This is a genomic window from Rhodovulum visakhapatnamense (assembly GCF_004365965.1).
Classification (GTDB): Bacteria; Pseudomonadota; Alphaproteobacteria; order Rhodobacterales; family Rhodobacteraceae; genus Rhodovulum; species Rhodovulum visakhapatnamense.
Map to the genome: position 1 here is coordinate 102,322 of NZ_SOEB01000003.1, position 57,671 is coordinate 159,992.

The 57,671-nt window shown below is 69.6% G+C and carries 46 protein-coding genes (1 of these 46 running past the window's edge); 27 read left to right on the plus strand and 19 right to left on the minus strand.

Annotated features, from left to right (window positions below; translation table 11 throughout):
* The first annotated feature begins 934 nt into the window (after window positions 1–934).
* From EV657_RS03785 to EV657_RS03800, 4 genes are all read left to right on the plus strand, one after another.
* The gene (locus EV657_RS03785; protein ID WP_134077180.1) at window positions 935–1,870 is read left to right on the plus strand and encodes a hypothetical protein; all 936 of its coding nucleotides are present in this window, start codon (window positions 935–937) and stop codon (window positions 1,868–1,870) included.
* A 1,339-nt stretch (window positions 1,871–3,209) separates the two neighbouring features.
* Complete coding sequence (locus tag EV657_RS03790) at window positions 3,210–4,187, plus strand: contractile injection system tape measure protein (protein ID WP_134077181.1); 978 nt, start codon at window positions 3,210–3,212, stop codon at window positions 4,185–4,187.
* Complete coding sequence (locus EV657_RS03795; RefSeq protein WP_134077182.1) at window positions 4,180–5,538, plus strand: ATP-binding protein; 1,359 nt, start codon at window positions 4,180–4,182, stop codon at window positions 5,536–5,538. Before EV657_RS03790 ends, EV657_RS03795 begins: the two co-directional genes overlap by 8 nt.
* Window positions 5,535–8,819, plus strand: coding sequence for a hypothetical protein (locus EV657_RS03800; protein ID WP_134077183.1), 3,285 nt, complete (start codon window positions 5,535–5,537; stop codon window positions 8,817–8,819). Before EV657_RS03795 ends, EV657_RS03800 begins: the two co-directional genes overlap by 4 nt.
* A gap of 70 nt (window positions 8,820–8,889) precedes the next feature.
* Here the strand turns inward: EV657_RS03800 and guaB are convergent, their stop codons facing one another.
* The 4 genes from guaB to EV657_RS03820 form a co-directional block, all read right to left on the minus strand.
* On the minus strand, window positions 8,890–10,338 hold the full coding sequence (guaB, locus tag EV657_RS03805; RefSeq protein ID WP_075786054.1) for an IMP dehydrogenase: 1,449 nt from the start codon (window positions 10,336–10,338) through the stop codon (window positions 8,890–8,892).
* 228 nt (window positions 10,339–10,566) lie between these two features.
* On the minus strand, window positions 10,567–10,845 hold the full coding sequence (gene cowN / locus EV657_RS03810; RefSeq protein ID WP_075787587.1) for a N(2)-fixation sustaining protein CowN: 279 nt from the start codon (window positions 10,843–10,845) through the stop codon (window positions 10,567–10,569).
* Between the two features lie 74 nt (window positions 10,846–10,919).
* The gene (locus tag EV657_RS03815; protein ID WP_075786055.1) at window positions 10,920–11,549 is read right to left on the minus strand and encodes a Crp/Fnr family transcriptional regulator; all 630 of its coding nucleotides are present in this window, start codon (window positions 11,547–11,549) and stop codon (window positions 10,920–10,922) included.
* Window positions 11,550–11,592: 43 nt separating this feature from the next.
* Window positions 11,593–12,570, minus strand: coding sequence for a TDT family transporter (locus EV657_RS03820; RefSeq protein WP_134077184.1), 978 nt, complete (start codon window positions 12,568–12,570; stop codon window positions 11,593–11,595).
* Window positions 12,571–12,711: 141 nt separating this feature from the next.
* Between EV657_RS03820 and dctP the strand changes: the two genes are divergently transcribed.
* The 3 genes from dctP (at window position 12,712) to EV657_RS03835 (ending at window position 15,886) form a co-directional block, all read left to right on the plus strand.
* The gene (gene dctP, locus EV657_RS03825; protein WP_075786057.1) at window positions 12,712–13,716 is read left to right on the plus strand and encodes a TRAP transporter substrate-binding protein DctP; all 1,005 of its coding nucleotides are present in this window, start codon (window positions 12,712–12,714) and stop codon (window positions 13,714–13,716) included.
* 127 nt (window positions 13,717–13,843) lie between these two features.
* Window positions 13,844–14,476 carry a TRAP transporter small permease subunit gene (locus EV657_RS03830; protein ID WP_134077185.1) on the plus strand — a complete coding sequence of 211 codons (633 nt, stop codon included), beginning with the start codon at window positions 13,844–13,846 and terminating at the stop codon, window positions 14,474–14,476.
* 9 nt (window positions 14,477–14,485) lie between these two features.
* Window positions 14,486–15,886 (plus strand): TRAP transporter large permease, encoded by a 1,401-nt coding sequence (locus tag EV657_RS03835; protein WP_134077186.1) that lies wholly within the window; start codon window positions 14,486–14,488, stop codon window positions 15,884–15,886.
* Window positions 15,887–15,895: 9 nt separating this feature from the next.
* Here the strand turns inward: EV657_RS03835 and EV657_RS03840 are convergent, their stop codons facing one another.
* The 7 genes from EV657_RS03840 to EV657_RS03870 form a co-directional block, all read right to left on the minus strand.
* Window positions 15,896–16,441, minus strand: coding sequence for a hypothetical protein (locus tag EV657_RS03840; protein WP_113669885.1), 546 nt, complete (start codon window positions 16,439–16,441; stop codon window positions 15,896–15,898).
* Between the two features lie 108 nt (window positions 16,442–16,549).
* Entirely contained in the window at window positions 16,550–17,104 is a 555-nt protein-coding gene (locus EV657_RS03845) for a hypothetical protein (protein WP_134077187.1), read from the minus strand.
* Window positions 17,105–17,224: 120 nt separating this feature from the next.
* Entirely contained in the window at window positions 17,225–18,319 is a 1,095-nt protein-coding gene (locus tag EV657_RS03850) for an ABC transporter ATP-binding protein (protein WP_134077188.1), read from the minus strand.
* A complete protein-coding gene (locus tag EV657_RS03855) occupies window positions 18,319–19,953 on the minus strand; it encodes an alpha-amylase family glycosyl hydrolase (RefSeq protein WP_134077189.1) in 1,635 nt (544 codons plus the stop codon). The genes EV657_RS03850 and EV657_RS03855 overlap by 1 nt, the downstream gene beginning before the upstream one ends.
* A gap of 10 nt (window positions 19,954–19,963) precedes the next feature.
* On the minus strand, window positions 19,964–21,103 hold the full coding sequence (locus tag EV657_RS03860) for an ABC transporter permease subunit (protein ID WP_134077190.1): 1,140 nt from the start codon (window positions 21,101–21,103) through the stop codon (window positions 19,964–19,966).
* Complete coding sequence (locus EV657_RS03865) at window positions 21,103–22,083, minus strand: carbohydrate ABC transporter permease (protein ID WP_113669889.1); 981 nt, start codon at window positions 22,081–22,083, stop codon at window positions 21,103–21,105. Before EV657_RS03865 ends, EV657_RS03860 begins: the two co-directional genes overlap by 1 nt.
* A 75-nt stretch (window positions 22,084–22,158) precedes the next feature.
* Window positions 22,159–23,523: an ABC transporter substrate-binding protein gene (locus EV657_RS03870; protein WP_113669890.1), complete on the minus strand. Its 1,365-nt coding sequence runs from the start codon at window positions 23,521–23,523 to the stop codon at window positions 22,159–22,161.
* Window positions 23,524–23,823: 300 nt separating this feature from the next.
* On the opposite strand from EV657_RS03870, the gene EV657_RS03875 reads away from it, so the two are divergent.
* The 10 genes from EV657_RS03875 to EV657_RS03920 all read left to right on the plus strand — a co-directional run bounded on the left by EV657_RS03875 (window position 23,824) and on the right by EV657_RS03920 (window position 33,704).
* Window positions 23,824–25,161 carry a GH1 family beta-glucosidase gene (locus tag EV657_RS03875; protein ID WP_134077191.1) on the plus strand — a complete coding sequence of 446 codons (1,338 nt, stop codon included), beginning with the start codon at window positions 23,824–23,826 and terminating at the stop codon, window positions 25,159–25,161.
* On the plus strand, window positions 25,158–26,099 hold the full coding sequence (locus EV657_RS03880) for a glucokinase (RefSeq protein ID WP_166673632.1): 942 nt from the start codon (window positions 25,158–25,160) through the stop codon (window positions 26,097–26,099). Before EV657_RS03875 ends, EV657_RS03880 begins: the two co-directional genes overlap by 4 nt.
* Window positions 26,100–26,183: 84 nt before the next feature.
* Complete coding sequence (gene mtnA, locus EV657_RS03885; protein WP_075786068.1) at window positions 26,184–27,287, plus strand: S-methyl-5-thioribose-1-phosphate isomerase; 1,104 nt, start codon at window positions 26,184–26,186, stop codon at window positions 27,285–27,287.
* Window positions 27,288–27,586: 299 nt separating this feature from the next.
* Window positions 27,587–28,060: a hypothetical protein gene (locus EV657_RS03890; RefSeq protein ID WP_075786069.1), complete on the plus strand. Its 474-nt coding sequence runs from the start codon at window positions 27,587–27,589 to the stop codon at window positions 28,058–28,060.
* 14 nt (window positions 28,061–28,074) lie between these two features.
* Entirely contained in the window at window positions 28,075–29,346 is a 1,272-nt protein-coding gene (locus EV657_RS03895) for an imelysin family protein (RefSeq protein ID WP_134077193.1), read from the plus strand.
* A 62-nt stretch (window positions 29,347–29,408) separates the two neighbouring features.
* Window positions 29,409–29,684, plus strand: coding sequence for a (2Fe-2S)-binding protein (locus EV657_RS03900; RefSeq protein ID WP_075786071.1), 276 nt, complete (start codon window positions 29,409–29,411; stop codon window positions 29,682–29,684).
* The gene (gene bfr / locus EV657_RS03905; RefSeq protein ID WP_075786072.1) at window positions 29,651–30,136 is read left to right on the plus strand and encodes a bacterioferritin; all 486 of its coding nucleotides are present in this window, start codon (window positions 29,651–29,653) and stop codon (window positions 30,134–30,136) included. The genes EV657_RS03900 and bfr overlap by 34 nt, the downstream gene beginning before the upstream one ends.
* A 52-nt stretch (window positions 30,137–30,188) precedes the next feature.
* Window positions 30,189–31,607, plus strand: a complete 1,419-nt coding sequence (locus EV657_RS03910) for a di-heme oxidoreductase family protein (RefSeq protein ID WP_134077194.1) — start codon at window positions 30,189–30,191, stop codon at window positions 31,605–31,607.
* Window positions 31,604–32,614 (plus strand): imelysin family protein, encoded by a 1,011-nt coding sequence (locus EV657_RS03915; RefSeq protein WP_208323215.1) that lies wholly within the window; start codon window positions 31,604–31,606, stop codon window positions 32,612–32,614. Before EV657_RS03910 ends, EV657_RS03915 begins: the two co-directional genes overlap by 4 nt.
* A gap of 1 nt (window position 32,615) precedes the next feature.
* Window positions 32,616–33,704, plus strand: coding sequence for a DUF1513 domain-containing protein (locus EV657_RS03920; RefSeq protein ID WP_134077195.1), 1,089 nt, complete (start codon window positions 32,616–32,618; stop codon window positions 33,702–33,704).
* Between the two features lie 9 nt (window positions 33,705–33,713).
* On the opposite strand, the gene EV657_RS03925 is transcribed toward EV657_RS03920, so the two are convergent.
* Entirely contained in the window at window positions 33,714–34,541 is an 828-nt protein-coding gene (locus EV657_RS03925) for a GNAT family N-acetyltransferase (protein ID WP_134077196.1), read from the minus strand.
* Entirely contained in the window at window positions 34,538–35,236 is a 699-nt protein-coding gene (locus EV657_RS03930) for a GntR family transcriptional regulator (RefSeq protein ID WP_371412601.1), read from the minus strand. Before EV657_RS03930 ends, EV657_RS03925 begins: the two co-directional genes overlap by 4 nt.
* 253 nt (window positions 35,237–35,489) lie before the next feature.
* Here EV657_RS03930 and EV657_RS03935 point away from each other — a divergent pair, with 253 nt between their 5' ends.
* The 5 genes from EV657_RS03935 (at window position 35,490) to EV657_RS03955 (ending at window position 40,317) form a co-directional block, all read left to right on the plus strand.
* On the plus strand, window positions 35,490–36,473 hold the full coding sequence (locus tag EV657_RS03935) for an ABC transporter ATP-binding protein (protein ID WP_134077197.1): 984 nt from the start codon (window positions 35,490–35,492) through the stop codon (window positions 36,471–36,473).
* Window positions 36,474–36,501: 28 nt separating this feature from the next.
* A complete protein-coding gene (locus EV657_RS03940; protein WP_134077198.1) occupies window positions 36,502–37,776 on the plus strand; it encodes an ABC transporter substrate-binding protein in 1,275 nt (424 codons plus the stop codon).
* 224 nt (window positions 37,777–38,000) lie between these two features.
* Entirely contained in the window at window positions 38,001–38,834 is an 834-nt protein-coding gene (locus tag EV657_RS03945) for an ABC transporter permease (RefSeq protein WP_166673641.1), read from the plus strand.
* A 1-nt stretch (window position 38,835) separates the two neighbouring features.
* Window positions 38,836–39,675, plus strand: coding sequence for an ABC transporter permease (locus EV657_RS03950; RefSeq protein ID WP_134077200.1), 840 nt, complete (start codon window positions 38,836–38,838; stop codon window positions 39,673–39,675).
* A gap of 3 nt (window positions 39,676–39,678) precedes the next feature.
* Complete coding sequence (locus EV657_RS03955) at window positions 39,679–40,317, plus strand: aspartate/glutamate racemase family protein (RefSeq protein ID WP_075786079.1); 639 nt, start codon at window positions 39,679–39,681, stop codon at window positions 40,315–40,317.
* An 818-nt stretch (window positions 40,318–41,135) separates the two neighbouring features.
* Here EV657_RS03955 and EV657_RS22075 read toward each other — a convergent pair.
* Window positions 41,136–41,387, minus strand: coding sequence for a hypothetical protein (locus EV657_RS22075; protein WP_243837476.1), 252 nt, complete (start codon window positions 41,385–41,387; stop codon window positions 41,136–41,138).
* A 294-nt stretch (window positions 41,388–41,681) separates the two neighbouring features.
* Between EV657_RS22075 and EV657_RS03965 the strand changes: the two genes are divergently transcribed.
* Window positions 41,682–42,197, plus strand: coding sequence for a helix-turn-helix domain-containing protein (locus EV657_RS03965; protein ID WP_134077201.1), 516 nt, complete (start codon window positions 41,682–41,684; stop codon window positions 42,195–42,197).
* Between the two features lie 1,229 nt (window positions 42,198–43,426).
* Here the strand turns inward: EV657_RS03965 and EV657_RS03975 are convergent.
* Window positions 43,427–44,080: an acetamidase/formamidase family protein gene (locus EV657_RS03975; protein WP_166673634.1), complete on the minus strand. Its 654-nt coding sequence runs from the start codon at window positions 44,078–44,080 to the stop codon at window positions 43,427–43,429.
* A gap of 846 nt (window positions 44,081–44,926) precedes the next feature.
* Between EV657_RS03975 and EV657_RS03980 the strand changes: the two genes are divergently transcribed.
* Window positions 44,927–46,183 carry an acetamidase/formamidase family protein gene (locus EV657_RS03980; RefSeq protein WP_243837477.1) on the plus strand — a complete coding sequence of 419 codons (1,257 nt, stop codon included), beginning with the start codon at window positions 44,927–44,929 and terminating at the stop codon, window positions 46,181–46,183.
* On the opposite strand, the gene EV657_RS03985 is transcribed toward EV657_RS03980, so the two are convergent.
* Complete coding sequence (locus EV657_RS03985; RefSeq protein ID WP_134077204.1) at window positions 46,147–47,130, minus strand: aldo/keto reductase; 984 nt, start codon at window positions 47,128–47,130, stop codon at window positions 46,147–46,149. The two genes, EV657_RS03980 and EV657_RS03985, sit on opposite strands and share 37 nt — an antisense overlap.
* A gap of 809 nt (window positions 47,131–47,939) precedes the next feature.
* On the opposite strand from EV657_RS03985, the gene arsH reads away from it, so the two are divergent.
* The gene (gene arsH / locus EV657_RS03990) at window positions 47,940–48,650 is read left to right on the plus strand and encodes an arsenical resistance protein ArsH (protein WP_113669905.1); all 711 of its coding nucleotides are present in this window, start codon (window positions 47,940–47,942) and stop codon (window positions 48,648–48,650) included.
* Window positions 48,651–48,985: 335 nt separating this feature from the next.
* Here arsH and EV657_RS03995 read toward each other — a convergent pair whose 3' ends face one another.
* A complete protein-coding gene (locus EV657_RS03995) occupies window positions 48,986–49,297 on the minus strand; it encodes an ETC complex I subunit (protein WP_075785641.1) in 312 nt (103 codons plus the stop codon).
* A gap of 156 nt (window positions 49,298–49,453) precedes the next feature.
* Between EV657_RS03995 and uvrB the strand changes: the two genes are divergently transcribed.
* On the plus strand, window positions 49,454–51,643 hold the full coding sequence (gene uvrB / locus EV657_RS04000; protein ID WP_075787554.1) for an excinuclease ABC subunit UvrB: 2,190 nt from the start codon (window positions 49,454–49,456) through the stop codon (window positions 51,641–51,643).
* Here uvrB and gghA read toward each other — a convergent pair.
* Together gghA and glgB are read right to left on the minus strand one after the other, a co-directional pair.
* Entirely contained in the window at window positions 51,640–54,081 is a 2,442-nt protein-coding gene (gene gghA / locus EV657_RS04005) for a glucosylglycerol hydrolase (protein WP_134077205.1), read from the minus strand. The genes uvrB and gghA overlap by 4 nt on opposite strands.
* Entirely contained in the window at window positions 54,078–56,288 is a 2,211-nt protein-coding gene (glgB, locus tag EV657_RS04010; protein WP_134077206.1) for a 1,4-alpha-glucan branching protein GlgB, read from the minus strand. The genes gghA and glgB overlap by 4 nt, the downstream gene beginning before the upstream one ends.
* A 281-nt stretch (window positions 56,289–56,569) precedes the next feature.
* On the opposite strand from glgB, the gene EV657_RS04015 reads away from it, so the two are divergent.
* Window positions 56,570–57,671 carry the 5' portion of an acyl-CoA carboxylase subunit beta gene (locus EV657_RS04015; protein ID WP_134077207.1) on the plus strand. Its footprint extends 452 nt past the window's final position, so only the first 1,102 of its 1,554 coding nucleotides appear in the window; its start codon is at window positions 56,570–56,572; its stop codon lies beyond the right edge, outside the window.

Here is a 57,671-nt window from a genome sequence, read left to right on the forward strand (position 1 = left end):
CGCAACCGAAGCAACCGAAGCAACCGAAGCAACCGAAGCAACCGAAGCAACCGAAGCAACCGAAGCAACCGAAGCAACCGAAGCAACCGAAGCAACGTCCGATGCCCCGGCCGCCCCTGTCAACGGTCTTGTCGCACTCCCCGGCACCAGCCGCGTCCCCGTCCTCGCCCCGTCGGTGCCATCGACGCCCGACCCCGCCCCCTCTTCGCGCAACGTCCCTGAGGGGGGCACCGCCTCGACCTCATCGACCGGCAGGGGCGATGCCCGGGCAAGGGCCGCGGGCCAGAGGGCAGACCGGACAGCCACCGTCCTTGAGGCAAAGACCGGCGGCCCGGCCGACGCAATCCCGGGCCCGCCCCGCGCCGGCAGTCCGGGCGCCCCCGCGCCATCAGGGTCCGCGGCATCGCCAGACGCTGTCGGCCGGGACATCCCGACCTCGGCCAAAGCCGCAGCCAAGGTGCCGATGGCTCGAACCGCCCCGTCCGGCGACGTCTCCGGCGCAGCCTCGATCGAAGGCCCGGCCGCTGTCACCCGACCGGCCGAGCCGGGCCAGAACCGGGCGCCGTCCGGCCCCTCGACCGGGGCGATCCCAACGGCAAATCCCCTGTCGGAAGCCCCCGAGACCACGCCAGAGGCGACAGGCGCAGCCCCCCAGACTTCTGCGACGCAAACGGAAAGCGGTTCGGCAAGCGCCCTCGGGGGGCATCCGCCCGAAGGCGCCTCGGCACCGCCCGACCTGCTGTCGTCCGGCGCTCGGCTTGGGGGACCGCCACCGGACAGCCGATCCCTGAGCCGCGAAAGCCCGGACCCTCCTGCGCCCACGAAAAGCCCCGTGCCGGACCGGCCTGACACAACCGGGCCGAGAAATCTGCCCGGGGACCGATCCGCGCCGCCGCGGCAGGCGCCGCCGGAGCGGCCGGAGCAGGACGACGCAATGCGGATCGACGGCGCGAAGACGGCCGGTCTTGCGGCGGCGACCTCGCCGAAACCGTCGACGGGCGCCGCGACCGCGCAGGCGCAGGCCGGAAGCGGCGGGCAATCCGCCGCCAGCCCCGCGGCGCAGGAGGCTTTCCGGTCTCCGGTGGCCCCCCGCGCCCCGACGACCGATGCGGCGCGCGACATGTGGGCCGCCGCCCCGGGTCCGGCCCCCGATGGGGCAGACGGCATCGGCACCGCCCCCGCGACAGAGGCGACGACGGGCACCGGGCAGCAAACCGAAATCCCGGCCCCCGTCGGCCGCGCCGCACCGGCAGCCCCGCCCCGCGAAGCACCGCCCAACGAAGCCCCGCCCAACGAAGCCCAGTCCCGCGAAGCACCGCGCGAGGGCGGGCCGATCCCGCACGCCCGCCATCGGCAAGACCGTGAGGCGGACGCCGAGGACGCATCGGAAAGACCGTCGCAGCCTGCCTTCGCGGAGGCCGCCTCCGATGCCCCCGCGGCACCGGACAAAACCGCCCCCGCCGCATCGGCAACGCCCCGGACGGCCGCGCGCCAAAGCGCGGCCCGGCGGCTGGTTCCCGCTCTTGTCGGGACCCGCATCGGCGGCAGCGACAGCGCCCGGGTCACGCCTGAAACGCTTGACCGGATCGCGGCGCAGCTGACATCCGTCCCGCCGCCCGAGATATCGGCCGCACTTGCCTCCGGGGGTGGGGCCGCCCGGGCCGCGGCGCAGGGGCTGCGGCAGGCTGCGCTCGACCATCCGGGCGGGACCGCTCAGATACTGGCCGGGCTCGCGCCGGAGGACATCGCGCGGCTGATCGCGGCGCTTCTGCCAGAGGGGGCGCAGGCCCTGTCGGACGCGGTAGCGGCACTCGAGCGCACCGCGCGCGATCCGGTCTCGGCCCGGCGCGCCGTGGCGCGCCCTCCTTGAGGCCCGGCCGGTCGATCTCGAGGCGGCCCGGGCGCTTGCCCCAATGGATGAGAGAACCCGCGCCCTGATCGACCTTGTGGCGCTTGCCGACGCGTCGCCGCGCCGGGCGGCCCCGCCCCCCCCGGCCTTGCCAGAGACCGAGGCGCCCACGGCATCTGGCCGCGACCGCGCCGCACCTGTCGGCGCCTTCCCTCGCACGCCCCCCGATGCGGCACAGTCCGGCCGGGTGCCAGAGACGCGGCACGCCACAGCCGCCCCCGAGGCCTCCGCGCCGCAAGCCGGCTCCCCCAGGCGGGCGAAGGCTGCCGCAGACATGCGCCCCGAACCGCCTGCGTCCGGGCCAGCCGTGGAGGCGCCGCTTGCGGCGCCTCCCGAAGCGGCGCGGCAGGCTGTCTCGGACCGCGCGGCATCCAGGGCCAGCCCAGCCGGTGGCATGGACGCAGCCGAGCATCCGGACCAACGCCCGCATGCACCGCAGACCGACCGGGCTGGCCCGAGGCCCCGCGAGGCGATGGGGGCACCGGATGGCGCCGCGCCGGGCGTGACGGGCGTCACGACAGACCTCGTCCCCCCGCCGGGTGGACGGGCGCCGCGCAAGGCGGTCAGCGACAACACCGGGGCCGGCGCAGGCACCGTGGAGCTTGGCGGCAGGGAACCGCCCGATCGGATGCCGGCTACCGCTACGGACCGCGCAGGGCGCGCGACCGGAACCAGCCCCGGCAGTGCTGCATCGCCCGGGCCGGAGAGCGGCCCCGATGTGGTAACTCGCGCGCTTGAGCCCGAGGGCAACATGCCCCGGCATCGCCCGGACGGCAGCTCCGGGACCGACCGGACAGCGCCGCCCGTTGGCGCGGCACCCGACGGATGGCCCGGCCACCGGCCCGGTGGCGATGCCCGGCCCGCGCCCGAGCCGGCCGGTCCGGCGGACCGCGGGGACCGGTCCGCTCCGGCCGGACCGGCCGGACACGCCCCTGCGGAGGATCGGCCGACCGCGCCGCCGCAAGGAACCGCCTCCGGATCCCTGCGGGGGGGCGGCGAAGCGGACCCGTCGCGGACCGAGATCTCCACCGCACCGGATCTTGCCGGATCGCCCTCAGACAAACTGCATGCCGGACCGACCGATCCGGCCGCGCCGGGGGCGGCCGAAACCGCAGCGCCGGGTCCGGCGACCGATCGCGCGCCAGGCAAGACCGGCAAGGCCCCCGCCGAGGCGGAGAACGCCGCCCTGCCCCGGGCAGACGCTCCTTCGGAGACGGCAGTCAGATCGGCCGCTGCCCCCCCAGACCCCGACCGTCCCGATCCGGAGGGGGCAGACCGGGACAGCCCCGCCGAGGCCGCGATGGGCACAGCCAGATCGGCAGAATCGCCCCCGCAGCCGGGCGCGCGGGAGGTGGCGCTGGCCGGGCTTTACGAGGCGGCGCTTGGCGATGCGGCCGCAACGGTGCGCGGCATGCTGGACCAGATCGCCGAAGCGCTGCCCGCAAGCCTCAAGGGTCCTCTGGACCGCGATGGCCTCGACGCCGCCAAGCTGGCCGCTGCCGCGGTCGCCGGGCCGGGGCCGGGCGCGGCCGGGCGGGCGGCCGGGGCCTTCCTTGAGGCGCTCGCCTCCGACGATGCAGAGCGGATCGTGCTGTTGCGCGGTCTGGCCGCCCGGCTTGGCTATGCCGCACCCGCGCCCGGACCGCAGGGCACGCTGCGCCGAACCGCCCGGGCGGCGGTCGAGGATCTGTTGAGGGCCGCCGGGGCCACGCCCGCCCCCGCACCGGCCCGCGCCGCGCCGCCGGCCGGGATCGCCCGCGAGGCGGCCACGCACAGCCTCACCGAGCGCGCCGGACTTGTGCTGTTTCACCCCTATCTGCGGATGCTCTTCGACCGGCTCGGGCTGATCGAGGCCCGGCAGATCCGCGCCGATGGCCTGCCCCGCGCCGCTGCCCTGCTGGCCGCCCTGGCCGAGGCCGCGCCCGCCCCGCGCCTGCCCGACCCGCTGGAACGGCTGCTGCTGGGGCTGCCCGACGGCACCCGGCCCGAGCCTTGCCCCACGCTGGCCCCCGCGGAAATCGCCCTGATCGACAGCCTGATCCGCAGCGTCATCGGGCAATGGACCCGGCTGGGCAAGACCTCGCCCGAGGGCCTGCGCGCCACCTTCATCCGCCGCCGCGGGCTGATCGGGACCGACGCGCGCGGCGCGCCCCGGCTGACGGTCGCGCCGGGACCCTTCGACATGCTGCTGGACGGGCTGCCCTGGGCGCTGGGGCCGATCCGGCTGCCCTGGATGCCCGAGGCGCTGAGCGTGATCTGGAGAAACGCCGATGACTGAGCCGCGCCCGACCGATCCCCATGCCGAGGCGCTGAAGGCCGAACTGGGCTGGCTGGCAGAGACCGTCACCGCGCGGCTGACCCATTTCTTCGAGGGCACCGCCACGCCCTTCGTCCTGCCCGACCCGCCCGCGCTGCCCGGAGACTCGGCACTGGCGCGGCTGATCGACAGCGCGGGCCTCGATGCGCCCGCGCGGCTGGTTCTGGCGCTGGCGCTGGCACCGCATCTGGCACCCGCGGCGCTTGACCCGTTCTTCGTCAAGAATTCGGCCATCGACCGGGTCTTTTCCGAATTCGGTGCCGCGCGGGGCGAGGCGCAGGCAGGCGGCCCGGGCTTTGCCCCAAGCGCTGTCACAGCCCTGTTCCTGCTGGGTGGGACCGATGCCGCGGCGCGGATCTCGGCGATGGCGCTGTTCGCGCCCGACCACCCGCTGCGCGCGGCGGCCGGGCTGACCGTCGGCGCGGTCGCAGAGCCCGGCGGCGCCACGCTTCTGTCGGGGCCGCTGACCCTGCCGCCGCACCGGGTGCTGACACTGTGCGCGGGGCGCCCGCCCCGGCCCGATTATGCGCCGGGCTTTCCGGCCAAGCGCCTGACCACCCGGCTTGACTGGGACGAACTGATCCTGCCGCCAGGCGTCAAGCACAGCATCGAGCATCTGGTCGCCTGGTACGCCCATCGCCACCTGATCCGCGAGGAGTGGGGGCTCGCGCGCCGCGTCGGCGCCGGGTTCAAGGCGCTGTTCTACGGCCCCCCCGGCACCGGCAAGACGCTGACCGCGGCGATGCTGGGCAAGCGTACCGGGCTCGATGTCTACCGGATCGACCTGTCGATGGTCGTGTCGAAATATATCGGCGAGACCGAAAAGAACCTCGCCCAGGTCTTCGACATGGCCGAGATGAACGACTGGATCCTGTTCTTCGACGAGGCCGACGCGTTGTTCGGCACAAGGGGCCCGTCCGGTTCGGCCAATGACCGCTATGCCAATCAGGAAGTGGCCTATCTGCTGCAGCGGATCGAGGACTGCCCCGGTCTGGTGATCCTCGCCACCAACCTGCGCAACAATATCGACGACGCCTTCTTCCGCCGGTTCCAGACGGTTGTGGGCTTTCCCCGCCCCGATGCGGGACTGCGCCGCGCGCTCTGGGCCAGCATCCTCGACCGGGTGCCGCTGGCGCACGATGTCGATCTCGATGCGCTGGCGCGCGGCCACGAGATGGCGGGGGGCGCGATCACCAATGTCGTGCATCACGCCACGATCAGCGCGCTCCGGCGCGGCGCCGATACGGTCAGCGCACATGATCTCGCGCAGGCGATCTCGACCGAGATGCGCAAGGAAGGACGCACCGCATGACCAAAGCCCCGCTTCTTTGCCGTCTGGCCCTGATGGCCGCGCTGGCCTGGGCGGCACCCGGCCCGGCGCGGGCCGATTGCACCGATCTTGCGGCCCTGACCGAGCTGCCGCCCGAAGCGGGCAGCATCGACCAGATCCAGCGCGGGCTGCGCAGCGCGCTGCGCGACCCCAGCAGATACCTGCGTGACGGCAAGCTTGGTCCCTATACCAAACAGGCGCTGGTGCGGCTCTGCCGGGCGGTGCCGCTGGGGCTGGGGCGCGACAGCGTCGCGGGCACGCTGGAACTGGCGGCCGATTATGGCGCGCTGGCGCGGTCCGACGCGCATTGGCAGCCGCGCGCGGTGGCCCCGGCGCTGGCCGCACGGCTGGGCGCGATCCCCGAGACCGGCGCGAACCGGCTGGCGCTGCAACTGGCCGGGCCGCCCGCGCTGGCCATCAGCGCGCTTGAGGACTGGCAGAAGGGTGCGGCCTGCGCAGGCCTGTCCGAGGCCGCCCTGTCGGACGAGGCCCGCGCCGGGCTGGCCGCGCTGACCGCGGTCGGGGCCTGGCCCGACACCGATGCGCTTTGCACCGGGCTGACCCCGGTCCCGAATGCGCTGGGCGATCGGGCGGTGGCCGCGGCGCTGGCCGCCTATGGCCGGATCGAGGCGGGACTTCCCGGCGCCGTCGCGCGGCTGGTCTCGCCCGGATTTTCCGACTGGCTGGTGGCCGGACAGGCGACGCGGGTGCCGCGCCTGATGGGCTCGGACGCGGCGGCGGTGGCGCTGATCGCCGAATACCGGCCGAGCCTCTCGCCCGCCACCCAGGCCGATGAGACCGTCGAGGCGGACGAACCGGCCTCCTGCGCGGAACCGGTCAGCCGCACCGTGCTGGACTATACCGCCTTCGACGCGGCCGATTACCAGACGCTGATCGCGCCCGTTGACGTCAAGACGGCGCTGGCCGGGCTCGACGGCAAGACCTTCGCCAGCGCCGAGGACCTCGGTGCCGCCATCGACGCGGCGCTTGGCGGACAGCTCACGCGCTGCGCGCTGGACGAGATCCGCGCGCTGGTCACCGGGTCCTCGCATCTGGGCCTGCGCTTCGGGCTCGATCCGGCGGCGGCCGCGAACATGGCGCTGAACCCAGATCTGGTCGCGGCCTCGGGCGCGGTGGCGCCCTTGGTCGGGCTCTCGACCCCGGTGCGCAAGACGCTCGAGGCGGCCGCCGAGGCCGCGATCCGCAAGGCCGTCCGCGCCGAGTTCGAGGTCGAGATCGAGCTGGCCGCAGACACGCTGGCGGGCGCCGCCGAAGAGATCGTGCCCGGGCTCGACACCCGGCCCGAGGGCGTGCCGGAATTTCCCGAGCTTCCCCTGGGCGCGCCGCTGGGCGTGACCGACGCCACCGACAGCGCGGTGCAGGCCGCGGTCAAGGACACCGATTTCCAGCAGGCGCTGCTGAATGCCGAGTACGCGCCCGCCCCCAATGCCGAGGTGCTGAAGGGCGATGTGCGCCGGTTGCTGGACCCGATCGCCGCGCGCAAGGTCGAAGAGATCGTCAGGACCGCGATGACCGAGGTCGAGGCCGCGATCGACGCGCGCTGGCTTCTGACCCCCGACCTGAGCGCCGCAATCCTCGGGCTCGACGCGGTTGCCGCCGCACAAAGCCTCGACATTCCCGAGGCGACGGCGCTGGCGCTGGAACAGCTGGTCGGTCTGACCTACCCCAATCAGCGGCTCTTCGCGGCGGCGGTCGAGGCGGTGCCGCCGCCCGTCCCTTATGGCCAGTTCGAGGCGGTCAAGCGGCAGGCGCGGCAGGCCGCCTTCCGCACCGTGACCCGCGCCGAGGCGCAGGCCGCGCGCTCGGCCGAGGCGCTGGCGCTGCCGGGCTGCGGCTGCGTCGAGCCGCGGCTCGATCATGCCGAGGTCTATGCCTTCTACCCGTTCTGGATGCTGCCCCGGACGCCCGCCGCCCCCAAGACGGCGGAGGCAGACAGCGCGCCCGCCGCACCCGACCCGCTGAACCAGGTCGATTTCGGTCTGGTCAGCCGGGTCGCGCTTTACGGCTACGAGATCGCCTATGGCGAGGGGTCCCGGCGGGCCGACTTTCCCGACGAGTCCGAATGGAGCGCGATGCGGCGCGACTTCGTCCAGGCCGCGCATCGCCACCGTGCCCGCGCCGATCTGGCGATCACCCTGACCGGCTGGCAGGACTGGACCGATTTCCAGATCGAGACCGCGGTGCAGCAGATCCTGCGCTTCTCGGCGCCGTTTCCCCGGATCGCCGACAATACCTTCAAGGCGCTGGCCGAGGGCTTTCCCACGATCTTCGACGCGCCCCGCCCCGACGGGGTGACGCTGATCTTTCGCGGCTATTCCGGCAGCAAGGACAACGACCCGGCGGCCGGACGGCTGCAGCAGATCGTGTCGCGGGCCCATGAGGGCCTCGCGGCGCGCGGGCAAGGCGTCAATCTGGGGCTCGATCTGGACCTGATCGGCAGCGGCATCGACACGCCGCTGATGAACGACCTGCGCGCGATCCTGGTGCCGCCGACCCCGGTCGCGGAACCCGACGACCCCGATGACGGCGCCGAGTCCGCCGCCAGCGCCGCGCGCGGCCCCAAGCCGCCGGTCGAGCGCATCCTGATCTTCATGGAACGCCCGACCTCGGACGCCAAGAAGACGCTGCGCGCGCGGCTGGAGCATGGCGATTTTCGCGGCCCCGAACGCACCGAGGTGCTGCGCCGGATCGTGCCGGTGCTGCCACCGACCGGCCACCGCGAGGTCGAGCGCCAGCCGCGCAGCGATCTGGACCCCAACGACCATCCCGAGGATTTCAGCCAGTTCCGGGACGATCTTGTCTATTTCCAGGACAATTTCGGCGGCATCGGCTTCTGGCCCGCGCCCGACCCGACCGCGGGGGAAAGCGCGGCGCTGCGGCGGATCTTCAACGAGCTCTGGATCGAGCCGGTGCTGCCGGGCTTCCTGGCCTCGCTGAGCGTGCTTTGCGCCTGGATCTGCCCGCACCGCGCGGTGCTGCTGACCGGCGCGGCGCTGATCGCGCTGGCGACGGCGGGGCTGGTCTGGCGGTCGTTCTACAGCGGTGTCGCCGACCGGCTGGCCTTCGGCTGGAAGCTGGCCTGGATCGGCACCGGGCTGGTGATCCTGATCCTGACGGCGCTGACGGTCTGCGACCCCGACGCGGTGGTGGCGCCCACGGGACTGGCGGCGACGCTTCTGGGTCTGGCGCTGCTGATCGGCTTCACCGCCTATCAGCGGGCGCGGAACGGACCGAAGCCCTGAGCCCGAGACGCAAAACGCCCGGCCAGAGTGGCCGGGCGTGTCGGGTCAGAGTCTCAGGCCGCCGCAGCGGTCACATGATCCGGTAGTTCGGGCTTTCGCGGGTGATCTGCACGTCGTGCACATGGCTTTCCTTCAGCCCCGCGCCGGTGATCCGCACGAAGCTGCAATTCTTGCGCATCTCCTCGACGGTGGCGCAGCCGGTATAGCCCATCGCGGCGCGGAGCCCCCCCACCAGCTGGTGGACGACGGCGCTGGCCGGCCCCTTGTAGGGCACCTGCCCCTCGATCCCTTCGGGCACCAGCTTGTCCGAGGCGGCATCCTTCTGGAAATAGCGGTCGGCCGAGCCCCGCGCCATCGCGCCCAAAGACCCCATGCCCCGGTATTCCTTGAAGGACCGGCCCTGATAGAGCACGACCTCGCCCGGGGATTCGTCGGTGCCCGCGATCATCGAGCCGACCATGGCGCAGGAGGCGCCCGCCGCGATCGCCTTGGCGAAATCGCCCGAATACTTGATGCCGCCATCGGCGATCACCGGCACGTCGCCCGCCGCGGCCGCACAATCCATGATCGCGGTCAGCTGGGGTACGCCCACGCCCGCCACCATCCGCGTGGTGCAGATCGAGCCCGGGCCGATGCCGACCTTGACCGCATCCGCGCCCGCGTCGATCAGGGCCTTGGTCGCCTCGCCGGTCGCGACGTTGCCGGCCATGATCTGAACGCTGTTGGTGGCCTTCCTGAGCCGCTCGACCGCCTTCGCGACGCCCTCGGAATGGCCATGCGCGGTGTCGATCACGATCATGTCGACGCCCGCCTCGACCAGCGCCAGCGAGCGTTCGAAGCCCGCATCCCCCACGGTAGTCGCTGCCGCGACGCGCAGCCGACCAAGCTCGTCCTTGACCGCCTGCGGGTTCAGCACCGATGTCTCGGTATCCTTCAGCGTCAGCAGCCCGGTCAGCTTGCCCGCCGCGTCGGTGATCAGAAGCTTTTCGATCCGGCGCGCCTTCATCAGGTTCAGCGCCTCGGCCCGGTCGACGGGCTCGCGCAGCACGGCAAGATCCTTGCAGGTCATCATCGCGCTGACCGGGGTCGCATCGCTGGCGGCAAAGCGCATGTCGCGGTTGGTGACGATGCCGACCACATGGCCACGTGCGTCGACGACCGGGAAGCCGGTGAAGTTATAGCGCTCGATCAGTGCCTTGGCGTCGCCCAGCGTCTGGTCCGGGCGCAGCGTGATCGGGCTGTAGACGACCCCGGATTCGAACCGCTTGACCCGGCTGACCTCGCGCGCCTGTTCCTCCACCGTCAGGTTGCGGTGGATCACGCCGATCCCGCCCGCCTGGGCCATGGCGATGGCCATCCGGCCCTCGGTGACTGTATCCATCGCCGAGGACAGAAGCGGGATGTTGAGCCGGATCGTGCGGCTGACCCGGGTCGAGGTATCGGCCTGGCTGGGCAGCACGGAGCTGGCGGCGGGAACGAGAAGGACGTCGTCGAAGGTGAGGGCCTCGCGAATCTCCATGGGGGTCTCCTGGGGGAGTTTTCGTTTGGCGCTTCCCTATTTCACGCAAGGGAAGAAAAGAAAAGGGGCAATCGCCAGGGCACACCGGGCTCGTCCCCGACTGGCTGAACCCGACAGGCTGAGCCCGACTGGCCGCGCCCAACTGGCCGCGCCCTGGCGGGCGCGGTGCCTCCGGCGGGGGTATTTCCACCAAGAAGAAAATGCAGGGGCGGCGTGTGGCGGGCCGGGTCAGCAGCAGTTCTGTTCGAGATCGTACAGAAGCTCTTCGGCGGCGCTGTCGCCCAGTTCCTCGAAGAAGGCGTAGAGGCTGTTCACCTGGCTGCCGACGAAATGCAGGTTGTCATTGCCCATGCGGGCCTTTTCGGCCAGCTTCTTTTCGAAATAGCCGACCCAGCGGGACTGGCTGGTCGCCATATGCGCGGCCAGCATCGCCAGCAGGCGGTCGGCCTTGCGGTCGCAATCGATGCCGCAGAAGGTCACGTAGCGGTCGGGGGTCTGGTCGGTCATGGCCATGCGCTCCTCTTCCGGGGCCGGAACTTGGGGGACCGGGTGCTGATAGGCGAGCGCGGGCCGCAGTTCTGTCAGCCAGCCGACAGTTCGGCCAGCTCTTCCAGCCGGGCGATGTCGCACAGCGTCAGATGGCGGCGGTCGGGACGCGCCAGAACCCCCTCGCGGATCAGCTTGTTGATCAGGGTCGAGAGCGTCTGGCGCGAGGTGCCCAGCGCCGAGGCGAGGGATTCGGTGCTGTCGATCAGCCGGATCCGGTCGCTGTCCTGCAGCCGCCGTTCGCCCAGCAGGAACCGCGCGAGCCGGGATTCGACCGGGCGGAAGGCCAGATCCTCGATCAGGTTCATGGCGCCGTGCAGAAGCTGGCCCACCTCGCGGAAGGCCGCGAGCCCCAGCGCGGGCTGGCGGGTGACCAGCGCCAGCATCTCGCTGACCGGCCAGGAGACCACCGTGCTGGGCGCCAGCGCCTCGATCCAGGCGCGGGTATGGGTGACATAGATCCCGCCCGGGCGCAGATAGCCGATGGTCAGCTCGCGCGCAGCACCGTTCAGGCAGATCCGCGCCAGCCCCGCATCCAGCACGAACAGCCGGTCGGGCCCGTCGCCCGGGCGCGCGATGGCCTCGCCCGGCTGGAACCGGCGGCGCAGCCCGCCGGGCAGTTCGGCCAGCCAGGCGGAATGGGGAAAGGGCGCGGACTCGGTCATGGCAGGAGCCTAGCGCGGGCGGGCGGCGCGTGGCCAGAGTGGCTCAGACCCGCGCGGCATTGGTCTGCGCGCCGAGCATGCCCTTTGCCCAGGCCTGCATCACCCACAGAAGGATCGGCGGAATCGCAAGCGTCGCCGCAACCAGGCTGACGCCGCCCGCGATGCGGAAAAGATCGCCCGGCGCCCCGAGCCCGGCCGCCCCGGCCAGTGCCAGCATCAGGCTCGCGAAGGCCGCCATCGGGAAGGTGAAGGCCCCCCAGAGCGGCGAGATCCCCGCAGCCAGGATCCAGCGCGCGCGCGCCAGCATGACCACCAGCAGAGCCGCAGCCAGCGCAGAGGCGGCCAGCGCCAGCGGCATCAGGCCAAGCGACGCGGCCACGGTGCCGATCAGGCAGGCGGGCGCCAGATGGATCGCCAAAAGCGGACGCAGCGGCGCGGGCACGGTCAGGCGCCGCGCCTGCACGAGGCTGGCCGCCCAGATCGCCAGCGCGACCCCGGTCGTGCCGTAAAGCAGGACGGTCGCAAGCCCGGCATGGCCCAGCGGCACGGCGGGCAGGCAGGCGACGATGAAGCCCACGAAATGCAGATGCCAGACCGGCGTGACGCGGCGTTGCTCGGCCGGGCCGGTGGCCAGCCCCCGGATCAGAACCGCCAAAAGCGCCAGATGCAGCCCGAGCCCGGCCCAGAGCAGCGCCTCGGCCAGCGGGCGGGCCAGCGGCACCAGCGCGGCCGAAAGAACATAGACCGACAGCACCGCCGCCGACAGCCCGGCGCGCCCCGGAAGCACCCGCAGATCCTCGGCCAGAACGCCCGGACGGCGCCCGAACTTCAGCGCGTAAGCTATAACCATGAAAAGAAAAAGGAGCGTGATCGCCCCCAGGATCAGATCGCCCGCGGCGCCCGGCACCCCGAAGGGATCGACCGCCCGGCGCCAGGCCAGCCCCAGCCCCAGCGCGCCGAGAACCGGCGGGAAGATCGCGGGCGGGGTCTGGGTGGCGAAACGCGGGCGCGGGGTGAACATATCGGGTCTCTCCTGGCGGCTCGGTCCCGGTGTGCCATGCCTCCGCCGCCCCGGCAAGCCGAACGCCGCCGCGCGAGTTTTTGCTTTACCGGCGCGCCGCGCCCGTTACTCTGAGCCGGGGAGATCAGGGAGGATCCACCGATGAAAACCGCGATCGGCGCCGTGGCGCTGGCCGCCTTCGGCTGCTGTCTTGCGGGCGAAGCGCTGGCCGAGACCTGGAATGTCTCGCTTTGGGGCAAGCGGCGCGCCTTTACCGAGAATGTCGAGAAACTGGCCGAGCTGGTCAGCGAGAAGACCGGGGGCGAGTTCACGCTGTCGCTGTCCTATGGGGGGCTGTCGAAGAACACCGAGAACCTTGACGGCATCCAGATCGGCGCCTTCGAGATGGCCCAGATCTGCGCGGGCTATCACCGCGACAAGAACCCGACGCTGACCGTTCTGGAGCTGCCCTTCCTCGGCGTCGACAGCCTGGAACAGGAACGCGACCTGTCGATGGCGCTGTATCGGCACCCGGCGGTGGTGGCGGATCTGGCGCGCTGGAACGCGACGCTTCTGATGCCGACGCCGATGCCGCAATACAATTTCGTGGGTGTCGGCGAGCCGCCCCGCAAGCTGGCCGATTTCAACGGCATGACCGTGCGCGCGACCGGCGGCATCGGCGAGGCGATGCAGATCATCGGCGCGGTGCCGACCTCGATGGACGCGACCGAGGTGCGCCAGGCGCTGGATTCCGGCGTGGTCAAGGCGGTGTCCTTCGCGCCCCATGCGCATATGTCCTTCGGCACCATCGACACCGGTACCTGGTGGACGACGAACCTGAACCCCGGCACGGTGAACTGCCCGGTGGTGGTCAACAGCGACGCGCTGGCGGCGCTGTCGGACGCGCATCGCGAGGCGCTGCTGGGGTCCGTCGACGAGGCGCTGGCGCATTACATCGCCTATTACAACAGCGAGACCATGGCGCGCTGGGGACCGGCGCTCGACGAGCGCGGGATCGAGCGGATCACCTTCGCGCCCGAGGCGATGGCCGAGTTCCGCGCGGCAGCGGCAGGCCCCGTGGCCGCGGCCTGGATCGAAGAGATGAGCGCCCGCGGCCTGCCCGCGCAGGAGCTTTACGACACCGTGACCGGGCAGATCGGGCAGTAGCCCGAAGACCTGCCCGGAGCGCGGGCCGGGCCGGGCGGCGCACCCTGCCCGGCCCGGTGTGCCTTGCACCGCCGCCTGACCGTCCGGGCCTGCGCCCGAACCGTCCCCCCAAGCCAAGGAGAGCCCCATGGCCATCCATGCCCCGGTGCTGGAGGATGACAGCCCGCTCTCGCGGCTCGACCGCGGGCTTTACCGGCTTGAACGCCAGCTGGCGCTGCTGGCGGGGCTGGCGGTCTTTGCCCTGATGCTGCTGGCCGTGGTGTCGGTCGGCGGGCGGCAGGTCTTCAACCAGCCGCTGGCGGGCTATGTCGACTGGATCCAGCAGGGCATGCCGCTGATCGCCTTTCTGGGCATCGCCTATACCCAGCGGGATGGCGGCCATATCCGGATGGACATTCTGGTGGCCCGGCTGTCGGGCCGGGCCTTGTGGGCGGCCGAGGCGGTGACGACGCTGGCCATGCTGATCGTGATGGCGCTTCTGGTCTGGGGCAGCTTCGCCCATTTCCAGCGCAGCTTCGACTGGGGCGCGCCGCTGTTCAGCCGGGACAGCTCGATCGACATCAACCTGCCGCTCTGGCCCGCCAAGCTTCTGGCGCCGGTCGCCTTCTCGGTCCTGTGCCTGCGGCTTGCGGTCCAGCTCTGGGGCTTTGGCCGGGCCTTCGTTCTGGGGCTGGCGGCGCCCGTCGCGGTGCCGCTGGTGGTGTCGGTGGCCGATCAGGCGGCGGCCGAGGCGGGCCATGTCTCGGGCGCGGACGACTAGGGGGCGGGAATGGAACCGATCGACATCGGCCTTGCGGTCACGGGCATCCTCTTCGTCGTGGTCCTGCTGGGCATGCGGGTGGCCTTTGCCGCGGCGCTGGCGGGGCTTTTGGGGCTGATCTGGATCTTCTGGTCGAAGAAGGGCTATGACCCGGAGGCCTTCGGCTGGGCGCTGACGGTCGCGGTCAAGACCGCCGGTCAGGTGCCGCATTCGAAGGTGGCCAGCCAGGCGCTGAGCCTGATCCCCACCTTCATCCTGATCGGCTATCTGGCCTATTACGCTGGGCTCACCCGCGCGCTGTTCGACGCGGCGAAGAAATGGTTCGGCTGGCTGCCGGGCGGACTCGCGGTCTCGACCGTCTTTGCCACGGCGGGCTTTGCCGCCGTTTCGGGCGCCTCGGTCGCGACCTCGGCGGTCTTCGCCCGGATCGCCATCCCCGAGATGCTGAAGATCGGCTATGACAAGCGCTTTGCCGCGGGCGTCGTCGCGGCGGGGGGCACGCTGGCCAGCCTGATCCCGCCCTCGGCGATCCTTGTCATCTATGCCATCATCGTCGAGCAGGATGTGGGCAAGCTGCTGCTGGCGGGCTTCGTGCCGGGCATGGTCTCGGCCTGCATCTATGCGCTTCTGATCGTCGCGATGGCGCTGGCCCTGCCCCGCTTCGGCCCGGCCGTCCGGGGCTTCAGCTGGGGCGAGCGGCTGCGCGCCCTGCCCAAGGCGCTGCCGATCCTCTTCGTGGTCTGGACCATCGTCTTCTTCGTCTACAACCCCTTCGGCGGAGACGCCTGGGGCACACCGACCGAGGGCGGGGCCATCGGCGCCTTCGTGATCTTCCTGATGGCGATCTGGCACGGCATGCGCTGGCCGCAATTCAAGGACGCGCTGCTGGAGACCGCCAAGCTGTCGGCGATGATCTTCACCATCATCTGGGGCGTGCTGATCTATGTGCGCTTCCTGGGCTTCGCCGATCTGCCGGGCGCGTTCTCGGACTGGATCACCGGGCTGAACCACCCGCCGATGCTGACCCTGGTGATGATCCTGCTGGCCTATGCGGTGCTGGGCATGTTCATGGACGCGATCGGGATGCTGCTGTTGACGCTGCCCGTGGTCTATCCGGCGGTGATGGCGCTGAACGGGGGCGAGTATGTCTCGGCCGCGGACAGCGCCTTCGGCATGTCGGGGCCGATGTGCGCGATCTGGTTCGGCATCCTCGTCGTCAAGATGGCCGAACTGTGCCTGATCACGCCGCCTATCGGGCTCAATTGCTTCGTCGTGGCGGGCGTGCGCGACGACCTGACGGTGCAGGACGTGTTTCGCGGCGTCGCCCCCTTCTTCGTGGCCGACGCCATCACCATCGCCGTGCTGATCGCGGTGCCCGGGATCGTCCTGTGGCTGCCAAGCTTCGCCTGAACGGGGCGGCTAGGAAACGTCCGCGACACCCCCGGCCCGGGCCTCGGCGCCAAGCGCGCGCAGGAAGGCCGCGATGTTCTCGCGCGCGGCGCCCTCATTGGCATAGCGCAGCCGCTCGGAGCCGAGAAACGACTCGCCCAGCCGCGCGGTATGGCGGGTGACGATCCGCCGTTCCCATCGGGTCTTTCCGGCGCGGTCCTGCAGCCGGTAGCGCACGGTCAGCCCGACCTGCATGTCGAGCCCGAACAGCGGCTGGGTGATCTCCTCGATCTCGGCCCTCAGCACATAGCGGCCCGAGGCGGAATAGGCCCCAGACAGCAGAAGCGCACTGCGCAGCGCAGCCTTGAAATCGGCATCGGCAATCTGCGAGGCCAGCGCCGGATTGGTATCCTTGCCGCCAGCGGTCTCGATGCCGGAAATCGCGCCGCGATGAGGGTTGCCTGCGGGCAGCGGCGCGATGGCGGCCGGGATCATCGCCGTTTCGTCCGCCCCATGGGCGCAGGCAGAAAGCAGCGCGCAAAGCGCGAGTGCGCCGAACGGGCGGGGCATCGGCATGGTCATCCTCCCAAAGGCTCCCAGAGCGGCGGCGCCGGGCGGCGTCCCGGGAAGCATGCCAGACCTTCGCGGTCCCGCAGGGCGACCCGTTGCCGCAACCGCCCCGGCTCAGAGCGGCCCGCCGGTCGGCGCGCCCTCGGCGCTGGCGCCGAGGCTGCGAAGCAGCAGCGCGATATTGTCCTTGGCGGCGTTTTCGCTGGCGATCCGCAGCCGGTCCACGCCCCGCACCGCCTGGCCCAGCGGCGAGGTGTAAGAGGTCGTCACGGTCTGGTCGAAGACCGCGAGGCCGGTCGCGTCGTGGATGGTGTAATGCACCACCATCGCCACCTGCACCCTGGTGCCGGTCTGCGGCTGGGTCACGCTTTGCACATCGGCATTCAGCCGGTAGGTCCCGCCCGCGGTCAGGATCCCCGCCCGGCTCAGCGACTGCGCCAGATCGGACCGGAAGCCCGGCCCCGAGAATTCGGCGTTCCACATCGGGTTCGCAACCAGACCGTCGGTGCCGGTGACGGTGCCGACCGCATTCGCCCAGGCGCTGCCGGGCGCGACCGGGCCGATCACGCCGGGCGCCATCGAGCCCATCGGACCGGTCTGGACACAGGCCCCCAGAAACAACAGCGGAAGCGCGACAAGCAGGGACCGGCGGGCCATCGAACGCGGCATCGGAGGGCATCCTTCCTTCATGGGCGCCCGTCCCGGGCAGAACCGGCACCCGGAGGGCTGTGGCGCCTTTCTCGGCCCTGCCCCGCGCCCCGTCAAGCGCCGCCCGCGCGCCCCGGCGGGCTATCGCCAGAGCAGCGACCGCCCCCCGGCGAAGAGATGCACCCGGCCCGGATCGGCGGTCATCCTGAGGGTCTTGCCGCGCAGCCCGGCATGGACCCCGGCCAGCTTGGCGATCACCGGATCGGCCTCGGGGTCTGCGCGCTCGAAATAGAGCTGGGTGACCTCGCCCAGGGCCTCTAGGATCTCGACCCGGCCCTCGAAGGCGTAATCCTCGCCATCGGTCGCCTCCATGTCCTCGGGGCGGATGCCGACCCGGACCTTGCGCCCCTTGTCGCCGGGCTCGGTCGGCACCTTCGAGGCAATGGTGCCGCCGCCCGCCGCCAGCCGCACCTCTGTCGTCTCGCCGGTGCCTGAAATCGCACCCTCCAGCAGGTTCATCGCCGGGCTGCCGATGAACTGGGCCACGAATTCCGAGCGCGGCTTCTCGTAAAGCTCGAGCGGCGGACCGACCTGGGCCACGCCCTTGTCGGCCAGAACCACGATGCGGCTGGCCAGCGTCATCGCCTCGACCTGATCATGGGTGACATAGATCATCGTGCTGTCGGGCATCGCCTCCTTAAGCTGGGCGATCTCGATCCGGGTGGCCACGCGCAGCGCCGCGTCGAGGTTCGAGAGCGGCTCGTCGAAGAGATAGACCTTGGGGTCGCGCACGATGGCCCGGCCGATGGCCACGCGCTGGCGCTGGCCGCCCGACAGCGCCTTGGGCAGCCGGTCGAGATAGGGCTCGAGCTGCAGCCTGCGCGCGGCGCGCGTCACTGCGGCGTCGATCTCGTCGCGCGAGCGCCCCGCGATCTTCAGCGCGAAGGCCATGTTGTCGCGCACGCTCATATGCGGGTAAAGCGCGTAGGACTGGAACACCATGGCGATGCCGCGCTGGGCAGGCGGCACGTCGTTCACCCTCACCCCGTCGATGGTCAGGGTCCCCGCGGTGATCCGTTCGAGCCCCGCGATCATCCGCAGAAGCGTGGACTTGCCACAGCCCGAGGGGCCCACGAAGACCACCAGCTCGCCGGTCTCGATCTCGAGGTCGATCCCCTTCAGCACCTCGACCGCGCCATAGCTCTTGCCCACGCCGCTGAGTGTCAGACCCGCCATCACGCCCCCTTCCGCCGCAGCATCAGCGAGGGCTGCCACGGTCCCAGATGCACCAGCCCGTCGGCCCCCGGCCGGGCGGCGTTGATTTCGGCACCCAGCGGCCGCCAGTCGCCCCCGGGCGGGACCAGCGCGGCGGGCGTCTCGCCCAGATTGATCGCCACGAACATCTCGGCCGTCGCGTCGCGGCGCCGGAAGGACAGCACATTGCCCTCGGCGCGCACCCTGTCCATCGCGCCGCGCGCCAGCACCGGATTGGCATGGCGAAAGGCGATGGCGCGGCGGTAATGGTGGATCGGCGCCTCGGGCGCATGCTCCTGCGCCGCCACGGCCAGCCCGATATGGGTCTCGGGGATCGGCAGCCAGGTGCGCGGCGCGAGGGAAAACCCCGCATGCAATTCCTCGGCGGCCCAGACCATCGGCGTGCGACAGCCGTCACGTCCCTTGAATTCGGGCCAGAAGGCGATGCCGTAAGGGTCCTGCAGCGCCTCGAAGGGCACATCGGCCTCGGGCAGGCCCAGCTCTTCGCCCTGATAAAGACAGACCGAGCCCTTGAGGCAGAGCGTCAGCGTCAGAAACCCGCGCAATGCCGCAGGCGACAGGCCCCAGCGGGTCGGGTGGCGCACGACATCGTGGTTGGACAGTGCCCAGCAGACCCAGCCCTCGGCCGCGACCCGGTCGAGCCGCGCATAGACCGCGGCGATGCGCGCGGCGGTCAGCGGCGCGCTGCCGAGAAAATCGAAGGCATAGCACATCTGCACCTTGTCGCCGCCCGAGGTATATTGCCCGAGGATTTCCAGATCGCTTTGCGCGTCGCCCACCTCGCCCAGCGCAACAGCGCCGTACTCGTCCCGAGTGGCTCTGAATTTTCTCAGGAAATCAATATTTTCTGGCTGGTTCTTGTCGTAAAGGTGAAGCTGGTGATTGTAGGGGTTCACCCGGGGCGCGATATTGTCGTTGCGCTCTTCGACCGGCAACGGAGGATTGGAGCGTAACTCCTTGTCGCAAAAGTAGAAATTGATGGTGTCCAGGCGAAACCCGTCGACGCCCCGATCCAGCCAGAACCGCGCGGTGTCGAAGATGGCCTGCTGCACCGCCTTGCAATGCAGGTTCAGATCGGGCTGCGAGGCCAGGAAATTGTGCAGGAAATACTGCTCGCGCCCCGGGTCCCAGGCCCAGGCCGGGCCGCCGAAGATCGACAGCCAGTTGTTGGGCGGCGTGCCGTCGGGCCTGGGGTCCGACCAGACATACCAGTCGGCCCTTGGGTTGGTGCGGCTCGACCGGCTTTCGACGAACCAGGGGTGGCGGTCCGAGGAATGCGACAGAACGAGGTCGATCATCACCCGCAACCCGCAGCCATGGGCGGCCGCGACCAGCGCGTCGAAATCGGCAAGGCTGCCGAACAGCGGATCGACATCGCAATATTCCGAGATGTCGTAGCCGAAATCCTTCATCGGCGAGGGGAAGAAGGGCGAGATCCAGATCGCGTCCACCCCCAGCGAGGCGACATGCGGCAGCCGCCGGATGATGCCCGGCAGATCGCCCACCCCGTCATTGTTCGAATCCTGAAAGCTGCGCGGGTAGATCTGGTAGATCACCGCGCCGCGCCACCAGTCGGGATCGTCGTTCAGGGCCAAACCCGCCTCCTCATTTCACCGACCCGGCCAGAAGGCCGCGCACCAGATACCGTTGCAGCGCGAAGAAGACCGCCAGCGGCACCGCCATCGAGATGAAGGCCGCGGCCGCCAGGATGCCCCAGTCGCCCCCGTGCGAGCCCAGAAGGTCGTCGGCGATCTTGACCGTCATCACCTTGGTTTCCGAGGCGGCGGGCAGGAAGACCTTGGCGACCAGCAGGTCGTTCCAGGTCCAGAGGAACTGGAAGATCGCGAAGCTCGCCAGTGCCGGAAAGCTCAGCGGCAGCACGATCCGCGTGAAGACCTGGAAATCGGTGGCGCCGTCGACCTTTGCGCTTTCGATGATGTCGCGCGGCAGCCCGGCCATGTAGTTGCGCAGAAGATAGACCGCCAGCGGCAGGCCGAACCCGGTATGGGCGAACCAGATGCCCATGAAGCTCTGGCCGATCCCCACCGCCTCATGCAGCCGCAGAAGCGGCACCAGCGCCAGTTGCAGCGGCACCACCAGCAGCCCCACCACCGCCGCGATCAGCAGGCCCCGGCCCGGGAACTCCATCCAGGCCAGCGCATAGGCCGCGAAGGCCGCGATCAGGATCGGAATGACCGTGGCCGGGATCGTCACCGTCAGCGTGTTGACGAAGGCCCGGTCCATGCCGTCGGCGCCCAGAACCATGCGGTAATTGTCGAGCGTGACCTTGGGCGGGGTCTCGGCCTCGAAATAGATCGTGGGGCCGCGCCGGCCGAAGGGCGCGTCCGCCTGCGCCGTGAAGCTGCCATCGGCCGCCACCGTCAGCCGGCCGCCGCCGCGCAGATCGGCGGTCGCACCCGGCGCGAATTCGGCCGGCGCGCGGCCCGTGACGCCAAAGCCCGTGACCGTGCCCGTCCCGGCGCTGTCCCCGCTGTCGAAGACATTGCCGCTGAGGACGAACCGCCCGTGGCGTTCGACTGCCGCGCCCGGATCGGTGCGCAGCCGGTAGGTCTGTTCCACCGGCAAAGGCGCCTCCCACCAGCCCGAGGCCGAGATCTGGTCGCGGTCGCGGAAGGACGACACCAGAAGCCCCACGGTCGGCACCAGCCACAGCACGACCAGCGCCGCCACCGTCAGATGCACCGCCCAGGTCAGCCGCGATTTCGCTCCGGCATGGCCGTCCATCAGCGCATCTCCTTGCGGGCCTGAAGGATGTTCCAGACCATCACCGGCAGCACGATCAGCATGATGACGAAGGCCACCGCGGTGGCGCGCCCGTCATCCTTGAACATGTAGCTCATCATGTAGCTGGGCAGGATCTGGGTGCCGAAATTGCCGCCCGTCATGGTGTAGACGATGTCGAAGACCTTCAGCACGAGGATGGTGATGGTGGTCCAGACCACGACGATGGTGCCGGTGATCTGCGGCACCATCACCCGGAAGAAGATCTGGAACGGGTTGGCGCCGTCGAGGATCGCGGCCTCGATGGTCTCGTCGGGAATGCCGCGCAGCGCCGCCGACAGGATCACCATGGCAAAGCCGGTCTGGATCCAGATCAGGATCGCCATCAGGAAGAAGGTGTTCCAGAACGGGATCTGGATCACGTCGATGGGGTCCTGAAACCCGAGCCCGGCCCGGATCGCGTTGATCAGCCCGATATCGGCCTCGTTCGCGTAGACGAATTTCCAGATCAGCGAGGCACCGACGAAGGAGATTGCCATCGGCATGAAGATCATCGACTTGGCGATGTTGCCCCAGCGGATGCGGTCGGTCAGCTGCGCCGCGATCAGCCCCAGGAAGGTCGAGGCCGCGGGCACCACCAGCACCCACAGAAGATTGTTGAAAAGCGCGGTGCGGAAGGCCGGATCGGCCGCCAGATCGGTGTAGTTGCCCAGCCCGATGAAGCTGCCGCCATCGCGGTTGTAAAGCGAGCGCCAGAACGAGCCCACGACCGGATAGACGAGGTAAAGCCCCAGCGCCGCCATCGCGGGCGCGAGGAACAGCCAGGGCCGGACCGCATTGGCGCGCGAGATGTTGCGCCCCGGGTCGCGGCCCGAGGGCGGAAAGATCACCCGGTCGAGCAGCAGGTTCGCCGCGTAGAAATACCCCACGCAACCCCCGACCCCGATCAGGATCGTCACCATCCCCTGCAGCAAGGGCGACATTGGCGGTCCTCCCGTTCCGGCCCGATCGTCGGGGCCGGATCTTCGCCCGGCCCCGGCTTGCCCTCCTCCGGCGCGCTAGCGGATCGAGCTCCAGCGTTGCTCGATGTCATGCGCCGCGGTCTCGGCGTCCTTCCGGCCGGTCGTGTAATCGACCATGCCCTTCCAGAACGCATCCGCCCCGACTTCGCCCGGCATCAGGTCGGACCCGTCGAAGCGGAAGGTCGTGGCGCTGGTCAGGATCTCGCCCTGGGCGCGCATGCTGTCGGTCGCGTAGGCCTCGGGACTGGCGCCGGTGAACGGCGTCAGAAAGCCCGACTGCGCCATCCAGACCTCATGGGCGATGGGCGTCTTCAGGAAATCGATGAAGGCATGCGCCGCCTCGCTGTCGCGGGTGATCGCCCAGAGCGTGCCCGCCCCCAGAACCGGTGTGCCCAGATCGCGCTCGGCCGAGGCCGGGAAGTAGAAGAAATCGACATCGAGCCCGATTTCGGTGCCAGCGGGGAAATAGGTGTCGATGAAGCTGGCCTGCCGGTGCATGTAGCAGCCCGGCGGAAAGCTGAAGAGCCCGGCCGGGCTTTCGCGGAAATCGGTGGTCGCGACCGCCTGCGACCCGCCCTCGACGAAGGCGTCGTTCCGCGCGAACCAGCCATAGGCCTCGATCGCCCCGACCACGGCCGGGTCGTCGAAGGGGATCTGGTGGCTGACCCAGGCATCGTAGGTTTCGGGCGGCTCGCGGCGCAGCATCAGGTCCTCGACCCAGTCGGTGGCGGGCCAGCCCGTGGCCGCGCCGGACCCGAGCCCGATGCACCAGGGCGTGCCGCCGTCGTCCGCGATCCGTTCGGTCAGCGCCTTCAGATCCTCCAGCGTCCCGGGGATCTCGTAGCCTGCCTCGGCGAAGGCATCGGGCGCGTACCAGACCAGGGACTTCACGTCGACCTTGTAGAAGAAGCCATATAGCGCCTCGGTGCCGCCTTCATCGGCATAGGTTCCGAGATCGACCCAGCTGTCGCCCGCGGCGTAGTTCTCGCGCACCCAGTCGGCGGTCTCGGGGCCCAGCGGCGTGAGAAACCCGCGCCGCGCCATGTCGGCGGCCAGCCCCGGCTGCGGGAACACCGCGATATTGGGCGCAGACCCCGCCTGGGCGGCGATGACGATATCCTGTTCGAAACTGTCGGACCCCGAATAGCGCACGCGCGCGCCGGTCGCGGCCTCGAAATAGGCCAGCACGCTTTCGACCAGATCCTTGTCGGGGCCGATCCAGACCCCCGAAATGTCCAGGATCTGGCCGCTCAGATCGTGGCTGTCGGCAAACGCCTCGTAGCTGTCCCACGAAAACCGCGCATCCTCGCCCGGCGTGAATTTCAGCGCCTGCGCCCCGGCCGTGCCCGCGAACAGGGCCAGCGCGGCGGCCGTGGCACCGGCCATCCTGATAAGTTGCATGTCGACCTCCCCTCGGACCCGCCCGCCGGCCGGCCCAGTCGTTGTCCAGTCATTCTTCCGACGTTCTCTGTCGTCGTGGTGCACCCGTCCGGGGGCAGGCACGCCCCCGGGGGAGTCGTCCTCGAACGGTGGCCGATGGCTGCCGGGCTGTCAACCGAGGCGCGAGGCAGGGCCTCTGCGCACCCCCGAAACCGCCGTTCGGGACGGATGCTTGACGCCTTGGCCCTGTCACGCAAGCATGGGGTCAGCCCCGCCCGAATAGCCCCGCCCGCCGCGACCGATCCCGCCCCGGAGGAGCCCATGCCGCCCACCCGCGCCGATTTTCCGCCCGGCTTCCTGTTCGGAACGGCGACCTCCGCCTATCAGATCGAGGGCACGGGCGGCGCCGGGCCCTGCCATTGGGACAGCTTTGCCGCGACGCCCGGCAATGTCGCGGGGGCCGCCGACGGGCGGCGCGCCTGCGGCCATCTCGACCGCTGCACCGAGGATCTCGATCTGGTCGCGGCGGCCGGGTTCGACATCTACCGGTTCTCGACCTCCTGGGCGCGGGTCCTGCCCGAAGGCGCGGGCACGCCCGATCCCGAGGGGCTCGATTTCTACGACCGGCTGGTCGACGCGACGCTGGCGCGCGGACTGAAACCGGCGCTGACGCTGTATCACTGGGAGCTTCCGTCCGCGCTGGCCGATCTGGGCGGCTGGACCAATCGCGACACGGCGCTGCGCTTTGGCGATTTCGCGGCGCTGATGGCCGAGAGGCTGGGCGACCGGGTCTGGTCCTGGGCCACGCTGAACGAGCCCTGGTGCGCCGGGTGGCTCGGGCATTTCACGGGCGTCCATGCGCCCGGCCTGCGCGACATCCGCGCCACGGCCCGGGCGATGCACCATCTGGCGCTGGGCCACGGGCTGGGCCTGGCAGCGCTTCGGGCCGCAGGCGTCGGCCAGATCGGGATCGTGCTGAATTTCGAGCCCGCCTTCCCGGCCGAACCCGGCGAGGCGGCGCGCGCCGCGACGCTGCGCTATGACGCGGTCTTCAACCGGTTCTTCCTCGGGGGCGTGGCGCGCGGGGCCTATCCCGAGCTTGCGCTCGAGGGGCTCGGCCCGCATCTGCCGCGCGGCTGGCAGGCCGATCTCGACGCCATAGGGGCGCCGATCGACTGGCTCGGCGTCAACTATTACACCGTCAAGCGTATCACCCATGCCCCCGGCCCCTGGCCCAACTGGGTCGAGGTGCCCGGCCCTGGCCGCAAGACCGACATGGGCTGGGAAATCGCGCCGATGGCCCTGCCCGACCTTCTGCGCTGGATCAGCGGAAGCCATACCGGCGATCTGCCGCTTTACGTCACCGAAAACGGCATGGCCGCGCCCGATACGCCGGTCGCGGGCGCGACCGGTCCCGAGATCCATGACGAGGACCGCATCGCCTTTCTGTCCAGCCATCTGGCCGCCGCGCGCGAGGCCATTGCCGAGGGCGTGCCGCTGAAGGGCTATATCGTCTGGTCGCTTCTGGACAATTACGAATGGGCCTTCGGCTACGGCAAGCGCTTTGGCCTCGTACATGTCGATTTCGAGAGCTTGCAGCGCACCCCCAAGGCGTCTTACCACGCGCTGAAACGCATGCTGGAGGACCGAAGGCCGTGACCGCGCTCGTCGCCGATATCGGAGGCACCAATACCCGCGTCGCGCTGGCCGAGGGGCCGGTGCCGGTGCCGGGCTCGGTCCGGCGCTTTCGCAATGCCGACCACCCGGACCTGACCGATGTGCTGGCGGCCTATCTGGCCGAGGCGGGCTCGCCCGAGATCGACGGCGCCTGCGCGGCGCTGGCCGGGCCGGTGCGGCACGGGCGCGGCAAGCTGACCAATCTCGACTGGATCATCGAGGAAGCGGCCATCGCCCGGGTCGCCGGGACCGGGCGGGTCAAGCTGCTGAACGACATGGCCGCACAGGGCCATGCGCTGGACCATATCGCGCCCGCGGCGCTGGAAACGGTGCTGGAGGGCCCGGCGCAGCCCGGCGGCCCGCGTCTGGTGATCGGGATCGGCACCGGCTTCAACGCGGCCGCCGTCCATGCCCTGCCCCATGGCACCCTCGTCACCGAGGCCGAGGCCGGGCAGGTGTCGCTGCCGGTCGGCGATGCCGAAACGCTGTCGCTGGCGCGCTTCCTCGCCGAACCCGACGGCTTCGCCCCGGTCGAGGAGGCGCTGTCGGGGCGCGGGCTGGGCCGGCTTTACGACTGGGCGACGGCCGAGGCGGGCGCGCCCCGCCGGCTGGACGGCCACGGCGTACTGGCCGCGCTGGACACCGATCCCGAGGCACGCCGGGCGGCCGAGACTTTCGTGCGGCTTCTGGGGACGGTGGCGGGGGATCTGGCGCTCAATCACCTGCCCTATGGCGGGATCTACCTGATCGGCGGCATGGCCTGTGCGGTCACGCCGCTTGCAGACCCCATGGGGTTTGCCGACGCGTTCCGCCGCAAGGGCCGGTTCGCGGAGCTGATGCGCGCCTTTCGGGTGTTAACCGTGACCGACGATTCCGCCGCCCTGACGGGCTGCGCGGGATATCTGGCAAGTGCCGAGTGAGACGACTGACCGCGTTTGCCGACGGCCTGCGGGCAGGCCAAAACGCAACCGGGGTGGAAGGGTGAAGGAAAGGATCCAGGGGCCATGAAGATCGACGGGACCCATTTTCGGTCCATCTGGCGCGAGTCCGATGGAGCGGTGAAGATCATCGACCAGCGCTGGCTGCCGCACGAACTGCGGATCGTCGCGCTGACCAACCGGCGCGACTTCGCCTCGGCGATCCGCGACATGTGGGTCAGGGGCGCGCCCCTGATCGGGGCCACGGCCGCCTATGGGGTGGCGGTGCAGATGGCCCATGACGCGTCCGACGCGGCGCTGGCGGAAACCTGGGAGGTGCTGCACGCCACCCGGCCGACCGCGATCAACCTGCGCTGGGCGCTGGACGAGATGACCCGGGTGCTGAAGCCGCTGCCGCCGTCCGAACGCGCCGCCGCCGCCTTCCGACGCGCCGCCGAGATCTGCGACGAGGATGTCGAGATCAACCGCCGGATCGGGCTGAACGGGCTCGAGCTGATCCGCGCCATCTCTGCGCGGAAGGGCGGCAAGCGGGTCAACGTGCTGACCCATTGCAATGCGGGCTGGCTGGCGACCGTCGACTGGGGCACCGCGACCTCGCCGATCTATCACGCGATCGAGGCCGGGATCGACGTGCATGTCTTCGTCGACGAGACCCGGCCGCGCAACCAGGGCGCCCAGCTGACCGCCTGGGAGATGAACCATCACGGCGTCAGCCACGACCTGATCGTGGACAACGCGGGCGGCCATCTGATGCAGCATGGCGAGATCGACCTGTGCATCGTCGGCACCGACCGCACCACGGCGCAGGGCGATGTCTGCAACAAGATCGGCACCTATCTGAAGGCGCTGGCCGCCAAGGATAACGGCGTGCCCTTCTACGTGGCCCTGCCCTCGCCCACCATCGACTGGACGGTGCGGGACGGGGTGAAGGAAATCCCGATCGAGGAACGCGACGGCGGCGAGGTGACCCATGTGCAAGGCCGCATGCCCAGCGGCGTGGTCGGGCTGGTGCAGATCTCGCCCGACGGCACGCCCGCGCGCAACCCCGCCTTCGACGTGACGCCCGCGCGGCTGGTGACCGGGCTCATCACCGAACGCGGCGTGGCCGAGGCCAGCCCCGAGGGCCTGGCGCGCCTGTTCCCGGACCGCGCGACCGTCGCTGCCGACTGAGCACCTGCATCGCGACGCATCTTCAAGGGGCGTGCCTGCCGGGCGCGCCCTTTTTCCTTTGCAGACGGGCCGCTCCCGGGCGCGCGATTTTCGGCCCGGCCACGCCCGCCGGACGCGTATCCGACCAAAAAACTCAGGTTGACTTATCCGAGCATTTTCGTCAGCTTTGGCGCGACGCGAACACGACCCGAACCCACCTGCCGGAAGGCCCGGGCATTCTGACCGACCAGTTCAAGACGGCATCGACGACGGGGCTTGGCCCCCGTCCGCCATGGCCGGATGCCAAGGAGACCCGAGAGATGACTGCCGATCCCAATCGACGTGGCGGAACCGCCGTGGGCTATCTGACCGATCTCGATCCGGTCGAGGCCGGGGCGGTGCGCTGCCTTCGGCTCTGGGCCGATGGCGACGCCGCGCAGCGCGAGTTGCGGCGCGAGCTGACCGACCGTCTGGGGCCGCTGCAGGGGCGCGCCGCGGCCGAAAGCCTGAACACGATCTGCACGCTCTGCGCCATGTACGGGCGGCGCCCGCTGATGCGCCATTCGGCCTCCTGCCCCTGCCTCGGGGCGGACGAATCCTGTTTTGCAACCTTCGTCGCCGCCGCCGGCGCGGGAGATCGCGAGGACGCGATGCTGATGGCGGCGATGCTGGTCCGGGCCGATCTGGCGCCCGGTCTGGTCGATCCGGCCACCCGGCTGGGGCTGGCGCTCCGGCGCCTTGCGACGGGCGTGGCGCCGCAGCCGTCGCGACCGCCCGCGGAAAAACTACACTGAAAGGACGGGAACGCATGATGAAACCAACGCTCGCCACCTGCTCGCTGGCCCTCGGGATGGCCGGGACCGCCGCTTTGGCCGAGGCTCCGGCCGCCGATGCGGTGCTGACCACCTATGCCGACATCGCGGCCGCCACCTATGGCGACGCGCTGACCGGGGCCGAACGCCTGCAGGCGGCGGTCGACGCGCTGGTGGCCGAGCCCTCGCCGCAGGCGCTCGACGCCGCGCGCCGCGCCTGGCTGGCCGCCCGCGTGCCCTATCAGCAAAGCGAGGTGTTCCGCTTCGGCAACCCGATCGTCGACGACTGGGAAGGCAAGGTGAATGCCTGGCCGCTGGACGAGGGGCTGATCGACTATGTCGATGCGGGCTATGGCGGGCCGACCGACGAGAACCCGCTGGCCGCGGTCAACGTGATTGCCTCGCCGCAGTTCGAAATCTCCGGCGCGACCGTCGATGCCACCGAGATCACGCCCGACTTCCTGGCCGAGACGCTGCACGAGGCCGACGGGATCGAGACCAATGTCGCGACCGGCTATCACGCCATCGAATTCCTGCTTTGGGGCCAGGATCTGAACGGCACCGGGCCGGGCGCGGGCACCCGGCCCTGGACCGACTATGCGACAGGCGAGGCCTGCACCAACGACAATTGCGACCGGCGCGGCGCCTATCTGAAGGCCGCGACCGACCTGCTGGTGTCGGATCTGGGCTGGATGGCCGCGCAATGGGCCGAGGACGGCGAGGCCCGCGCGGCGGTGATGGCCGACGGTTCGGCCGGGCTGTCGGCGATCCTGACCGGCATGGGGAGCCTGTCCTACGGCGAACAGGCGGGCGAGCGGATGCGGCTGGGGCTGATGCTGAACGACCCCGAGGAAGAGCATGACTGCTTCTCGGACAACACCCATAACAGCCATTACTATGACGGGCTCGGCATCCGGAACGTCTATCTGGGCAGCTATACCCGGATCGACGGCACCGAGGTCGCGGGGCCGTCGGTCTCGGATCTGGTGGCGGCGAAGGATGCGGGTCTCGATACCGAGATGAAGACCAGGCTCGACGCCACCATGGCCGCGCTCGCCCGGCTGAAGACCGCCGCCGAGGCGGGATTCGCCTATGACCAGATGCTCGCGCGCGGCAACGCCGCCGGCGAGGCGTTGATCATGGGCGGCGTGAACGGGCTTGTTGCCCAAACCGCAAGCATCGAGCGGGTCGTCGACACGCTCGGGGTGGGCGGTGTCTCGGTCGAGGGGTCCGACAGCCTCGACAACCCGGCCGCCGTTTTCCAATGATGTCCTGAACCCGGAGCCCCGTCAGCACCGGGGCTCCACGCTTTCCGGAAGGAGGGTCCCGCATGATCGTCTGCCACTGCCAGTGCATCACCGACCGCGACATCCACGCCGCCATCGACTGGATGCGCGCAGCGGACCCGGCGACCATCGTCACCCCCGGAAAGGTCTTTCGCTCGCTGGGCAAGCGCGCAGATTGTGGAGATTGCATGACACTCTTTCTAGACACGATGCGCGCGAACGCTAATCTTGAGGTTCCATCGGACCTACAGAACCTCAGGCCCCAGCACAGAAAGGACAAGACCTCATGCAAGGCGACCCCAAGGTCATCGACTACCTGAACAGCGCGCTTCGCAGCGAATTGACCGCCATCAGCCAGTACTGGCTGCATTATCGCCTGCAGGACGACTGGGGGCTCGGCCACATGGCCAAGAAGAGCCGCGAGGAAAGCATCGAGGAGATGACCCACGCCGACAAGCTGATGGCGCGGATCCTGTTCCTCGAGGGCCACCCGAACCTGCAGAAGCTCGACCCGCTCCGCATCGGGCAGACCCCCAAGGAGACCCTCGAATGCGACCTGGCCGCCGAACAGGATGCCCGTGCGCTGTACAAGGAAGCGCGGGAATACTGCGCGGGCGCCGGGGATCACGTCACCAAGGAGCTGTTCGATGAGCTTCTGGCCGACGAAGAGGGCCATATCGACTTCCTCGAAACCCAGCTTGACCTCTACGACCGCGTCGGCGCCGAGAATTACGCGCTGCTCAACGCCTCGAAGATGGACGAGGCCGAGTAAGGCCGCCCTTTTTCTGGGACTGTGTCTGGGGTCGGCGGCCGCCGCCGGCCCCATGACAGGCCCGGGCGCCGCCGCCCTGCCCTTCACCCCCGCCGAAGAGGCCCGCATCGCGGAGGCGACCGCCCTGCCGCGCGATTTCACCCGACCGCAGCCTTTCGAGGCGCTGGCAGGCGGCGCGGGCACCGTCGCGGGCGCGGCCGCCTTCTCGGCGCCGCTGGCGAACCTGCCCCGCGCCGAGGGGCTCGATTTTCGCGGCGGGCAGGCGCTTTTCGACCGGACCTGGGTCTCGGCCCCGTCCTCGACCATCGCCTCTGACGGGCTCGGGCCGCTCTTCAACGCGCGGTCTTGCTTGGCCTGCCATCCGGGCGGCGGGCGCGGCGCGGCGCCTGCGGGCCCCGGCGATCTGCCGGTCGCGCTGATGCTGCAGCTTGCGGTCCCCGATCCATCCACCATCGAGGGCTATCTTTCTCAGCCCGATCCGGTCTATGGCCGCCAGATCCAGCCCGCGAGCCTGCCGGGCCTGACCGCCGAGGGCCGCCCGACGGTCGCCTATGACGCGGTCGAGTTCGCTCTGTCCGAAGGCGAAAGCGTCACCCTGCGCCAGCCCCGCTACGCGCTGGCCGATCCGGGCTATGGCCCGCTGGACCCGGACACGGTCCTAAGCCCGCGCCTCGCGCCGGGGCTGGCGGGGCTCGGGCTGATCGAGGCGATCCCCGAAGAGGCGATCCTGGCGCTGGCCGACCCCGACGACGCCGATGGCGACGGCATTTCCGGCCGGGCGCGCCTGTTGCCCGGCCCCGAGGGGCGCCCGGTTCTGGGCCGCTTCGGCTGGACCGCCGCGCAGCCGACGCTGGAGGCCCAGATCGCCCATGCCTTTGCCCATGACATCGGGCTCAGCTCGCCGCTTTATCCCGAGGGCCATGGCGACTGCACCCCGGCCCAGACCGCCTGTCGCGCCGCGCCCGATGGCGGCAATCCGGAACAGGACGGCTTCGAGATCTCGGCCACCGCGCTCGATCTGGTGACGCGCCATGCGCGCCACACCGCCGTGCCCGCCCGCCGCGACGCGGACGCCCCCGAGGTGCTGGCCGGCAAGCGGGTGTTTCACGACACCGGCTGCGCCGCCTGCCACCGCCCCGCCTTCGTCACCCGCCGCCTGCCCGAGGCGCCCGCGCTGAGCTTTCAGCTGATCTGGCCCTATAGCGACCTGCTGCTGCACGACATGGGCGCGGCGCTAAGCGACGGCGGCGCCGGGGCCGAGGGGCGCGAATGGCGCACGCCTCCGCTTTGGGGGCTGGGCCTCGCCCGCGCGCTGGAACCGCAGGCGGGCTATCTGCATGACGGCCGCGCCCGGACCCTGCTGGAGGCCGTGCTCTGGCATGGCGGCGAAGCCGCCCCCGCCCGCGACCGCGTGGCGACGATGCCCGCGGCCGACCGCGCCGCCCTGATCCGCTTCCTGGAGAGCCTATGATCCGAAGATCCGTCCTTGCCCTCGCCCTGGCGCTGGGCGCCGCCCCCCTTGCCGCGGCCCCCGCAGATATCGCCGAGGCGGTGATCGACCGCCATGTGCTGCCCGGTTTCGCCCGGTTCGAGGCGGCGGCCGCCGATCTTCAGGCTGCGGCCGAAGCCGATTGCGACCCCGGATCGGACCCGCTCCGCGCCGCCTGGGGGGCCGCCTTCGATGCCTGGCTTGGCGTCAGTCATCTGCGGCTCGGGCCGACCGAGACCGACAACCGCGCTTTCGCGCTGGCCTTCTGGCCCGACCCGCGCGGGATGACCCCGAAGGCGCTGGCAGGCCTGATCGCCGAGGCCGACCCGGTGGTCGAAAGCCAGGCCGGGTTCGCCACCGTCTCGGTCGCGGCGCGGGGCTTCTACGCGCTCGAATACCTGCTGTACGATCCGCAATTCACACCCCCCACGCCCTATGGCTGCGCCCTGATCCGGGCCGAGACGCGCGACATCCACGCCCTTGCCGCCGCGATCCTCGCCGACTGGCAGGACGGTTATGCCGATCTGATGCGCCAACCCGGCCCCGAGGCCCCCTACAAGGACGAGCGCGAGGTGCTGAAAGCCCTCTTCACCGCGCTTCACGAAGGGCTGCAGGTCGATGTCGACCTGAGGCTCGGCCGCCCGCTTGGCACCTTCGAGCGTCCGCGCCCGACCCGCGCCGAAAGCTGGCGGTCGGGCCGGTCGCTGCACAATGTGACGGTGACGCTGACGGCGCTGCGGGACCTGGCCATGCTGATGGCGGCCGAGGACCCCGCCAGCGCCGCCGCGCTGAGCGCCGATTTCGACCGGGCCGACCGGCTTGCCGCGGACCTCGACGATCCCGTCTTCGCCGGGGTCGCGACGCCGCAAGGGCGGCTAAGGGTCGAGATCCTGCAACAGGCGATCCACGAGATCGCCGAGGAAACCCGCGCCAGCCTCGGCCCCGCGCTTGGCGTCGCCGCCGGGTTCAATTCGAGAGACGGAGACTGACATGACCGACCGCCGCAGCTTCCTTGCCGGGGCGCTGGCTGCCTCGCTTTCCCCCCGGATCGGCTGGGCCGATGCGGGCAGCCCGGCCTTTCTCAGCGCCGCGCAGGAGAAGAACGGCAACCAGATGCTGGTCGGGCTCGATGCCCAGGGGGCCGAACGGTTCCGCCTGCCCCTGCCCCAGCGCGGCCATGCCGCCGCCGCCCATCCCATCCGCCCCGAGGCCACCGCCTTTGCCCGCCGCCCCGGCACCTTCGCGCTGGTGATCGACTGCCGCGAGGGCCGGGTGACTGCCGTGCTGGACGCGCCCGAGGGGCGGCATTTCTACGGCCATGGCGCCTATTCCGCCGACGGGCGCTACATGTACACTCCCGAAAACGACTATGACGCGGCGCGGGGTGTGATCGGGGTCTGGGATACCGAGGCGGGCTACCTGCGGGTCGGCGAATTCGACAGCCACGGCATCGGCCCGCATGACATCAAGCTGATGCCCGACGGGAAAAGCTTCGTCATCGCCAATGGCGGGATCGAGACCCATCCCGACAGCGGCCGGGCCAAGCTGAACATCCCCTTCATGGAACCGAACCTCGCCTATCTCGGCGCCGAAGGCACGCTGCTGGAAACCGTCGCGCCGCCCGCCGAGTGGCACATGAACTCGATCCGGCATCTGGCGCTGGGACCGGGCGGCACCGTCGCCTTTGCCATGCAATGGGAAGGCCCCGAGGCCGAGGCGCCGCCGCTTCTGGGTCTGCACCGGCGCGGCGCGGCGCCGGTCTGGCTGGACGCGCCGGGCGCCGAACATGCGGCGATGCAGGGCTATGCGGGGTCGGTCGCGATCTCGCAGGACGGGGCCGAGGCCGCGATCTCGTCGCCGCGCGGCGGGCGGGTGCATGTCTTCGACATCGCGGGCGCGCGGTTTGCGGGCGCCATCGAGGCCCGGGACGTCTGCGGCCTTGCCCCGGCGGCGGGCGGCGGCTTCGTCGCCACGACCGGCACCGGCGACGTGCTGGGGCTGCAGGGCCTGCGCCCGGTCTGGACGGCCCGGCACGGCCGCGCCTTCGACAACCATCTGGTGACGGTGGGCGCCGCCTGAGCCCGCCGCTCAGCCCAGTTCCAGCGTCGCCACCGCCGAGATGAGCGGGCCGGGCTGCGGCGCGGGTCCGCGATACATCCGCGCCGTGCCGAAGACCGGGCTCAGGCCCAGCCCCGTGCAATGCCCGGCCAGCCAGGGGCTGGTCCCGGGCACGTCGATCATCGCGGGTGCGCCATGGGCGACGCGGCCGCAGGTCTCGATCAGCGCCGCCGCGACCGCCCCGTCCCCGGCCACCAGAGGCCCGATCTTCCAGCCCTCGCGGCAGGCCCGGATCGTCGCAAAGCCCGCGATCTCGCCCGCCGCGCGGCAGACCAGCGTGCGCCGGGTCTCGCAATCGCGCGTCCAGGCCGCGAGGAACGCGCGCTTCTCATAGCCCGTGGCCTCGGCCTCCATCGCGATCAGCGTCCCGATATCGTCCTTCAGCACCGGCCCGATGCCGGGATGGGCGCGGCCGGGCAGCACGCCCGCATAGCGCACCGTCCGCCCGGCCAGCGCGAACCCGCTCTTGCGATAGTTGTCCTGCTGCGCCTCGACCCCGTCGAGCCCCACCGTCCGCGCCCCCGCATGGTCCAGCGCATGGGTCCAGAGCGCATAGCCGATGCCCCGCCCGCGCCAGTCCGGGCGGCAGAGATAGAGGCCCAGAAAGGCAACGTCATCGGTATGGTTCACGACCGAGATTGCCGCCACGATCCGGCCCTCGGCCTCGGCCACGAAGAACCCTTCGGGATCGGCGGCATGGAAGGATACCGCATCGTCGAGGCCCGGGTTCCAGCCTTCGTCCGCGGCCCAGTCCAGCACCGCGGGCAGTTCTTCGGCCGTCATGCTGCGCAGTTTCATCGGCCTGTCAGAGCCTCCTTCAGCGATTGCGGCACCGGCACCGGGTCCTGCAGATCGAGAAGCGACAGCAGGTCCAGCAGATGGCCCTTCATCACCTCTTCGGCCCGGTCGCCGTCACGGTCCTCCATCGCGCGCATGAGCGCGTGATGGGCATGACTTTCGCACATCGCCTGCGGCCGCCGCCAGTACAGCGCGATCACCAGCGACGAGCGCGAAACCAGCTGCGCGATGAACCCTTCGATGGTGGCCTGATCGGCGATCCGCGCAATTTCCAGATGGAACTGCCCCGACAGCCTGAGCGCCAGACCGTTCTGGCCCGCCGCCAGCGCCTCGTGCTCCTGGTCCATGTGACGCTTGAGCAGGCCGATGTCGCGGGGCGTGGCGCGCAGCGCGGCCGAGCGCGCGGTGCGCGGTTCCAGAAGCGCGCGCGCCTCGAACACCTCGCGCGCCTCGCGCACGGTGGGCTGGGCCACGAAGGCGCCGCGATGGGGCTCGATCGCGACAAGGCTGTCATGGGCCAGCTGTTGCAGCGCCGCGCGCACGATGGTCCGGCTGACCCCGAAGATCTCGCCCACCTCGTCCTCGGACAGCTTCATCCCCGGCCCCAGCCGGCGCTCGTGAATGGCGCGGGTCAGATGCTCGACCACGTCGCGGGCACGGGTCGCCCGCTTGCCCTCCTGGCGCGCTGTCGGAATCTGATCGGTCACGGCTCTCTCCTCGTTGCCCCCCTGTCATCGCGCGACTCAGGCGGCCGGACAAGAATCGTCAGAGTTGTGAGAGATCGCAGACCTGATCGTATACAATCTGCGATGATGTGCCGGACAATATTGTTCACATCTGCTTAAATTTACGGCACGTATCGAAAAGCCGGGGGCGGATCTGGCGGCCGGGGCTTTTCGCGGCCAGTCCCGCCCGGAAAGGTGAGGCAACAGCTTCTGGGGGAGCGAAATGCGCACTGAACTCGATCTGGAACTCGTGGCCCTGACGAAACGCTACGGCGAAACCGTCGCGGTCGATGGCATCCAACACCTGTTTCGCGGCGGCACCTATGCCTGTCTGCTGGGGCCGTCGGGCTGCGGCAAGTCCTCGACGCTGCGGATGATTGCCGGGCATGAAGAGGTCTCGGACGGGGCCATCGTGCTGGCGGGCCAGGACATCTCGCGCCTGCCGCCCGCCCGGCGCGGCACCGCGATGATGTTCCAGAACTACGCGCTGTTCCCGCATCTGTCGGTCGCCGATAACGTGGCCTTCAGCCTCAAGATGAAGGGCGTCGACCGCGAGACCCGCCGCAAGCGCGCGATGGAGCTGCTGGAACTGGTTCACATGACGGCCTATGCCGAGCGCCTGCCCGCCCAGCTTTCGGGCGGCCAGCAGCAGCGCGTGGCGCTGGCCCGCGCGCTGATCACCAATCCGCAGGTGCTGCTGCTGGACGAGCCGCTTTCGGCGCTCGACCCGTTCCTGCGCGTGCGGATGCGGTCGGAACTGAAGAAGCTGCAGCGCGAGCTGGGCATCACCTTCGTCCATGTCACCCATGGCCAGGACGAGGCGCTGGCACTGGCCGACGAGATCGTGGTGATGAACAACGCGGTGATCGAACAGGCGGGACCCGCGCGCGAGGTCTTCAACACGCCGCGCACCGAATTCGTGGCGCGTTTCATGGGCGGGCACAATGTCATCGCGCTGCCGCGCGGCCATTTCGCGATCCGCTCCGACCAGATCGCCGTGACCGAGGCCGCGCAGGGCAAGCTCGACGGCCATGTCACCGGCATCGAATACCAGGGCACCAGCGTCGCGCTGACGCTGATGACCGCGGGCGATCAGGAGGTCACCGCGATCGTTCCCGAAGACCGGTATTTTGCCCAACCCATCCAGCCCGGCGACGGCGTGGGGCTGAGCTGGGACGAAGACCACCTCCACGCCCTCACCGCGTGATCCCGACAAGTCCACCATGGAGAGAAAGATGACCGAAGCCACCAAGACCGGCCTGAGCCGGCGCAGCCTGCTGAAGGGCGCCGCCGCGGGCGTTGCGGCCAGCGCTTTCCCGGCGCCGATGATCTGGGCGCAGAACATCAAGGACGTGACGCTGCGCCAGTTCGGCACCGGGGTCTCGAACATCAACGAAGTGGCGCAGAAGGTGAAGGAGGATCTGGGCTTCACGCTGGAGATGACCGCGCTTGACAGCGACGCGGTGACCCAGCGCGCCGCGACCCAGCCCAAATCCTTCGACATCGCCGATATCGAATACTGGATCTGCAAGAAGGTCTGGCCGACCGGCAACCTGCAGGGCATGGATGTCAGCAAGATCAGGAACTACGACAAGATCGTCGGCATCTTCAAGGACGGCAAGCTGACGCCCGACTCGACCATCGCCCAGGGCACCTCGCCCAACAGCGTGGGCTTCACCGACGGCCCGGACGGGACCAGGTTCGCCGATCAGGAAACCGGCTGGATGACCCTGATCCCGACGATCTACAACGCCGACACGCTGGGCATCCGCCCCGATCTGATCGGCCGTCCGATCGACAGCTGGGCGGAACTGCTGAACCCCGAATTCAAGGGCAAGGCCTCGCTTCTGGACATTTCGGCCATCGGCATCATGGATGCGGCCATGGTCTGCGAGGCGATGGGCGAGATCACCTATGGCAACAAGGGCAACATGACCCGCGACGAGATCGACAGGACGCTCGCGATCATGACCGAGGCCAAGAAGGCCGGCCAGTTCCGCGCCTTCTGGAAGACCTTCGACGAAAGCGTCAATCTGATGGCCTCGGGCGAGGTGGTGATCCAGTCGATGTGGTCGCCCGCCATCACCGCGGTCAAGTCGCGCGGCATTCCCTGCGTCTACCAGCCGCTGAAAGAGGGCTACCGCGCCTGGGGCGGCGGCATCGGTCTGTCGAAGAACCTCAGCGGGCTCGAGCTCGACGCGGCCTATGAATACATCAACTGGTATCTCGACGGCTGGGTCGGCGGCTTCCTGATGCGGCAGGGCTATTATTCGGCCGTTCCGGAAACCTCGAAGAATTACATGACCGAGAACGAATGGGGCTACTGGTTCGAGGGCAAGCCCGCGACCGAGGTCATCACCAACCCCTATGGCGATGCGATGGCGCAGCCGGGCGAGACCCGCGACGGCGGGTCCTTCGAGGAACGCATGGGCCATATCGCCTGCTGGAACGCGGTCATGGACGAGAACCAGTACATGGTCCGCAAATGGAACGAGTTCATCGCCGCCTGACGTCCGACGCGACGGCCTGAGCCCGACACAGATGGGGCCGGCGCGGGTTTCACGCCTTCCGTGGCGCCCGGCCCCAGCCCTTCCCCCGCCCCGGGGGAAGGGCCCCCTTTCCCGCCGAGAGGCCCTGCATGACCGCCCTATCGAAGAACCGCCGCCTTTCGGGATCGCGTCCGGCGTCGCTACTGGCGCAGCTCGTGACCGGCCGGACCAAGAACCGCCATCTCATGGGCTGGCTGCTGGCCTCGCCGCTGGCGCTGGTGCTGCTGGTCTTTCTGGTGCTGCCCATCGTGATGATCGTGATCGTCAGCTTCTGGGGCGCGACCGAGTTCTCGATCTATCCGGCCTTCCAGTGGGACAATTACCAGTTCCTGCTGACCTCTCCCGTCACCTACAAGGTCTTTCTCAACACCTTCAAATACGCGGTGCTGACCTGGGCTTTCACGCTGACCATCGGCTTTACGGTGGCCTATTTCCTGGCCTTCCATGTCCGCAGCCTGACCTGGCAGATCGCGCTGTTCCTGCTGTGCACCATTCCGTTCTGGACCTCGAACATCATCCGGATGATTTCCTGGATCCCGTTCCTGGGGCGCAACGGCATCGCCAATTCGACGCTGATGTCGATGGGGGTGATCGACGAGCCGCTGGACTGGCTGCTGTATTCCGATTTCTCGGTGATCCTGGCCTTCGTCCATCTCTACACGCTGTTCATGGTGGTGCCGATCTTCAACACCATGATGCGGATCGACCGCTCGCTGATCGAGGCGGCCTACGATTCCGGCGCGACCGGCTGGCAGACGCTGACGAACGTCATCATCCCGCTGTGCAAGCCCGGCATCATGATCGGCTCGATCTTCGTCGTCACGCTGGTGATGGGCGACTTCATCACCGTGCGCTTCATGTCGGGATCGCAATCCGCAAATGTCGGGCGCCTCATCTCGAACGATATCGGGCTTCTGCAATACCCCTCGGCCGCCGCCACCGCCGTCATCCTGCTGATCACGGTGCTGATGGTGATCGGTATCCTGCTGCGCTTCGTCGACATCCGGAAGGAGCTTTGACTTGGACCGCCGCCCCCGTTCCTTCTATGTGCTGGCCACCGTCTTCACGCTGTTCCTGCTTTTTCTGTACGGCCCGACCTTCACCATCGCCATTCTCAGCTTTCAGGGCCCCGAGGGCGGGCTGACCTTCCCGATGCGAGGGGTTTCGCTGCACTGGTTCCGCGACCTGTTCGAGCAGCAGGCCGTGGGCGACATCTGGGGCAGCTTCGGGCGGTCCTTCGTGCTGGGGCTGATGGTGATGGTGACGACCGTCGTCGTCTCGGTGATGGGCGGGCTTGCCTTCCGCAAGCGCTTTGCCGGGTCGGGGGTGCTGTTCTATCTGGTGGTGACCTCGCTGGTGATCCCCTCGATCCTGGTCTCGCTGGGGGTCGGGCTGATCTTCAGCCAGTCGGGGCTCGACGTGCACTGGGCCACCTCGGGCTTCGGGTCGCAGTTGACATGGACCCTGCCCTTCGGCCTGCTGATCATGTTCGCGGTCTTCAACCGCTTCGACAAAAGCTATGAAGAGGCCGCGCGCGATCAGGGCGCCAGCGCCTGGCAAACGATCCGCCATGTGGTGCTGCCGATCATCGCGCCCTCGCTGATCGGGGTGGCGCTGTTCGGCTTTACCCTCTCTTACGACGAATTCGCCCGCACGCTGCTGACCGCGGGCAGCTACAACACCCTGCCGCTGGAGATCTATGGCATGACCACCAATGTCACGACGCCCGTCATCTTCGCGCTCGGCACGCTGACCACCGCCTTTTCGCTGGTCGTGATCGGCGTGTTCCTCGCCTCGGTCTGGGCGATGAACCGCCGCCGCGCCCGGCAGGGCTCGGATGCCGGTCAGGGGATGGTCTGAGCCATGGCCTTCATCGTCATCAACCCCAATTCCACCGCGGCCATGACCGACTCGATCCTCGCCATGGCCCAGGCCGCGGCCCCGGGCGCAGCCTTCGAGGGCTGGACCTCGACGCTGGCGCCGCCCGCGATCCAGGGCCCCGCGGATGTCGCCGCCGCGACGCCGCCGCTGCTGGAGCTGGTCACCCAGGCCGCCCGGCGCGGCGCCGAGGGGGTGATCGTGGCCTGTTTCGACGACCCGGCGCTGGCCGAGGCGCGGGCCTGCGCGCCCTGCCCCGTGATCGGCATCGGTCAGTCCGCCTTTCACAAGGCGGCGCTGCGCGGCTGGCGGTTTTCCGTCGTGACGACGCTGCCCGCAGCGATCCCGACGGTCGAGGGCAATATCCGGGGCTATGGCCTGTCGCAGCATCTGGGCCGGGTGCGGGCCAGCAATGTGCCGGTTCTGGCGCTGGAAGAAGACACCGAGGCGGCCTGCGCGCGCGTCGCCGAAGAGGCCGAACGCGCGGTCGCCGAGGATGGCATCGACGCGGTGATCCTCGGCTGTGCCGGGATGGCCCGGGTCACCGGACATCTGCGCACCCGGCTGCCGGTGCCGGTGATCGACGGCGTCGAGGCCGCCGCCCGCTTCATCTCGGTGCTGTGAGGCGCCAAGAAAAGATCCCTGCCCGCGATCCTCGCGCCGCAGATCGAGGCCGGACCCCGGCGCTGCCCGGCCCCGCTTTCGAAGGCCGAAGACCGGCGCTCAGTCCCCGGGATAGGGCGGCCTGTCCGGTCCGGGCAGTCCGGGGTGCGTGCCCTGTCCTGGCCGACGGCCGCCACCGCGCGGTCACAGGCGGTCCGCGCGGCCTCCGGGGCGGCAATGCCGTCCCGACCGAGGGGATGCCGACCCGTCTAGGATCGGCGCCATTCGGCGGCGGCAGGACGCCGCAGCGCCATGCGGTTGTGGCCGCGCCCGGATGGGTCGCGCGTCGTGCGGTGCCGCCGACCCCGGCCGATCTGCCGCCTCACGCCTGTCCGCGCGCGCTTGCCGAACGGGGCGCTCTTCCGCCAGACGCCCGGGCGTGATGGCGAGACCGCGCAACGCGCTGCCAGGGGGCGGCGGCCCCTCGACCGGACCGCAATCGCCCGGACTGCCGTACCGGACGGCGCGGGCATAGGGGCCTTCATCCGGCAGGACGTCGCCGGGGGTGTCGCCGCAGGCCGGATGGTTCGCCTGCCGGACGACTGAACCCCGTTTCGGCCTGTACTGTCCCGGCAGGCGCTCCCCTCTGCGGGCGTCACGGCATTTCGCGCCCCGGTCCGCGACGCGACGCGGCGCGGGCAAACGGCAATGGCGTGACATGAGGGGCCGCCAAAGGCCGTCGCAATCACGGGAAACATCGAGGCAAAGCCCCATATGACCCGGCGCGGCCCCCGATGAGATGCGGCGGGCGCCAGGTCCGACCGCCGCCATCCGTCGCCTCAGCGCCGCGCGCCCCGGCTGGCCCAGATCACCCCTCCGACAGCGATCGCCACGCCGAGAAGCTGCGGGACGGCCGGCATGCGTCCGAAGCCCGCGACGATCAGCAGCGCGGCCACCGGCACGAGGTTGAAGAGCACCGATGTCGCGCCCGGGCCCCGCACGCGGATGCCGATCTGCCAGACGGCGACGGCCAGGGTCGAGCCCGGCCAGCGCCCTCCGGTTCCGGCGCAGCGCCCGCAGCCCCGGGCCATCCGCAGGCCACATCCAGACCAGTGTCGCAGAGGCTGCGATGGCAATGCGCCCCGCGACCGCCGTCCAGGGCGGCAAGGTCCCCAAGAGCGATCCGCATCGCCTCGAAATTCGAGCCCCGGAAAAGCCCGGCCATGGCGCCCAGCCCAAGGGCGCGGCGATCGGCCCGAGGGCGGAAAAAGCTGGCGATGTCGGTCATCGACAGGCTCCGTTCCAGGTCGCGGACGCTCGGCCATTCCATTTCGATCCAGGATACAGCAAGATCTGCCGACCCGATTTCCAGAAACGGAAAGCACATGGATCGGCTGAACCGGGACGATGTCCGCCTGTTTCTGGCGCTGGCGCGCGAGGGCACGTTGTCGGGCGCCGCGCGGCAACTGGGCCTTGGCGGGGTCGCGATGTCCCGGCGGATCGAGCGGATGGAACAGGTGATGGAGGTGCCGCCTTTCTTGCGGCATCGGCAGGGGCTCGATCTGACCGATCGGGGCGCGGCCCTTCGTCGGCCGCAAAGCTGGGCGCGGGCGTCCGGCGGCGACGGACGGCTGATGCTCGGCACTCTCGAGGCGCAGGTCGCGGCGGTCAGGGACGGAACGGGGACCGGCGTGCTGCCGCATTTCCTGGCACGGCGGCCCGGATTGCGCGTGCTGGCCCCGCCTCTGCCGGACGGAACGAAGATGGAAAGGCCGCTTTTGCCGGTTTCGCACGCCGATCTGGCCGCGTCCGGGCCGTCGCCGACGCGGTCACGCAGGGCATCGCCAGGGCATCGCCAGGGCATCACCAGAGCCAGGGCGGATCTTGCCGGAAAGGCATGATCGCCGCCCCGCAGCAGCGCCCCTCCTTCCCGAGCCACATGCCGGAAGGCGGGCCGGATCGCAGAGGCCCGCCCATTGAAGAGAGCGGCTCGCGGGGGGGCGGCGCGCGGGACAGGGTCCGTAACCTTCGGCGGTGTCGAAATGCGTCCCCCCGAGATCGAAGGCGCCGCGCCATGGGTCGAGGCCAAGCTCATCGTGCCGAAGCCGATCTTCGAGACGTCCATCGTACCGGGTTTGCGGGGGTTCATGCGGGTCGCCTTCACGAATGCGCGGGTCAGGCCCCGCGACGGCCGGCGGCGCCCGGCACGGCCCGCCAGGCGCGTTTCACGATCCGATCGGCCGGGCGCATGCCTGCGATGCCGCGGCCGGACGTGCCGTCGCGCCCGCCTGCCCAACCGGTGCCCGACCTGTCCCGGATCGCAGACGGTCCACGCGCAAGGACCCGCGCCGATGATCGCCCGAAAGCAGAAGAGCCTCATCTCCCTGACATATGAATGGCCACGGCACGCGCAGGATACCCGCCGCGCCGCTCCCGCCCGACCGGTACTTTCTGGAAATCTTCCCTATCTGCCATCTGTCGATGATGAGATCTCAGGGGCTCTTCGGACTGGACCCGGGACCGGCAAGCGGAGCCGCGCTTTCCTGAACCGGCCGGGGCATCTCCGCGGCCGGGCAAGGTTTCGCCCCGGGACCGATCCTGCCCCGCCCGCTGCTCTTCTCCCGGCCGAGGACCGGACCCGCCAGCGGCGCGCGGTCCTTGCCGTCGTACCGGCCACCCGCAGGACGATCATCCCGGACACCTCCCTCGTGATCACCCGCCGTCCCGGTCTCCGCGATGGCCTCGGCTGCGCGCCGACCGGGCTCAGCCGGGTGCAGACCGCCTGCAGGCCAGGCTTCGGCAGCTTCATGACGGTCGGCGCGCGGGCGGGCGCCACCTGCCACAGCCGAAGCCCGGGCACTCAAGGTCCTGAAAGCGGGGCCGAACCAGCGGACCGGCGGAAAATCGACCGCCGGATCGTCCCATGCACCCCGAAATCTCCGTCGGCGACCTGGGTGACGCTGAAATCGGCGGCGACGGACAACAGGGCATGGGCGTCGTCTTCAGTCAGTCCGTGGACGTCCATCGGGAAACGCCGCCCCTGGCGGAAGGCAGTGCGCAAGGCATGATCCACCGAAGAGCGCGTGTAGACATCGGTCTGGGCGCTGCGGCCGAGAGCGCGCAGGTGGTTTCAGAAACCGAAGCTCTGGATCGCCCAGGCCTCGGGCGTCTCGATGACGGGCGCGGTCAGGCCGCGCACCTCGGGGACCGTGTCGGTTCCTGCCTTGTGCAATCTCAGGCGGATCGTGCCGGTCAGCGACATCTCGAGCCCGATGCCGTTGCTCTCGCCCTGGCTGAAATGGCCCTCCCCGATGGACCGCAGCGCGCCCTCGACCGCGACGGGCAGATGGATGCGGGCGCCGGGACCGGCGCGCCGGTTGTCGATTTTGCCGCCGAAATAGCCCGGCGACATCGCTCGGGGCAGGTCCTGCATCGCCAGCCGCGTGTCGGTGGCGGCCGTGACCCGCCGGAAATGCATGACCTGGACGGGCGTCATCCTGCCATCGTCGAAATCCGCCTCCTGCAAGAGCGCCCCGCACAGCACGTCCAGCAAGGTGCCTTCGCTGGCGGCAAGATCCTGCGGCGTCAGCGCGCCGAACTGCGCGCCGAGAACCGACAGCACCGTCCGCGTCCTATTGGCGGCCACCGACCCGCCCGGCACCAACGGCCGCGCCAGCCGCTGTCGGCCGAGCCGGGTCGAGACGCAGTCGGGCGGCAGATCGAGAAGGACCGCCCTGGCATCGCCCGACCGGCGCAGGCACCGGTCGACGCCCGGGTCGAGCACCGCAAGATCGTTCCGGGCGAAGTCCTGTATGCGGGGCCCACGGAAAGGACGCCCCGGCTGCGCAGCGTCAGCACCGCAAGCAACGCCCCGGACCGCGACCGGACCGCACCGGACCGCACCGGGGCGGATCTCCTGCGCGGGGGCGACGAGCCGCGCGAGACGCTCGCCGCTTGGCGGCCTCGGGACGCCGAGCGTGGCGGTCAGCGCAGCCATGCCGCGCACGCCAAAGCGCCGCGCGCGCCGCCTCGGCAGCCTCGGGCAGCGTCGACGGATTCAGATGATCGGGGTCCAAAGCCCTGTCCATTCCGCGACCGGCCTAGCGCAGCAGCGGCCGCCCGCTGCCGGAAATCCGGGGGGAGGCGGGCCGGTTTCCGTCCATATTCCTCGGTTTTATGCGGCTGTGTCGGCAAGCGCTTTCCCGCATGGGCACAAACTGTCGCCCGGAGGCGCAGCCCTCCTGCGGCGGCGGTCCGGCAGGGCGGCGGGCAGCCCCCGCCCCCCCTTGCGATGGCGCGGCTTTCCGCCGCCCGGAGCGGAAGGCCCGGGCGCCCTGCCCCCGGCCGGGCGCGCTTGCCAAAACCGGGCCGCCGCCGCCAACCGAGCCTGCCCGCGCCAGACATTCCCCAACAGGAGAGACGATCATGTGTCGTGGAGCCGATGTGACCTGCCCCGATTTCAAGGCGCATTTCCGGCAGTTCAAGGAAGAGATCACCCCCGGACGGCGCGGGCTGCTGGGCGCAGGCATGTTCGGCGCGCGCGGGCCGATCGCGGCGGGGGCGACCGGCGAAGGCGACCGGCGGGCTTTCGCTGGTGACGCCCGCGCTGGCGCAGACGAGTGCCGGAAAGGTGCCCGCGCCCCCCTCCTATCGCCATCTTCCGGCCAATGCCGATACGGTCCGCTGGGGATGTTTCAGCACGACGCTGACGCCCCGGGTCGAGATCGACAGCGCCGGCATCGTGACCATCGAGACGCTGACCCATCCCGCGGCCGACGACCTGGAACGCATGGTTCAGGGCGATCAGGGCGCGGAAAGCGTCTATCTCTGGACGACGGACAGGAAGGGCGTCGACCGCCGGGGCGCGGGATCGACCGATCCGGCGGTCTGCAAGGTGGGGTCCGGCGACGGTCGGGGCGTGCATATCCTTACCGGCCCGGTCCATGGGCGGGGCGCCAAGCCGGGCGACGTTCTCGAGCTCCGCATCCTCGATTGCGTGCCGCGTCCCGGCGCCAATCCGGATTTCGCGGGCAAGAGCTTCGGGTCGAACGCGGCCGCCTGGTGGGGCTATCATTACAACGACATGCCGGGCGGCTCGAAACGCGAGGTCATCACGATCTATCGGGTCGATGCCACCGGCGACAAAAGCCGGGCCAAGGCGGTCTGCAATTTCAGATGGGGTCCCCAGACCGACCCGTTCCGCGTCACCCGTCCGACCATCGACTATCCAGGCGGGCCGGTCGACCATGCGCTGACCGACTTCACTTTCAACGTCCTGAAAGGCATCCGCATTCCGATCCGGCCGTATTTCGGCACGCTCGGCGTGGCCCCGGCCGAGGCCGATTTCGTCGACTCGGTGCCGCCCAGCCATACCGGCGGCAATGTCGACAAATGGCCCATCGGCAAGGGCGCGATCATGTATTCCCCGGTCTCGGTCGAGGGCGCGCTGCTGTCGGTCGGCGTCGATTTCGGGATCACGCCGGTGGCCGACGGCAACTGGGGCGTCCATGCCATCGTGCCATGCCATCGTAAAGAAGGACACCTTCTCGGGCCGCGCCTGATCGGCGCCCGCCCCCCCCCTTTCCGAACGATGGCCCGGCACGGGGGGGGCTTGCGGCGGGTCCGCCTGCCGCAAGGATGCCCCCGGGACATGGCCGATATACTCGGCCGCCCGCGCAATGCGCCGGCCGTCCCTGTCGCCGATGCCGGGCCTGCTGTGCCCGCGGACCGACAGGCGAGGCCCTGCCCGCCCGACTGCAGCCCCGTCCCCAAAGCCCGGCGCAGGACGGAGCGGTCGGTCCCCGGCGGTCGCGGCACCAGGCATGCCGCGCATCCGCCGCAAGGCCCCTGTCAGAGCCCCGAGAGCTTCATAAAGGCCTCGGGATAGCGATTGCCCTGCGGTTGGAACCCGGCGGCCTCGATCTCGGCCATGTCGGCCTCGGTCAGGGCAAGGTCGAGCGCGCCGCAGTTTTCCTCGAACCGCTCCAGACGCCGGGTGCCGAAGAGCGGCACGATCCAGGGCTTGCGCGCCAGCAGCCAGGCCAGGGCAACCTGGGCGGGCGTCGCGCCGTGGCGTGCGCCGATCCCAGAAATCAGCTCGACGAGCCGCATGTTCGCCGCGCGGGCCTCGGCTTGGAACCGCGGCATCTTCGCCCGCATGTCAGTCTCGGCAAAGTTGGCGGACGGGTCGATCTTGCCGGTCAGAACCCCCCGGCCCAGCGGCGAGAACGGCACGAGCCCGATCCCCAGCTCTTCCAGGACCGGCAGGATCCCGGCCTCGGGCTCGCGGGTCCAGAGCGAGTATTCGCTTTGCAGCGCCGCCACCGGCTGCACCGCATGGGCCTTGCGGATCGAGCCCGCCCCGGCCTCGGACAGGCCGAACCAGCGCACCTTGCCCTCGGCGATCAGGTCCTTCACGACGCCCGCGACATCCTCCATCGGCACCTCGGGATCGACCCGGTGCTGGTAGCAGAGGTCGATGTAATCGGTGCCCAGGCGGCGCAGGCTGCCCTCGACCGACGACCGGATCTGCGCGGGCTTGCTGTTGACGCCGCCGCGATGCTCGCCGGTCTTCTGGTCGATGTCCCAACCGAACTTGGTCGCGATCTTGACCTTGTCGCGCATCCCCCGGAACGCCTCGCCGACCATGTCCTCGTTGGTCCAGGGCCCGTAGACCTCGGCGGTGTCGAAGAAGTCCATGCCGCGCTCGGCCGCCGCCCGCAGCAGCGCGATCATCTGGTCGCGATCCTCGATCTCGCGGCTCTTGCCATATCCCATCGCGCCAAGCGCGAGGGCCGATACTTCCAGCCCCTGTCCAAGCGTTCGCTTCTGCATGAGTTTCCCCTTCATCCGGTGGTCGGCCCCGGGGCGCGGCCCCGGACGGTCCGGCCAACAGATAGCGCCCGCAAGTCGCCCTGGAACGCCCGGATCCTTCCTTTTCCCCATGAACGGGCGTCATGAATGCCCCGGCCGCGCGCGGCCACGCCGCGCGGCGTCGGCGTGCCCCTGGTCCGCAAGTCGTTCAAGGCGCTGGCAGCGCAGATCCGCGGCCGCAAGCCGCACGCCGAGCCACGCGGTCGAAAGCGTGCAGGATCCGGGCCGCTCTCCCGGCGCCACCGCGCGGATCGCGCGGGCGCGCCTGGCCCATTGGTGCGCGCGGCGGCCCGACACGCACCGGCGCAAACGGGTGGCGGGGTCTTTTCGGATCGGGGTCAACGGCCGAGATCGGACAGGCCGGGGTGACGGGGGCCGACGATCCGGTCGCCTCGGCGCGGCCGCTGCCGCTTCTGAAAGACGGCGCCACCGTCACCGCGCATCTCGGCCATGACACAAACCCCGCAGCCGGTGCGACCGCCGCGGCCCGCCCCCTGATCGCGGTCGCCCTCTCTGCACGCCGCCTGACCGTGCCGCAGGCGTCGCAGGTCTGCCCCCAAACGCCTGAAACGCCCCGAAAGACGCCCCGGGGCCGACATGCCCTGCCCGCCGCCGCACCGACGGCGGCGGGCAGGGCCGCGGCTCGGATGCCAAGGCGGGCACGGCCCCGGCTTGCCGTCGGGACGTTGCAAATCCGCTGGACGGGCCGCCTGCCGGGCCGCATGACAGACAGGACCGAGACACCATCCTCAGGACCAAGGACGACCGGCATGCCTGAAACGCCGAACCTCGTTGACGCGCTGTTGCGCCTGCCCGATCCCGACGCGCTGGTCCCGGCCAGGCGCAGCTCCCATGCGCCGCGCATCCTGATCCTTTATGGCTCGCTGCGCGAGCGCAGCTACTCGCGCCTCGCCGCCGAGGAGGCCGCGCGCATTCTCGAACGTTTCGGGGCCGAGATCCGGGTCTTCGACCCGCGCGACCTGCCCTTGCCCGACAGCGTCGAGGCCGACCACCCGAAGGTCGCAGAGCTGCGCGCCCTGGTCGAGTGGTGCGAGGGCATGGTCTGGTCCTCGCCCGAACGCCATGGCGCCATGACTGCCATCATGAAGGCGCAGATCGACTGGATTCCGCTGTCGCTGGGCTCGGTGCGCCCGACCCAGGGCAAGACGCTGGCGGTGATGCAGGTTTCCGGCGGCTCGCAAAGCTTCAACACGGTCAATCAGCTGCGCGTGCTCGGGCGCTGGATGCGCCTGCTGACCATCCCCAACCAGTCCTCCATCGCCAGGGCCTGGGCCGAATTCGACGAGGCCGGACGGATGAAGCCGTCGCCCTATTACGACCGCATCGTCGACGTGATGGAGGAACTGATGAAGTTCACGCTTCTGACGCGCGACATCCGCGGCCATCTGGCCGACCGCTACTCGGAGCGCAAGGAAAGCCATGCCGAGCTGTCGGCCCGGGTGAACCTGAAGACCCTTTAGGCCGGCACCGGCGGAAACGGTCGGTTCCGGCAGGTTCGCCGGTCGGCCGAAGGCGCGACGGAAAGGGGTCGATGCGTCGGGAGTCCCTGCGAGGCAAAGCGCCCCCCCCCCGGCGCCCCGGATGGCTCGGCTTCCCCCGGGGGCTTCCAGCGGACAGAGGCCCGGGGATCTGTGCGATCCGACGCGGCAGTCGCCCGCTGCGCCGATCGGCGATCCGCCGGTCCGCGGCGCCTTCGGACAAAGAGGCGTTATATCGGACGCCAGGCATTCAACGGGCAACCGCAGTGCCGTTCGCCGAGACGGCCCGATGCAAGATCCCGAAAGCCCTTGCGGCCTCAGTGGGTCCAGGCGCCGCGGCGGTTGACCGCGAAATTCTCGGAATAGCCCATCGGCCGGACATTCGGCGCACGCTTCTTCGGGCGCAGCACCACCGCGTCGATGCCATGGCGGCGGGCGTAATCCTCGGCGGCCCCGCGGGTTTCGAAGCGCAGGCGCACCTGCGACTGGGTGTCGTCCGAACTGGTCCAGCCCATCAGCGGATCGAGCTCGCGCGGGCTTTGCGGGCCGAAATCCAGCACCCAGTGATGGGTTTTGGCCTGACCCGACTGCATCGCGGTCTTGGCGGGCTGATAAATGCGGGCACGCATCGGCATGTCTCCCTTCCGGGTTCTCTCTTCGTTGCTGTTATGGGGGCTCGGACGGCGCCTTGCAAGAGCCTGCATACCGCAGGATACCGCCCTGCCCCCTTGATCCCCGCCCGGCCCGGGACAAATCTGGGAAGCCAGTTCCCGGGAATCGCCGCCATGCCCTATTCGACCGAGCCCCATGCGCTTGACGCCCCCGCCGCCGAGATCCGTCCGCGCGAAAAGCTGGAAGGCGGCAAGCGCTTCGTGATGCATTCGGACTTCGCCCCCGCGGGCGACCAGCCCACCGCCATCGCCGAACTGGCGGGCGGGGTGCTTCAGGGCGACCGCGATCAGGTGCTGCTGGGCGCGACCGGCACCGGCAAGACCTTCACCATGGCCAAGGTGATCGAGGAGACCCAGCGCCCGGCCATCGTCCTGGCCCCCAACAAGACGCTGGCGGCCCAGCTTTACGGCGAGTTCAAGGGCTTCTTTCCCGAAAACGCGGTCGAGTATTTCGTCAGCTATTACGACTACTACCAGCCCGAGGCCTATGTGCCGCGCTCGGATACCTATATCGAGAAGGAATCCCAGATCAACGAACAGATCGACCGGATGCGCCACTCGGCCACCCGGGCGCTGCTGGAACGCGACGACGTCATCATCGTGGCCTCGGTCTCCTGCATCTACGGCATCGGGTCGGTCGAAACCTATGGCGCGATGACTCAGGATCTGATGGTCGGGGCCGATTACGACCAGCGCAAGGTGATCGCCGATCTGGTGGCGCAGCAATACCGCCGCAACGATCAGGGCTTTCAGCGCGGCAGCTTCCGGGTCCGGGGCGATGTGCTGGAACTCTGGCCCGCCCACCTCGAAGACCGGGCGTGGCGGATGTCGTTCTTTGGCGAGGAACTGGAATCGATCACCGAATTCGACCCGCTGACCGGGCAGAAGACCAATAGCTTCGACCGCATCCGGGTCTATGCGAATTCCCACTACGTCACGCCCAAGCCGACGATGCAGCAGGCGGTGCAGAGCATCAAGAAAGAGCTGCGCCAGCGGCTTGACCAGCTGGTGCAGGAGGGCAAGCTGCTGGAGGCCCAGCGGCTGGAACAGCGCACCAATTTCGACATCGAGATGCTGGAGGCGACCGGCGTCTGCAACGGCATCGAGAACTATTCGCGCTACCTCACGGGCCGTGCCCCGGGCGAGCCGCCGCCGACGCTGTTCGAGTTCATTCCCGACAATGCCATCGTCTTCGCCGACGAATCCCACGTCACCGTGCCGCAGATCGGCGGCATGTACAGGGGCGACTACCGGCGCAAGTTCACGCTGGCCGAACATGGCTTCCGCCTGCCCTCCTGCATGGACAACCGCCCGCTGAAATTCGAGGAATGGGACGCGATGCGGCCGCAATCGGTCTTTGTCTCGGCCACGCCCAGCGCCTGGGAATTGGACCAGACCGGCGGGGTCTTCACCGAACAGGTGATCCGGCCGACCGGGCTTCTGGACCCGCAGGTCGAGATCCGTCCGGTCGAGATGCAGGTCGACGACCTGCTGGACGAGGTCCGCAAGGTCGCGGCCAAGGGCTTCCGCACGCTCTGCACCACGCTGACCAAGCGGATGGCCGAGGATCTGACCGAATACCTGCACGAACAGGGCATCCGGGTGCGCTACATGCATTCCGACATCGACACCATCGAGCGGATCGAGATCCTGCGCGACCTGCGCCTTGGCGCCTTCGACGTGCTGGTCGGCATCAACCTGCTGCGCGAGGGGCTTGATATTCCCGAATGCGGGCTGGTCGCGATCCTCGATGCCGACAAGGAAGGGTTCCTGCGCTCGGAAACCTCGCTGATCCAGACCATCGGCCGGGCGGCGCGGAATGCCGAAGGGCGCGTCATCATGTATGCCGACCGCATCACCGGGTCGATGGAACGCGCGCTGCGCGAGACCGAGCGGCGGCGCGAGAAGCAGATCGCCTATAATACCGAACACGGCATCACCCCCGCGACGGTGAAGAAGAATGTCGAGGACATTCTGGCCGGGCTTTATCAGGGCGATACCGACATGTCCCGCGTCACCGCGACGGTCGACAAGCCGATGCATGGCGGCAATCTCGAGGCCCATCTGGACGGGCTTCGGGCCAGCATGCGCAAGGCCGCCGAGAACCTCGAATTCGAAGAGGCCGCGCGGCTGCGCGACGAGATCAAGCGGCTCGAGGCGGTCGACCTGGCCATCGCCGACGATCCGCTGGCGCGGCAATCGGCCGTCGAAGAGGCGGTCGAGGCCTCGACCCGGGCCAAGGGCCGCTCGACCGCCGGGCGCCCCGGGCAACGCGGCGGGGTCGCCCGACGGCGGGGCCGCTAGCCCGGCACCCGCCGCGAGAAGACCAGCGCCATGGAATCCGTCAGCGTGATCGGCCCGCCCAGATAATCGGCCCCGATCGAGGGCGTGCGCAGGGCCAGTTCCCAGCCCGCGCCCTCGATCCCCGGCACCGGCAGGCTCAGCGGGTCGATCTCGGCCGTGGGCTTGCCCTCCATATGCATGACCGCGAAGATCTGTTCGCCCTCGGGCCCGTGCCGGAGCGCGGTGAAGAGCGTCCGCCCGGCAATCGGCCGCTGATAGTCGAACCGGTCGCGCGGCCCGTAATTCGCGGCCAGCCAGGGCCGCTTGCGGCGGAACCCGCGCAGCGACAGACAGAACGCCGCCTGATCGGCATCGAGCGTCGGCAGCGAGTTCGACACGTTGCAGTATTCGTGCATGTCGTCCATCCAGGCCCGCGCCATGTGCTTGAGCGCGGCCACGGTATAGACCTCGGGGCCGGCCAGCGGCGGTTCGGCCTTGTTCAGCAGCCGGGCGATTTCATCGAGATCGTATTCGGTCACCTCGACCAGCGCGGGCAGGAATTCGAAGAACCGCACCAGATCGGCCCGGGTCTCGAAGCCCATCTCTTTCAGGCGGCGGAAATTGGCGGGCACCGAATAGCTGTATTCGTCGACCTGCCATTTCAGGCTGATCGCCTCTTCGGCCACGACCTTGACGCCATAGCGGTCGTCCTGGTTGCGGATGAAGCCCCAGGAGGCCCGCGCCATGGCATTGAGGAAATCCATCGGCACGCCCGGCAATGCGACATAGGTCAGCACATGGTTGGCCGGGTTGTCATAGGCCTTGTCGAGGATCTCCATCCGGGTGCGGCCAAGCCGGGTATTGACGTTCAGCTTGGGGCTGACCTGGGTGCCGCGCCTGAGCGTGTCATGGTTCGAGGTGCCGGAAATCCAGTTGGCGCCGACCTCGAGGATCTCGCGGATGCGCCAGAACTTCGACATCCAGAAGGTGTAGAGAAAGGGCGTGTTATGGGCGAAGGTCAGCGGCCCCCACTGGAACACGTCGTCATCGGTCTGCGCCTCGATCACCGCGCGGTAATCCGAGGACAGTTCCCAGTCTTCCTCGGGCCAGGGGCGCCCGTCCTCGAAGATGAACCAGGGCCGGTAGCGGGTGCCCGCGGCCTCCTGCACCAGATCGGCCATGGATTGCAGATAGTCGTCGTCATGGCGCATGGTCTGGGTCGCGGTATCCCACCACTTGAAGTCCTGCGCCCCGTCGACCCGCACCCCGTCGGCACCGAAATTCACCTTGCGCCGCTGCATTTCCAGCAAGATCGCCCGCACCGCCGGGTTCGGATAGTCGAGGTTCTGGCCATACATGTTCGGCCCGGCGAAGAAATGGCTGTTCAGCGCCAGAAGCCCCTGATTGTCGGCATGGCCGAAGACCACATCGAGGATCAGCTTTTTCGGCGAGCCGGGGAAGTTGTGCAGCTCGGCCGCGAAATCGACCAGCTCGTCGGGGCGGCCGGTTTCCAGCAGCACGGGATTGACCGTGCCCATGCCGGAAATGACGATGTCATAGCCCCAGTTCGTCGTATCGGGGCGCAGCAGCGAAACCGTCACGCCGTCTTCGTCGCCACCGACCTCCTGCCAGAAATCGGGTCCCGCCTCATGCACGGTCGTCGGTTCCACCGGCAAAAGCTGCACGGCGTCATAGCCAAGGAACAGCTTGTCCGCGGGTTCCAGCGGCAGCTCGCGCGCGACGCGTTCCGCGAGGCGATGGTAATGGCGGGTCAGGCTGGCCAGCGTACCCCCCGCCGTCGCGGTCGGCACATGGACCTGCAGGATGTTCGCGGGCGGGCCGAACTTGTGCGGCGCCTCGCCCGCGAAGGCCCGGAAATACTCGGCATCGCCCCGCGCCGCCAGCATCGCCTCGACATCGTACAACTCGGCCGGGGCCATCGCGCCGAAGGGCAGCGACATCGCCAGCGGGTCGAGAATGCGGTGCCAGCCGCCCTCGGCATCGCGCCAGGCCAGCGCATAGAAATCGCCCAAGCGCTCGCGCGTGCCCGCGCGCATGCCGGTGACGGCGGTGAAGCAATGCGCATCCTCGCGAATGACCGGCACCCAGGCGCGCTCGAAGCGCACATCCTGATGCGCGCGGGTCAGGTCCAGCGGCTCGACCGGGGTCAGCACTTCGAGGAAGATGTCGCCCGAGGGCACCCGCGCATCCTGCAATTCGGGCGTCCAGAAGCCGAAACAGGCGCGCCCTTCCTCGACCCGGCCGCCCAGCCTACGGGCGATCCGGCATTGCGCCTCGAAGGCGGTCTCGGCCGTGGTCAGCGCATGGGTCGCGGCCTCGGCTTCCGCCCGCGCGGCGGCCTCGTCGAATTCGATCCGGTCCCTCAGGGCCACGTGGTCGTCCTTTCCGTCGAAGGGGTTGTCGATCGGGCCGTCGCGGTCTGTGGCATCGTCCCTCATGCGCCCGGCTCGTGCACGAGGATGACGGTCGAAAGCGGCGGCAGGCAAAGCCGGGCGCTGGCTGCCTGTCCGTGACAGGGCCGGACCTCGGCGGTGACGCCGCCCATGTTGCCGCGCCCCTGCCCGCCATAGATCCCGGCATCGGTGTTCAGCGCCTCGCGCCAGCGTCCGGGCGCAGGCAGGCCCAGCCGGTAGGCCGGTTGCTCGACCGGCGAGAAGTTGCAGACAACGACCGCGTTCGGGTCCTGAGGCCCGCCGCGGCGGAGCCAGGCATAGACCGAGCGGTCGGCATCGTCGGCCTCGATCCACTGGAACCCCTCGGGGCTGAAATCCAGCGCATGGAGCGCGGGCGTGCCCCGGTAAAGCGTGTTCAGATCGCGCACCAGCCGCTGCATCCCGGCATGGTCGGGCCTGTCCAGCGCCGCCCAGTCGAGACTGCCCGCATAGGCCCATTCGGCCTCCTGGGCGAAGTCCTGCCCCATGAACAGCAGCTTCTTGCCCGGCTGCGCCCACATGAACCCGTAGAAGGCGCGCAGATTGGCGAATTGCGCCGCGCGGTCGCCGGGCATCTTGGTCAGCATCGAGCCCTTGCCGTAGACCACCTCGTCATGGCTGATCGGCAGGATGAAATTCTCGGAAAACGCGTAGGTCAGCCCGAAGGTCATCTTGTTGTGGTGATGGCGCCGATGCACCGGGTCCTCGGCCATGTAGCCCAGCGTGTCGTGCATCCAGCCCATGTTCCACTTGAAGCCAAAGCCCAGGCCCCCCTGATCGACAGGCCGGGTCACGCCGGGATAGGCCGTGCTTTCCTCGGCTGCGGTCAGCGTGCCGGGATGGGTGCCATAGGCCAGCGTGTTCATCTGCTGCAACAGCGCGATGGCTTCGTAATTCTCGCGCCCGCCATCCTTGTTCGGGACCCATTCGCCATCTTTCCGCGAATAGTCGCGATACAGCATCGAGGCGACGGCATCGGCCCGAAGCCCGTCGATATGGTATTCCTCCAGCCAGTAAAGCGCGTTCGCGATCAGGAAATTCGCGACCTCGGTCCGGCCGAAATTGTAGATCAGCGTGTTCCAGTCCTGATGGAAGCCCTCGCGCGGGTCGGCATATTCGTAAAGTGCTGTGCCGTCGAACCGGCCCAGCCCATGCGCATCGACCGGGAAATGCGCGGCGACCCAGTCGAGGATCACGCCCAGCCCCTTCCTGTGCGCCGCATCGACCAGATCGCGGAATTCGTGCGGCGGCCCGTGGCGCACGGTGGGCGCGTAAAGCCCGACCGGCTGATATCCCCAGGACCCGTCGAACGGGTATTCGCTGACCGGCATCAGCTCGATATGGGTGAATCCCATCGCGGCGACATAATCGACCAGTTCCTCGGCCGCCTCGACATAGGAAATCTCGCGGCCATCGGCGCGGCGCTTCCAGGAGGCCAGATGCACCTCGTAGATCGAGATCGGCGCGCTGCGGGCATTGCGGCCCGCGCGGTCCTGCATCCAGGCGTCGTCCGACCAGCCATAGCCGCGCAGATCGTGCACGACCGAGGCATTGGCGGGCGGATGTTCGGACCCGAACCCCACGGGGTCGGCCTTCAGCGGCTGCAATGCCCCGTCCGGCCCCAGAATTTCGTACTTGTAGCTGGCGTTCTCCCCGATGCCCGGCAGGAAGATTTCCCAGACACCGCTGACCCCGCGGCGCCGCATCACATGGCGCCGCCCGTCCCACTGGTTGAACGGCCCCACCACCGAGACGCGGCGGGCATTGGGCGCCCAGACCGCGAAATGGGTGCCCGCCACGCCCTCATGGGTCATCGCATGGGCGCCCAGCGCCTCCCACAGCCGGTGATGGTCGCCCCGCCCGATCAGATGCTCGTCGAGCGCGCCCAGAACCGGGCCGAAGCGGTAGGGATCGTCGGTCTCCCAGACCGTGCCTTTGGCAGCGGCGCGCAGCCGGTAGGCGCCCTCACCCGGTACCGGCCCCGTGAAAAGACCGGCGCAGCCCGGCACCTGGGACAACAGGTGGGCACCGCCCGGGTCGGCCAGCGCCTCGACGGTTTCGGCCCCGGGGATCAGGGCGGTGACATGGCGGACGCCGGCAACGGCATGCGGGCCCAGAACGGCGAACGGATCGCCGAAAGTGCCCGACGCGATCCGGTGCAAGACGTCCTGCGGGGCGACGGGCCCCGTTCGGGATTGGATATCGGAAAGCATGTCCTAAACCCTAGGGACGCTCGGCCATTCTTCAACCGCCGGGGCGAAATCCCGCCGTCACGGCGGGGGTCGGCGCCCAATGCGGGGGCATCTGCCCCGATTTTGGGCTTTTATCCGGGGGTTCGGGGGGCGACCCCACGCCGCCTGCCCCGCGCCCGCCTTCCGTCCGGTCGCCTGTGGCGTGCCGGAAGACCTTCCGGTATACCCGGCAGGAGGGCCGGGCCGCGGTCCTGAAACAGGCCGCTCCGGTCCCCGGCACGGCCCCGAAGCGGAAGGGTGCCATGGCAATTTCCCGATCCCTTGCGGATGAACTGGACAAGCGGCGCGCGGCCGCGCTCGAGGGCGGCGGCCCGGCCAAGGCCGCGGACCGCCATGCCAAGGGACGGCTGACCGCGCGCGAACGGATCGAGGCGCTCTATTCTCCTGGGACGTTCCAGGAAACCGGGCTGCACGCCCAGCACGCCACCCGCCATTTCGGCATGGAGAAGAAGTCGATCCCGGCCGATGGCGTGATCACCGGCACGGGCTTTGTCGACGGCCGCCCGGTCGCGGCCTTCAGCCAGGATTTCGGCGTCGTGGGCGGCACGCTGGGCGAGATGCATTCGCGCAAGATCTGCCTCGTTCTGGACCATGCGCTGAAAGCGGGCGTGCCGGTCGTGGGCTTCAACGATTCCGGCGGCGCGCGGATCCAGGAGGGCGTGGGCGCGCTTTCGGCCTATGGCCAGGTCTTCTACCGCAACGTGCAGCTGTCGGGCGTGGTGCCGCAGATCTCGGTCATTGCCGGACCCTGCGCGGGCGGCGCGGCCTACAGCCCCGCCCTGACCGATTTCGTGATCATGACGCGCGAACATGCCCAGATGTTCATCTGCGGCCCCGAGGTGATCCGCGCGGTCACCGGACAGGCCACGACCATGGACGAGATCGGCTCGGCCGAGGCCCATGCCTCGGTCGCGGGCAACATCCATTTCATCGCCGAGGACGACGCCCATGCGGTGGCGCTGGTCCACCGGCTCTTGTCCTTCCTGCCTTCGAACAACATGATGGACCCGCCGCACCGGATCGAGCCGGACCTGACGGTCGAGGACGACCCCGCGCTTGACGCGCTGATCCCCGAAGACCCGAAATCGGCCTATGACGTGCGCGAGGTGATCGCGCGGCTCGCCGACGAGGACGATTTCCTCGAGGTGATGGCAGGCTTTGCCGCCAATATCGTGGTAGGCTTCGGCCGGATCGGCGGCGTGGTGGTGGGCTTTGTCGCCAACCAGCCCATGGTCAAGGCGGGCGCGCTTGACATCGACGCCTCGGACAAGGGCGCGCGTTTCGTGCGGCTTTGCAACGTCTTCAACATTCCGCTGGTGACGCTGGTCGACGTGCCGGGCTTTC

Bases quoted from the DNA above. Each gene is read 5' to 3' on its own strand.
- EV657_RS03785 (WP_134077180.1), top strand. From the start codon at position 935: ATGCGGATCGACGGCGCGAAGACGGCCGGTCTTGCGGCGGCGACCTCG.
- EV657_RS03790 (WP_134077181.1), top strand. From the start codon at position 3,210: ATGGGCACAGCCAGATCGGCAGAATCGCCCCCGCAGCCGGGCGCGCGG.
- EV657_RS03795 (WP_134077182.1), top strand. From the start codon at position 4,180: ATGACTGAGCCGCGCCCGACCGATCCCCATGCCGAGGCGCTGAAGGCC.
- EV657_RS03800 (WP_134077183.1), top strand. From the start codon at position 5,535: ATGACCAAAGCCCCGCTTCTTTGCCGTCTGGCCCTGATGGCCGCGCTG.
- guaB (WP_075786054.1), bottom strand. From the start codon at position 10,338: ATGGAGATTCGCGAGGCCCTCACCTTCGACGACGTCCTTCTCGTTCCC.
- cowN (WP_075787587.1), bottom strand. From the start codon at position 10,845: ATGACCGACCAGACCCCCGACCGCTACGTGACCTTCTGCGGCATCGAT.
- EV657_RS03815 (WP_075786055.1), bottom strand. From the start codon at position 11,549: ATGACCGAGTCCGCGCCCTTTCCCCATTCCGCCTGGCTGGCCGAACTG.
- EV657_RS03820 (WP_134077184.1), bottom strand. From the start codon at position 12,570: ATGTTCACCCCGCGCCCGCGTTTCGCCACCCAGACCCCGCCCGCGATC.
- dctP (WP_075786057.1), top strand. From the start codon at position 12,712: ATGAAAACCGCGATCGGCGCCGTGGCGCTGGCCGCCTTCGGCTGCTGT.
- EV657_RS03830 (WP_134077185.1), top strand. From the start codon at position 13,844: ATGGCCATCCATGCCCCGGTGCTGGAGGATGACAGCCCGCTCTCGCGG.
- EV657_RS03835 (WP_134077186.1), top strand. From the start codon at position 14,486: ATGGAACCGATCGACATCGGCCTTGCGGTCACGGGCATCCTCTTCGTC.
- EV657_RS03840 (WP_113669885.1), bottom strand. From the start codon at position 16,441: ATGCCGATGCCCCGCCCGTTCGGCGCACTCGCGCTTTGCGCGCTGCTT.
- EV657_RS03845 (WP_134077187.1), bottom strand. From the start codon at position 17,104: ATGCCGCGTTCGATGGCCCGCCGGTCCCTGCTTGTCGCGCTTCCGCTG.
- EV657_RS03850 (WP_134077188.1), bottom strand. From the start codon at position 18,319: ATGGCGGGTCTGACACTCAGCGGCGTGGGCAAGAGCTATGGCGCGGTC.
- EV657_RS03860 (WP_134077190.1), bottom strand. From the start codon at position 21,103: ATGGACGGCCATGCCGGAGCGAAATCGCGGCTGACCTGGGCGGTGCAT.
- EV657_RS03865 (WP_113669889.1), bottom strand. From the start codon at position 22,083: ATGTCGCCCTTGCTGCAGGGGATGGTGACGATCCTGATCGGGGTCGGG.
- EV657_RS03870 (WP_113669890.1), bottom strand. From the start codon at position 23,523: ATGCAACTTATCAGGATGGCCGGTGCCACGGCCGCCGCGCTGGCCCTG.
- EV657_RS03875 (WP_134077191.1), top strand. From the start codon at position 23,824: ATGCCGCCCACCCGCGCCGATTTTCCGCCCGGCTTCCTGTTCGGAACG.
- mtnA (WP_075786068.1), top strand. From the start codon at position 26,184: ATGAAGATCGACGGGACCCATTTTCGGTCCATCTGGCGCGAGTCCGAT.
- EV657_RS03890 (WP_075786069.1), top strand. From the start codon at position 27,587: ATGACTGCCGATCCCAATCGACGTGGCGGAACCGCCGTGGGCTATCTG.
- EV657_RS03895 (WP_134077193.1), top strand. From the start codon at position 28,075: ATGATGAAACCAACGCTCGCCACCTGCTCGCTGGCCCTCGGGATGGCC.
- EV657_RS03900 (WP_075786071.1), top strand. From the start codon at position 29,409: ATGATCGTCTGCCACTGCCAGTGCATCACCGACCGCGACATCCACGCC.
- bfr (WP_075786072.1), top strand. From the start codon at position 29,651: ATGCAAGGCGACCCCAAGGTCATCGACTACCTGAACAGCGCGCTTCGC.
- EV657_RS03910 (WP_134077194.1), top strand. From the start codon at position 30,189: ATGACAGGCCCGGGCGCCGCCGCCCTGCCCTTCACCCCCGCCGAAGAG.
- EV657_RS03915 (WP_208323215.1), top strand. From the start codon at position 31,604: ATGATCCGAAGATCCGTCCTTGCCCTCGCCCTGGCGCTGGGCGCCGCC.
- EV657_RS03920 (WP_134077195.1), top strand. From the start codon at position 32,616: ATGACCGACCGCCGCAGCTTCCTTGCCGGGGCGCTGGCTGCCTCGCTT.
- EV657_RS03925 (WP_134077196.1), bottom strand. From the start codon at position 34,541: ATGAAACTGCGCAGCATGACGGCCGAAGAACTGCCCGCGGTGCTGGAC.
- EV657_RS03935 (WP_134077197.1), top strand. From the start codon at position 35,490: ATGCGCACTGAACTCGATCTGGAACTCGTGGCCCTGACGAAACGCTAC.
- EV657_RS03940 (WP_134077198.1), top strand. From the start codon at position 36,502: ATGACCGAAGCCACCAAGACCGGCCTGAGCCGGCGCAGCCTGCTGAAG.
- EV657_RS03945 (WP_166673641.1), top strand. From the start codon at position 38,001: ATGGGCTGGCTGCTGGCCTCGCCGCTGGCGCTGGTGCTGCTGGTCTTT.
- EV657_RS03955 (WP_075786079.1), top strand. From the start codon at position 39,679: ATGGCCTTCATCGTCATCAACCCCAATTCCACCGCGGCCATGACCGAC.
- EV657_RS22075 (WP_243837476.1), bottom strand. From the start codon at position 41,387: ATGGCCCGGGGCTGCGGGCGCTGCGCCGGAACCGGAGGGCGCTGGCCG.
- EV657_RS03965 (WP_134077201.1), top strand. From the start codon at position 41,682: ATGGATCGGCTGAACCGGGACGATGTCCGCCTGTTTCTGGCGCTGGCG.
- EV657_RS03985 (WP_134077204.1), bottom strand. From the start codon at position 47,130: ATGCAGAAGCGAACGCTTGGACAGGGGCTGGAAGTATCGGCCCTCGCG.
- arsH (WP_113669905.1), top strand. From the start codon at position 47,940: ATGCCTGAAACGCCGAACCTCGTTGACGCGCTGTTGCGCCTGCCCGAT.
- EV657_RS03995 (WP_075785641.1), bottom strand. From the start codon at position 49,297: ATGCGTGCCCGCATTTATCAGCCCGCCAAGACCGCGATGCAGTCGGGT.
- uvrB (WP_075787554.1), top strand. From the start codon at position 49,454: ATGCCCTATTCGACCGAGCCCCATGCGCTTGACGCCCCCGCCGCCGAG.
- gghA (WP_134077205.1), bottom strand. From the start codon at position 54,081: ATGAGGGACGATGCCACAGACCGCGACGGCCCGATCGACAACCCCTTC.
- glgB (WP_134077206.1), bottom strand. From the start codon at position 56,288: ATGCTTTCCGATATCCAATCCCGAACGGGGCCCGTCGCCCCGCAGGAC.